Source organism: Variovorax beijingensis (genome assembly GCF_007828835.1).
Lineage (GTDB): Bacteria > Pseudomonadota > Gammaproteobacteria > Burkholderiales > Burkholderiaceae_C > Variovorax > Variovorax beijingensis_A.
Map to the genome: position 1 here is coordinate 1 of NZ_VIVL01000013.1, position 56,110 is coordinate 56,110.

The 56,110-nt window shown below is 67.0% G+C and carries 54 protein-coding genes and 1 pseudogene (1 of these 55 cut by a window edge); 15 read left to right on the plus strand and 40 right to left on the minus strand.

The annotated features are described in order from the left end of the window. Positions 1–340 precede the first annotated feature (340 nt). Positions 341–610 (plus strand): hypothetical protein, encoded by a 270-nt coding sequence (locus FB547_RS27885; RefSeq protein WP_145746884.1) that lies wholly within the window; start codon positions 341–343, stop codon positions 608–610. Positions 611–629: 19 nt separating this feature from the next. Here FB547_RS27885 and FB547_RS27890 read toward each other — a convergent pair whose 3' ends face one another. From FB547_RS27890 to FB547_RS28005, 24 genes are all read right to left on the minus strand, one after another. After that, positions 630–1,028, minus strand: coding sequence for an SMI1/KNR4 family protein (locus tag FB547_RS27890; RefSeq protein WP_145746885.1), 399 nt, complete (start codon positions 1,026–1,028; stop codon positions 630–632). Between the two features lie 74 nt (positions 1,029–1,102). Then, positions 1,103–1,531 (minus strand): GNAT family N-acetyltransferase, encoded by a 429-nt coding sequence (locus FB547_RS27895; RefSeq protein ID WP_145746886.1) that lies wholly within the window; start codon positions 1,529–1,531, stop codon positions 1,103–1,105. 50 nt (positions 1,532–1,581) lie between these two features. Continuing rightward, the gene (locus FB547_RS27900; RefSeq protein WP_145746887.1) at positions 1,582–1,878 is read right to left on the minus strand and encodes a hypothetical protein; all 297 of its coding nucleotides are present in this window, start codon (positions 1,876–1,878) and stop codon (positions 1,582–1,584) included. A 152-nt stretch (positions 1,879–2,030) separates the two neighbouring features. Then, entirely contained in the window at positions 2,031–2,375 is a 345-nt protein-coding gene (locus FB547_RS27905) for a hypothetical protein (protein ID WP_145746888.1), read from the minus strand. Positions 2,376–2,404: 29 nt separating this feature from the next. Next, positions 2,405–2,839, minus strand: coding sequence for a hypothetical protein (locus FB547_RS27910; protein WP_186454265.1), 435 nt, complete (start codon positions 2,837–2,839; stop codon positions 2,405–2,407). A 65-nt stretch (positions 2,840–2,904) separates the two neighbouring features. Further along, entirely contained in the window at positions 2,905–3,093 is a 189-nt protein-coding gene (locus FB547_RS27915) for a hypothetical protein (RefSeq protein WP_145746889.1), read from the minus strand. A 57-nt stretch (positions 3,094–3,150) separates the two neighbouring features. Further along, complete coding sequence (locus FB547_RS27920; RefSeq protein WP_145746890.1) at positions 3,151–3,429, minus strand: hypothetical protein; 279 nt, start codon at positions 3,427–3,429, stop codon at positions 3,151–3,153. A gap of 403 nt (positions 3,430–3,832) precedes the next feature. Further along, positions 3,833–4,699 (minus strand): intradiol ring-cleavage dioxygenase, encoded by an 867-nt coding sequence (locus FB547_RS27925; protein WP_145746891.1) that lies wholly within the window; start codon positions 4,697–4,699, stop codon positions 3,833–3,835. Beyond that, a complete protein-coding gene (locus tag FB547_RS27930; protein ID WP_261380423.1) occupies positions 4,683–5,768 on the minus strand; it encodes a branched-chain amino acid ABC transporter permease in 1,086 nt (361 codons plus the stop codon). The genes FB547_RS27925 and FB547_RS27930 overlap by 17 nt, the downstream gene beginning before the upstream one ends. Positions 5,769–5,782: 14 nt before the next feature. After that, complete coding sequence (locus FB547_RS27935; RefSeq protein ID WP_145746893.1) at positions 5,783–6,655, minus strand: branched-chain amino acid ABC transporter permease; 873 nt, start codon at positions 6,653–6,655, stop codon at positions 5,783–5,785. Beyond that, positions 6,648–7,364, minus strand: a complete 717-nt coding sequence (locus tag FB547_RS27940) for an ABC transporter ATP-binding protein (protein WP_145746894.1) — start codon at positions 7,362–7,364, stop codon at positions 6,648–6,650. The genes FB547_RS27935 and FB547_RS27940 overlap by 8 nt, the downstream gene beginning before the upstream one ends. Continuing rightward, the gene (locus tag FB547_RS27945) at positions 7,361–8,080 is read right to left on the minus strand and encodes an ABC transporter ATP-binding protein (RefSeq protein ID WP_145746895.1); all 720 of its coding nucleotides are present in this window, start codon (positions 8,078–8,080) and stop codon (positions 7,361–7,363) included. Before FB547_RS27945 ends, FB547_RS27940 begins: the two co-directional genes overlap by 4 nt. Before the next feature lie 8 nt (positions 8,081–8,088). Continuing rightward, positions 8,089–9,342 carry an ABC transporter substrate-binding protein gene (locus FB547_RS27950; RefSeq protein ID WP_145746896.1) on the minus strand — a complete coding sequence of 418 codons (1,254 nt, stop codon included), beginning with the start codon at positions 9,340–9,342 and terminating at the stop codon, positions 8,089–8,091. Between the two features lie 49 nt (positions 9,343–9,391). Beyond that, positions 9,392–10,459 carry a maleylacetate reductase gene (locus tag FB547_RS27955; protein WP_145746897.1) on the minus strand — a complete coding sequence of 356 codons (1,068 nt, stop codon included), beginning with the start codon at positions 10,457–10,459 and terminating at the stop codon, positions 9,392–9,394. A gap of 20 nt (positions 10,460–10,479) precedes the next feature. Then, positions 10,480–11,457, minus strand: a complete 978-nt coding sequence (locus FB547_RS27960) for a tripartite tricarboxylate transporter substrate binding protein (protein ID WP_261380424.1) — start codon at positions 11,455–11,457, stop codon at positions 10,480–10,482. 34 nt (positions 11,458–11,491) lie between these two features. Then, the gene (locus FB547_RS27965; RefSeq protein ID WP_145746996.1) at positions 11,492–12,955 is read right to left on the minus strand and encodes an aldehyde dehydrogenase family protein; all 1,464 of its coding nucleotides are present in this window, start codon (positions 12,953–12,955) and stop codon (positions 11,492–11,494) included. A 134-nt stretch (positions 12,956–13,089) separates the two neighbouring features. Next, positions 13,090–14,097, minus strand: coding sequence for a hydroxyquinol 1,2-dioxygenase (locus tag FB547_RS27970; RefSeq protein ID WP_145746898.1), 1,008 nt, complete (start codon positions 14,095–14,097; stop codon positions 13,090–13,092). 20 nt (positions 14,098–14,117) lie between these two features. Then, complete coding sequence (locus tag FB547_RS27975) at positions 14,118–14,627, minus strand: hydroxyquinol 1,2-dioxygenase (RefSeq protein WP_145746899.1); 510 nt, start codon at positions 14,625–14,627, stop codon at positions 14,118–14,120. Between the two features lie 156 nt (positions 14,628–14,783). Beyond that, on the minus strand, positions 14,784–15,734 hold the full coding sequence (locus FB547_RS27980; protein ID WP_145746900.1) for a LysR family transcriptional regulator: 951 nt from the start codon (positions 15,732–15,734) through the stop codon (positions 14,784–14,786). 94 nt (positions 15,735–15,828) lie between these two features. Beyond that, the gene (bamE, locus tag FB547_RS27985; RefSeq protein ID WP_145746901.1) at positions 15,829–16,272 is read right to left on the minus strand and encodes an outer membrane protein assembly factor BamE; all 444 of its coding nucleotides are present in this window, start codon (positions 16,270–16,272) and stop codon (positions 15,829–15,831) included. Between the two features lie 51 nt (positions 16,273–16,323). Continuing rightward, entirely contained in the window at positions 16,324–17,559 is a 1,236-nt protein-coding gene (locus FB547_RS27990) for an HlyD family efflux transporter periplasmic adaptor subunit (protein WP_145746902.1), read from the minus strand. Continuing rightward, on the minus strand, positions 17,556–19,748 hold the full coding sequence (locus FB547_RS27995; protein WP_145746903.1) for a type I secretion system permease/ATPase: 2,193 nt from the start codon (positions 19,746–19,748) through the stop codon (positions 17,556–17,558). Before FB547_RS27995 ends, FB547_RS27990 begins: the two co-directional genes overlap by 4 nt. After that, entirely contained in the window at positions 19,745–21,079 is a 1,335-nt protein-coding gene (locus tag FB547_RS28000; protein ID WP_145746904.1) for a TolC family outer membrane protein, read from the minus strand. The genes FB547_RS27995 and FB547_RS28000 overlap by 4 nt, the downstream gene beginning before the upstream one ends. Positions 21,080–21,137: 58 nt before the next feature. Further along, complete coding sequence (locus FB547_RS28005; protein WP_186454266.1) at positions 21,138–25,994, minus strand: tandem-95 repeat protein; 4,857 nt, start codon at positions 25,992–25,994, stop codon at positions 21,138–21,140. 648 nt (positions 25,995–26,642) lie between these two features. On the opposite strand from FB547_RS28005, the gene FB547_RS28010 reads away from it, so the two are divergent. The 3 genes and pseudogenes from FB547_RS28010 to FB547_RS28020 form a co-directional block, all read left to right on the plus strand. After that, on the plus strand, positions 26,643–27,470 hold the full coding sequence (locus FB547_RS28010; protein ID WP_145746906.1) for a DNA-binding response regulator: 828 nt from the start codon (positions 26,643–26,645) through the stop codon (positions 27,468–27,470). Between the two features lie 6 nt (positions 27,471–27,476). Further along, positions 27,477–29,810 (plus strand): sensor histidine kinase, encoded by a 2,334-nt coding sequence (locus FB547_RS28015; RefSeq protein WP_145746907.1) that lies wholly within the window; start codon positions 27,477–27,479, stop codon positions 29,808–29,810. Between the two features lie 260 nt (positions 29,811–30,070). Then, a pseudogene (locus FB547_RS28020) lies at positions 30,071–30,280 on the plus strand (Arm DNA-binding domain-containing protein); the annotation flags it as partial. 413 nt (positions 30,281–30,693) lie between these two features. On the opposite strand, the gene FB547_RS28030 reads toward FB547_RS28020, so the two are convergent. From FB547_RS28030 to FB547_RS28065, 8 genes are all read right to left on the minus strand, one after another. Next, positions 30,694–31,083: a nuclear transport factor 2 family protein gene (locus FB547_RS28030; RefSeq protein ID WP_145746908.1), complete on the minus strand. Its 390-nt coding sequence runs from the start codon at positions 31,081–31,083 to the stop codon at positions 30,694–30,696. Next, positions 31,080–31,862 (minus strand): fumarylacetoacetate hydrolase family protein, encoded by a 783-nt coding sequence (locus FB547_RS28035; RefSeq protein ID WP_145746909.1) that lies wholly within the window; start codon positions 31,860–31,862, stop codon positions 31,080–31,082. The genes FB547_RS28030 and FB547_RS28035 overlap by 4 nt, the downstream gene beginning before the upstream one ends. A gap of 10 nt (positions 31,863–31,872) precedes the next feature. Then, complete coding sequence (locus tag FB547_RS28040) at positions 31,873–32,619, minus strand: ABC transporter permease (protein ID WP_145746910.1); 747 nt, start codon at positions 32,617–32,619, stop codon at positions 31,873–31,875. Further along, complete coding sequence (locus tag FB547_RS28045) at positions 32,616–33,446, minus strand: ABC transporter ATP-binding protein (RefSeq protein ID WP_186454267.1); 831 nt, start codon at positions 33,444–33,446, stop codon at positions 32,616–32,618. Before FB547_RS28045 ends, FB547_RS28040 begins: the two co-directional genes overlap by 4 nt. 2 nt (positions 33,447–33,448) lie before the next feature. Continuing rightward, the gene (locus FB547_RS28050) at positions 33,449–34,228 is read right to left on the minus strand and encodes an ABC transporter permease (protein ID WP_145746912.1); all 780 of its coding nucleotides are present in this window, start codon (positions 34,226–34,228) and stop codon (positions 33,449–33,451) included. Positions 34,229–34,239: 11 nt separating this feature from the next. Then, entirely contained in the window at positions 34,240–35,202 is a 963-nt protein-coding gene (locus tag FB547_RS28055) for an ABC transporter substrate-binding protein (RefSeq protein ID WP_186454268.1), read from the minus strand. 66 nt (positions 35,203–35,268) lie between these two features. After that, entirely contained in the window at positions 35,269–35,823 is a 555-nt protein-coding gene (locus FB547_RS28060; protein WP_261380425.1) for a VOC family protein, read from the minus strand. Beyond that, positions 35,820–37,568: an FAD-dependent monooxygenase gene (locus FB547_RS28065; RefSeq protein WP_145746914.1), complete on the minus strand. Its 1,749-nt coding sequence runs from the start codon at positions 37,566–37,568 to the stop codon at positions 35,820–35,822. The genes FB547_RS28060 and FB547_RS28065 overlap by 4 nt, the downstream gene beginning before the upstream one ends. Positions 37,569–37,682: 114 nt before the next feature. On the opposite strand from FB547_RS28065, the gene FB547_RS28070 reads away from it, so the two are divergent. Further along, on the plus strand, positions 37,683–38,330 hold the full coding sequence (locus FB547_RS28070) for a TetR/AcrR family transcriptional regulator (protein ID WP_186454269.1): 648 nt from the start codon (positions 37,683–37,685) through the stop codon (positions 38,328–38,330). 85 nt (positions 38,331–38,415) lie between these two features. On the opposite strand, the gene FB547_RS28075 is transcribed toward FB547_RS28070, so the two are convergent. After that, complete coding sequence (locus tag FB547_RS28075; protein WP_145746916.1) at positions 38,416–39,405, minus strand: Bug family tripartite tricarboxylate transporter substrate binding protein; 990 nt, start codon at positions 39,403–39,405, stop codon at positions 38,416–38,418. A 148-nt stretch (positions 39,406–39,553) separates the two neighbouring features. Here FB547_RS28075 and FB547_RS28080 point away from each other — a divergent pair, with 148 nt between their 5' ends. From FB547_RS28080 to FB547_RS28100, 5 genes are all read left to right on the plus strand, one after another. Next, a complete protein-coding gene (locus FB547_RS28080) occupies positions 39,554–40,111 on the plus strand; it encodes a VOC family protein (protein ID WP_261380426.1) in 558 nt (185 codons plus the stop codon). Then, complete coding sequence (locus FB547_RS28085) at positions 40,104–41,603, plus strand: bifunctional 3-(3-hydroxy-phenyl)propionate/3-hydroxycinnamic acid hydroxylase (RefSeq protein ID WP_261380427.1); 1,500 nt, start codon at positions 40,104–40,106, stop codon at positions 41,601–41,603. The genes FB547_RS28080 and FB547_RS28085 overlap by 8 nt, the downstream gene beginning before the upstream one ends. An 18-nt stretch (positions 41,604–41,621) precedes the next feature. Beyond that, positions 41,622–42,374 (plus strand): IclR family transcriptional regulator, encoded by a 753-nt coding sequence (locus FB547_RS28090; protein WP_261380428.1) that lies wholly within the window; start codon positions 41,622–41,624, stop codon positions 42,372–42,374. Between the two features lie 49 nt (positions 42,375–42,423). Next, positions 42,424–43,272, plus strand: coding sequence for a fumarylacetoacetate hydrolase family protein (locus tag FB547_RS28095; RefSeq protein ID WP_145746917.1), 849 nt, complete (start codon positions 42,424–42,426; stop codon positions 43,270–43,272). Positions 43,273–43,594: 322 nt separating this feature from the next. After that, the gene (locus FB547_RS28100; RefSeq protein WP_209503368.1) at positions 43,595–44,005 is read left to right on the plus strand and encodes a hypothetical protein; all 411 of its coding nucleotides are present in this window, start codon (positions 43,595–43,597) and stop codon (positions 44,003–44,005) included. 745 nt (positions 44,006–44,750) lie between these two features. Here FB547_RS28100 and FB547_RS28105 read toward each other — a convergent pair. After that, positions 44,751–45,053: a DUF5676 family membrane protein gene (locus FB547_RS28105; protein ID WP_145746918.1), complete on the minus strand. Its 303-nt coding sequence runs from the start codon at positions 45,051–45,053 to the stop codon at positions 44,751–44,753. A gap of 134 nt (positions 45,054–45,187) precedes the next feature. On the opposite strand from FB547_RS28105, the gene FB547_RS28110 reads away from it, so the two are divergent. Together FB547_RS28110 and FB547_RS28115 are read left to right on the plus strand one after the other, a co-directional pair. Next, positions 45,188–45,442 carry a DUF2933 domain-containing protein gene (locus tag FB547_RS28110; protein ID WP_145746919.1) on the plus strand — a complete coding sequence of 85 codons (255 nt, stop codon included), beginning with the start codon at positions 45,188–45,190 and terminating at the stop codon, positions 45,440–45,442. Further along, positions 45,423–46,088: a methyltransferase family protein gene (locus tag FB547_RS28115; protein WP_145746920.1), complete on the plus strand. Its 666-nt coding sequence runs from the start codon at positions 45,423–45,425 to the stop codon at positions 46,086–46,088. Before FB547_RS28110 ends, FB547_RS28115 begins: the two co-directional genes overlap by 20 nt. A 74-nt stretch (positions 46,089–46,162) precedes the next feature. On the opposite strand, the gene FB547_RS28120 is transcribed toward FB547_RS28115, so the two are convergent. The 4 genes from FB547_RS28120 to FB547_RS28135 form a co-directional block, all read right to left on the minus strand. Further along, positions 46,163–47,788 (minus strand): phospholipase D family protein, encoded by a 1,626-nt coding sequence (locus tag FB547_RS28120; RefSeq protein ID WP_145746921.1) that lies wholly within the window; start codon positions 47,786–47,788, stop codon positions 46,163–46,165. Continuing rightward, entirely contained in the window at positions 47,785–49,464 is a 1,680-nt protein-coding gene (locus tag FB547_RS28125; protein ID WP_261380429.1) for a hypothetical protein, read from the minus strand. Before FB547_RS28125 ends, FB547_RS28120 begins: the two co-directional genes overlap by 4 nt. Before the next feature lie 586 nt (positions 49,465–50,050). Continuing rightward, positions 50,051–50,443, minus strand: a complete 393-nt coding sequence (locus FB547_RS28130) for a 5-carboxymethyl-2-hydroxymuconate Delta-isomerase (protein WP_145746922.1) — start codon at positions 50,441–50,443, stop codon at positions 50,051–50,053. After that, positions 50,443–51,420, minus strand: coding sequence for a Bug family tripartite tricarboxylate transporter substrate binding protein (locus FB547_RS28135; RefSeq protein WP_145746923.1), 978 nt, complete (start codon positions 51,418–51,420; stop codon positions 50,443–50,445). Before FB547_RS28135 ends, FB547_RS28130 begins: the two co-directional genes overlap by 1 nt. 98 nt (positions 51,421–51,518) lie before the next feature. Between FB547_RS28135 and FB547_RS28140 the strand changes: the two genes are divergently transcribed. Further along, positions 51,519–52,451, plus strand: a complete 933-nt coding sequence (locus tag FB547_RS28140; protein WP_261380430.1) for a LysR substrate-binding domain-containing protein — start codon at positions 51,519–51,521, stop codon at positions 52,449–52,451. 56 nt (positions 52,452–52,507) lie between these two features. On the opposite strand, the gene FB547_RS28145 is transcribed toward FB547_RS28140, so the two are convergent. Continuing rightward, positions 52,508–53,902: an MmgE/PrpD family protein gene (locus FB547_RS28145; RefSeq protein ID WP_145746925.1), complete on the minus strand. Its 1,395-nt coding sequence runs from the start codon at positions 53,900–53,902 to the stop codon at positions 52,508–52,510. Between the two features lie 71 nt (positions 53,903–53,973). Here FB547_RS28145 and FB547_RS28150 point away from each other — a divergent pair, with 71 nt between their 5' ends. Next, positions 53,974–54,846: an MBL fold metallo-hydrolase gene (locus tag FB547_RS28150; protein WP_145746926.1), complete on the plus strand. Its 873-nt coding sequence runs from the start codon at positions 53,974–53,976 to the stop codon at positions 54,844–54,846. 12 nt (positions 54,847–54,858) lie between these two features. Here the strand turns inward: FB547_RS28150 and FB547_RS28155 are convergent, their stop codons facing one another. Next, positions 54,859–55,680 carry an IclR family transcriptional regulator gene (locus FB547_RS28155; RefSeq protein ID WP_261380431.1) on the minus strand — a complete coding sequence of 274 codons (822 nt, stop codon included), beginning with the start codon at positions 55,678–55,680 and terminating at the stop codon, positions 54,859–54,861. A 175-nt stretch (positions 55,681–55,855) separates the two neighbouring features. Between FB547_RS28155 and FB547_RS28160 the strand changes: the two genes are divergently transcribed. Beyond that, positions 55,856–56,110, plus strand: partial view of an FAD-binding oxidoreductase gene (locus FB547_RS28160; RefSeq protein ID WP_186454270.1) — the beginning only. It continues 1,224 nt past the right edge of the window; only the first 255 of its 1,479 coding nucleotides appear in the window; the start codon lies at positions 55,856–55,858; the stop codon falls past the right edge of the window.

Consider the following 56,110-nt stretch of genomic DNA (forward strand, 5'->3'; position numbering starts at 1 on the left):
AACAGCGTCGTCCCCGTTTGGCAAAATCGAGGAGCGCTCTCTGCCGAGAGTAAGGTTTCAATGTCCGGATCGTTGTAGAGCTGTTGCTCGAACTCAGGCACTGGCGTTTTGCCAGAGGCGAAGTCGCTCAGTTGTTGCAGGACTTCAGTTGATGGAGGCATTCTCGAAGGCTTCTAGATTGGCAAGCGCCGCGAACGACCGGTCTCGCGGGACTGGTGGCAACTGGCTGAATGACTGCATATGGCCGACTGAAGCACGTTACTGGAGAACGGCATCTTGCTTTTCCTCGGCAGAGGCTGACGAACGCTATCCTCTCACTCCCAACCGAGGAGCTACTGACATGGGTGCTAGCAAGATTCGCTTTAACGATGTCCCTTATCGACAGGGATTCTTGGAAGTCACCAATATTCACCCTGGTCACATCAACATCGAGACCTGGAAAATTCATCCTGATCTCGACATCTCCGAAAAGCAATTCGACGACAAAGCGATCACCGACGATTGTGTAGTGGCGAACACGGAGATCGAGTTGAGCGTCGAGCAGGCAAAGGCACTGATTGCAAGCCTTGAAGCCGCTATCGCGAATGCCTCAGAAGGCGGACGTGGTTGAGCGGCAGGTAGTGGGCCCGTCAGGAGTCTGCGGCTACAAAGGCGGCGAAGTCGTCAGCGACACGGACCGACTCACACGTCTCATGTCGCCAGATGAAGACCTCCGGACCAAGCCCTTTTTCACCCGCGAGAAAGATGACCTGGTCACCTTCGCCGTTGCTGCCCAGCGAAATTGCGCCTGATGGAAATCCGCGCCATGCTCTTGCGCGCTCCGTCTCGGCGACGACGCCATTGAGGGTGCGGGCGAGCCGCTTTCTGTCGGAGTCGTCCGCGATGGGATACAGCTCCCAGTCGTCGCTCTCGGTTGCGACCGTGCCGCCGTTGCTACTCATCATGGCGAGGCGATACGTCGTCGGGAAGCTGGCGCCCAACGCCTGCTCCGCAGCCTGCACGTAGCGCTCATCCAAATCGAACGGCATCAAATCCCTTTAATTGAGAACTTGAGTCTAAGGTCGGCTTCTGGCCGGCAGCTGAAGCAAGCTTGTATCGCTGCTCAGCGCGCCAGCGATTTCTTCATGGAGGCCAGGTAGAAGCCTGGCGCGTAGCCGTCCACGCGCGCGTACTCCTCGTAGCCGTGCTTCTGATAGAAGGCAGGCGCCTGCCACTCGAAGGTTTCGAGCTTGGCGTTCGTTACACCCAACTCGATGGCCTGCCGCTCGGCCTCAGCCAGCAGGCGGCTGCCCAAGCCCAAGCCGCGCACGTCGGCTTCGACAAACAGTACTTCAATGTTGAGCCAGTAGAGAAACACAAAGCCTCGCAGCCCGCCGAGCAATCGGGCGTTCCCGTCCCTGGCGTTGAGCCGGATGTACTGCTGCTCGGGATACTCGCCGACGAAGCCGTAGTTGTAGTGGCGCAGCTTGCGGCCGAGCTCGCCGGAGCGGAGTTCTTCCGGCGTGGCGGCGGTGATGGTGATGTTTTCCATTTTGGGAAAAGGGTAACGGGGCCGCGCCTCGGAGGTCGGCTTTTGAGCCGTCATCTGTCGAAAGCGCCAGCTCGCCAAGCCAGAAAGAACAGCCACGCGACGATGGCCGCCAACATGCCGACACCCCCCGCAACCTCCATCTGGACTACAAGGTGCCCATTTGTGTCTCTCGTAAAACCATGCCAAGGAAACGTCAGTGCCTTGTCGTTCTCGCCCTGGACCCTGATTTGCCCGAGCGTCAACGCGCCGAACACCATCAGACCAAAAATGTGCCCGATGGCCTCACCGAAAAAGAGCAGGAGGACACCACCTACGATTGAAAGCAAGAACTCGGGGGTGGTGAGCATAGAGTAGCTTGGCGACGTCAGGGTTGCAGGCAATTGTTGCCGACCCGAAGGTCAGTGCGCACGCGCTTTTCTGCACCGCATCGAAAGTCTGCTGTTGGCCGCATTCTTCCCTTGATGCGAGTCGGCCTAAGCAGGCCGCCCGAAGCATGCGATCAAGAACGCTCTCGCAGGAACGATTCTTCGTCACCATAGAGGCTGCTTGAAGCGAAACGCACAACGAAGCCGGCGCCTTCGTCTCGAGCTTCGTAGCCCGGCGAACCATCGTCTCGTTGGCTCTCCTGTACCACCAAGTTCATCGCAGCCCAGGAAACAGGGCCAGCCAGATAGGTGCAGCTGAAAAATGCCAGTCCAACTGGCTCCTGCCGACTGGTCCGATCAGTCAGTCTCACGATGAGGCGATCCTGGTCGTCCCTAAATGAATTGATACTCGCGTCCGCCCCGCGCCACTCGTCGAGACGCTGCTGAGATGCTGTCAAGTCCAAAGCTTTGAAGGTCATCTCGATGTCTGCTTGTGGCCGGCTACGGCTTACCAGAAGCGCCACCAAGGCTTGTTGGCGGACTTGCGCGCATCCCCCAGTACTGAGGCCTCCTGAAGTAGGCGGCCGTCCGAACCGTAGAGCTCCGACTCCTCTCCCTGCACCTTGGCGGACGTGGCCTGAGCCACTCGCCACATCTTGCAAAGGATCTCTTCGTCAGGGTTCTTTGCGACGATGTTGCCTTGAAAGTGCCAGATCCACGCCATATTCCCGTTGGCCTCGTGTTTCGAGTACTTGAGCCACACGGCCATGCTCTCGTCTTTGACGCGAATCACGTCGCCGCTGCCTGTAGTTGCTTCGGCGTACCCATCGAGCCGCATTTCATCGTCGGCGCGGACGAGGTCAACCCACTCCTTCAGTGAAATCTCAGGACCGTCTTCAGCAAACCAGTTTTTGCGGCGCGTGATGTAAACGTTGTAGCCCATGGCAGTCAAATGTGAGAACGGCTGACCAATCGCGCGTCTGCTGCTCGCCGAGCGCAGCGGCACATCTACTTGCGCAGTCGGCCGCGCTTAAGACGCAAGAACATCCCGATTGCCAGCGTGCCAAGTATGCCTCCCAAGATCAATTGCCCAACGATGGCGGCCATGGTGGCCCCAGAAATGAGGCCGAGTGCGACTGCCCCCTCAATGAAGTGGAGAACTGTGTCCAGCTTTGCGCCCGGATAGAACTTGGCCATCTTTTCGGGTGAGCTTTCTCAATGACTGGTCATGGCCGACTGCGTAGCCGACGGCGCTCAAGCGTCGTCGGTCTTGGCTTGAAACTCGATGCCGCCGATGTACTTGAACATGAAGTTGTAGATTGCACATCCCACCGCGACCATGACGTAGCCCATAACTAAGTACATCAGCGGTGCAAGCAGAAGAAAAAAGGCGGGTGGTCTAGCTTGCGTGGGAGCCGCGGCGAAGAGCAGGAGTGAGAACGGCAGCATGATGATCAGCGAACTCACAGCCATCAGGGCGCCGAAGACCTTGGCATTCTGGTGAGGGGAAAACCGTTCAATTTGTTGTTTCATCGGTCGGCTCTCCTTGGGCCGGAAAATATGTAATGACAAAGGCCGCGTGAACCTCTGCCCCACGCGCAGCAATATGGATGTCTTGCGCCCGGCTCACTTTAACCATGAGGTCGCACGTCGCCAAGCTTGTTGACAGTGAAACAGAGAATTTGTGATGAACGGCCGACTCCTGGCCGATTGCAATCCTCTTGTTGGGCACCGCATCACCACAACGACCGGTGGCGCTGGTGCCGAGTCCGCAAATTAGCCGCTCAATTCCAAAATTGGTGACGCAAACCCCGAGAAATTCCACTCCAGGTGAAACGCCGCTGCCAACGCCAATGATCGACCCGCGCGCAAGTGGGTGATCTCGAAGGGCTTCGGGTTTGGCCTGGCAGTCAAACTCGACAGCCCCTGCAGCCGCTCAGCCTCTTCCGGCGGGCTCGAGCACGAACGCGAACTCCAGCGTGTGGAACGGCCCCTCCTGCAGGCTGCCGTCGGGCGCGCGGCCCGCGGGATGCGGCACGAAGTCGCCGATCAGCGAACTGCGCACGCCGAACACCGCGTCGCTGTCGAGGTAGGGATCGCCCTCGCGGAAGACGTGCGTGATCAGCGTCTCGTAGCCCGGCGCCTGGATCATGAAGTGCACGTGTGCGGGGCGCCACGGATGGCGCCGGGTCGCGCGCAGCATCGCGCCCACCGGGCCGTCGGTCGGGATCGGATAGGCCACCGGCGCCACGCCGCGAAACCACAGCCGGCCCTCGGCGTTGGTGCGCAGCACCGCCCGCCCCTGCGGCTGCGCGACGGGCCGCTGCACGTCGTAGAAGCCTTCGGCGTCGGCCTCCCAGACATCGACCACCGCGTCGGCGACCGGCTCGCCGCCGCGGCCGCGCACGCTGGCCTGCACGAACAGCGGCTCCCCCGCCGCGCCGCCCGAGATGTCGCTGCCCAGCGGCAGCTGCGGCGCGCCCGCCACGTGGAAGGGGCCGAACACGGTGGCCTCGGTGGCCTGCGGGCTCTTCGCGTGGTTCATCGCCACGGTCAGCATCGACAGGCCCAGCGTGTCCGACAGCAGGATGAACTCCTGGCGCTGCGCATCGCACTTCTGGCCCGTCGCGGTCAGGAACTCGATGCCGGCGCTCCATTCGGCTTCGGTCAGCTTCACCTCGCGCGCAAAGTCGTGCAGATGGCGCACGAGCGCCGACATCACTTCCTTCAGGCGCGCGTCCTCGCAGCCGGCCATGCGTTCGAGCACGGCGGCGGTGATGGTGTGTTCATCGATGTTTCGCATGGAAGCCCCGCTCCAGGTCGGAAGAAGAAGAAGAAGAAGAAGAAGAAGAAGAAGAAGAAGAAGAAGAAGAAAGCGCGGGCGGCAAGAGCCGCCGCTGAGTCGGGAACAGGGACCAGGCCCAGCGCTGCTGCGCCCAGCCCCACAGTCCCTGCTTGAAGAAGAGCGTGACACCAATGGCCAGCAGCCCGAGCCCGAGCAGGTACCAGGTGCCGTAGTCGCTGAGGAACTTGTTCAACGCCCAGAAGACGAGCGCGCCCACCAGCGGCCCCTCGATGCGGCCGATGCCGCCGATCACCACCATGAAGATGGCGAACGCCGTCCAGTTGACGCTGAAGGCTGCGTCGGGGCTGATGCGCAGGTTGCCGACAAAGTAGAGCGCGCCCGCGAGCCCTGCACCGAAGGCCGCCACCACATACACCGCGAGCTTCATGCGCGCCACCGGAATGCCCTGCGACTCCGCGGCCACCTCGTTGTCGCGGATGGCCAGCAGCGCGAGCCCGCGCTTGCTGCGCAGGAACAGGTAGACCAGCGCAACGGCCGCGACCACGCAGGCCAGCGCCATCCAGTAGGTGGTTCTTTCGCGCGTGGCGCGCTCGATGCCGCGCAGCGCCGTGAGCGTGGTGCCCGAGCCGCCGCCCACCGCCGACACGTTGGCGAAGCTGAGGCGGAACACCTCGGCGATCACCCAGGTGCCGATGGCGAAGTAGCCGCCCGACAGCCGGAACGCGACAAAAGATACGGGCACGGCGATGAGCCCCGCCGCCAGCGCGCCCAGCGGCACCGCCACGAAGGGGTTGATGCCCGCGAAGTTGCCGAGCATCAGCATCACGTAGCCGCCGAAGCCGAAGAAGGCCTGCTGCCCGATGCTCACCATGCCGCCGTAGCCGGCGAGCAGGTTCCACATCATCGCGAAGATGAAGTAGCAGGCGATCTCGACGAACTCGCGCATCCAGCTCGGCTCGCCCCAGAAGGGCAGGCTGGCGGCGATCAGCACGACCGCGATGCCGGCGGCAAGCGCGACGCGGCTCGCGGCGGTGGCACGCTCGACGGCGATGAGGGGTGGGGGCATGTTCGTCATCCGCTTCATCCACGTGTCTTCGGAAAGAGGCCCTGTGGCCGCAGCACCAGAACGACCAGGAACACGATGTGGCCGAACCAGATGCCCCAGCCCGGATCGAGCCGGAAACCGACCTGCTGCGTGATGCCCAGGATCATCGCGCCGGCCAGCGTGCCCCAGAACGAGCCCATGCCGCCGATGATCACGGCCTCGAAGGCGAACAGCAGCAGCATCGGACCGTCCGACGGCGACACCGTGGTGCGCATGCCCTGCAGCGCACCGGCGATGGCGATCAGCACGAAGGCGATGGCGGTCGCGAAGGCATAGACCTTCTTCGCGTCCAGGCCCATGAGTTCGGCGATCTCGCGGTCGTCGGACACCGCGCGGAACGAGCGGCCCAGCGCCGTGCGCGCGAAGAGCCATTGCAGCGCGGCCGTTGCAACCAGCGCGACGGCGAGCACGACGAGCGGCAGCACACCGAGCGAAAGCGTGTCGCCCAGCGCCACGCCCTGCGTGCTGAGCCCGCCGGTCTCGATGGCGCGCGGGTCGGCCGAGAACAGTTCGAGCAGCAGGTTCTGGATGACGATCGACAAGCCGAAGGTGACGACGAGCGAAGGCAGCGGGTCCTTGCCGAGCGTGCCGTTGAGCACGCAGCGCTGCAGCGCGTAGCCGAACGCGAAGGCCACCGGCAGCACCGCGAGCGCGACCATGGCAACAAGCCCCGGCGTGGCATCGCCCGCCGCCGACACGCCCGCGATGACGGCGAAGGCGCCGAGGATGATGAAGTCGCCCTGGGCCGTGTTGGTGAGCCGCATGACGCCGAACATCAGCGACTGGCCGAGCGCGAACAGTGTGTAGAGGCCGCCGAGCAGCACGCCCTGGATGACCGTTTCAAGCATGGGCGGCCTCGATGCCGAAGTAGGCCTGCGAGATCTGTTCGCGCGTGAGCTCGCCCGACTTTCCTTCGAGCGACACGCGGCCTTCCTGGAAGCAGTAGATGCGCTGCGAGACCTGCCGCGCCATCGTCACGTCCTGCTCGACGATGACGACGGTCATGCCCTCGCCCGTGATGGTGGGCATGGCCGCATAGATCTCGCGGATGACGATCGGCGCGAGGCCGAGCGAGAGTTCGTCGCACAGCAGCACTTCGGGATTGCTCATGAGCGCGCGGCCAAGCGCGACCATCTGCTGCTGGCCACCGGACAGCGAAGTGCCGGGCGCGTGGCGCTTCTCGGCGAGGATGGGGAACAGGGCGTACAGGCGCTGCAGGCTCCACGGGCCCTTGCGGGCGGCGGTGGTGCCCATGAGCAGGTTCTCCTCGACGCTCAGGCTCGGAAAGAGGCGGCGGCCCTCGGGCACCATGGCCAGGCCGCGCCGCACGATCTCGCCGGGAGGAAGCCCGCCGATGGGTTCGCTCTTGAAGCGGACGGTTTCTCGCGGGACGCGGACGAGGCCGGCGAGACTCTTGAGGAAAGTGGATTTGCCCGCGCCGTTGGCGCCGATGATGGCGACGAGCTCGCCGGCGGCCAGGGAGAAGTCGATGCCGAACAGGGCCTGGGCGTCGCCGTAGAAGGCCTGGAGGCCGTGGGTTTCGAGCAGAGCGTTCATGCTTCCATCCCCATGTACACCCGACGCACCTCGGAATCGTTCATCACCTCCAGCGGCGCCCCTTCCGCCAGCTTCTGCCCGAAGTTGATGACGAACAGCCGGTCGGCCAGCGACAGCAGCGCATGCACCACGTGCTCGATCCAGATCATGGTCACGCCGCGCGCCTTGATGCGCTGGAGTTCCGCCACCAGCACCGCGGCCTCGGGCTCCGTGAGCCCGCCCGCGATCTCGTCGAGCAGCAGCAGGCGCGGCTTCGTCGCGAGCGCGCGCGCGAGTTCCAGCCGCTTGCGGTCGAGCAGCGTGAGCCCGCCCGCCGGCTTGTTCGCATGCGGCATCAGCCCCGTCTGCGCGAGCACCTCGTGCGCCGTCCGCCACGCCTCGCGCTCGGTCTGCTGCCCGCCGAAGCAGGCCGCGGTCACCAGGTTCTCGAACACGCTCATGTTCCCGAAGGGCTGCGGCACCTGGTAGCTGCGCCCGATGCCGGCATGGCAGCGCTGGTGCGGCCGCAGCCGCGTCACGTCGCGCCCCGCGTACTCCACGCGCCCCGCATCGACGCGCGCGTCGCCTGAGATCAGGTTGAACAGCGTGGTCTTCCCCGCCCCGTTGGGCCCGAGGATCCCGAGCGTCTCGCCCTCGGCGACTTCGAGCGAGATGTCGTCGGTGACCCGCAGCGCGCCGTACGACTTGCTCACCGCATGCAATGCCAGGAGTGCCATGGCGTTCTTCAGAGCAGCCGCAGCGCGCCGCCGGCCGGAATGCCCTTGGCCGCTTCGTTGTTCACGATGTCGAGCTCGTACTTGTATTTCTTGCCCTTGCCCCACTGGCCGAGCACCAGCGGCGTCTTGCTGACGTTCTTGAACGGGCCCTGCCCGCCCCACTTCACCGGGCCGACCACGGAGTCGATGGAGGTCGATGCGACCGCATCGCGCACGTCGGCCGCCTTCAACGACTTCGACCGCGACAGGGCATGGGCCGCCACTTCGAACAGCGCATGCGCGAAGCCGATGGGCTGCGTCCACTGCTTCTTCGCACCGGCCTCGTAGGCCTCGGCCAGCGCCTTCGCGCTTTGCTGCGTGAGGCTCGACGTGAACGGATGCGAGGGACTCCACCACACCTCGGTCGACAGCCCGTCGCCCAGATCGCCCAGCGCCTCGATCGCGCCCGGGAACAACAGTGCCTTGCCCAGCGTGATGAGCTTCGGCTTGAAGCCCTGCTGCCGCGCCTGCGTGAGGAAGGTCTTGGCATCGGGCGGGATCACCACGCCGGTGACGATCTCGACGTTGTCGCGCTTGAAGGCCGCGATCTGCGCGCTGAAGTCCTGCGTGCCGTTCTGGAAGCGGCCCGGGTCGGTGAGCGTGAAGCCCATCTGCGATAGGGGTTTGGGAAAGCCCAGTTCCTTGTCGCCCCAGGCATTGCCGTCGCCGTCGTTGGGAAACAGGCCGCCGACCTTCCTGTTGGTGGCCACGGACTTCCAGCCGTTGGTGAAGTTGGCGATGACGTCTTCCAGCCCCCAGAACAGGTGGTAGGTCCAGTTGAAGCCCTTGGCCGGGTCGCCCTTGCGGCCGAAGAACCAGGGCTGCCACGGCACCACGCTGGAGATGCACGGCACCTCGTTGAGTTCGCAGGCGTCACTCACCGGGTTGGCGGTCTCGGGCGTGCCAGCGGTGAGTACCAGGGCGACCTTGTCCTTGAGGATCAGGTCGTTCGCGACCTCGCCCGCGCGGTTGGGGTTCGACTGGCTGTCCTTGAGCACGATCTGCACGGCGTACTTCCTGCCGTTGACGGCGATGCCGTCCTTGAAGGCGGCCTTCATCTGCTCGATCACCCACTTGTCGGCCTCGCCGAAGGGCGCGAGCGGCCCGGTCTGGGGCGACACGTAGCCGATCTTGAGCGTGTCGGCGGCGAACACCCGCGGCGCGGCGCCCGTAGCGGCGAGTGCGGCGGCGGCCTGCGTGAACTGTCTGCGGTTGAATGTCATGGCTGTCTCCTTCGTTGTCCGTGCGTGTTTCTCTGTGCGCGTGCTGCGCCTATGCCGGCGGCTCGCCGTCGAAGGCACGCTGCAGCAGTGCGCGGATCTCGCCGCGCTCCGCCGGGCCGAAGGGCCGCGGATTCCAGTAGGGGTTGGCGACGGCGATGTCGGCCGCGCGGTCGAGGTCTGCGACGCGCATGCCGATGTCCTTGAGCGCCACCGGCGCGCCGTTGCCCTGCGCCAGCGCATAGACCGCCGCCGGCGCCGGCACGCCGCCGAGCGCGCGCGAAATGCGTGCCATGGCCCTGGGCGCGGCCTCGGCGTTGAATGCGAGCGCATGCGGCAGCACCACCGTGTGCACTTCGGCATGCGGCAGGTTGAAGCTGCCGCCGAGCGTGTGGCACAGCTTGTGGTGCAGCGCCATGCCCACCGCGCCGAGCACGCTGCCGCAGAGCCAGGCGCCGTAGAGCGCGTCCGAGCGCGCCGCGAGATCGCCGGGCTCCGCGCGGATGGCCGGCAGCGCGCGTGCGAGCGCGGCGATGCCCTCCTCGGCCATCAGGTCCATCACCGGATTGCTGTCCTGCGCATAGAGGCCTTCGGCCGCATGGGCGATGGCGTTGATGCCGCTGGTCACGCTCAGGCCCACGGGCAGCGTGCGCGACAGCTCGGGGTCGTAGATCACCGTGCGCGGCAGCACGCGCGGGTCCTTGCCGGTCTTCTTCAGGCCGTTCTCGGTGAGGCCGTAGATTGGCGTCATCTCGCTGCCTGCGTAGGTGGTGGGAATGGCGACGATCGGCAGCCCCCCTTCCAGCGCGATGGCCTTGCCCAGCCCCGTGGTGGAGCCGCCGCCGAGCGCCACGGCGCAGTCGGCGCCGAGCCGGCGCGCCAGCTCGCGCGCCTCGCGCGCGGTCTCGACGGGCACGTGCATCACGGCGCGGTCGAACAGGCCGGCCGCCTGCGCGCCGAGCGAGGCCGCCACGCGCTCGGCCTGCGGGCGCTGCTCGGGTGTGCAGAGCACCAGCGCCCTCTTCGCGCCCAGCGCGTCGATTTCGCGCGCCAGGTGGCGCAGCGAGCCGGCGCCGAACACCACGCGCTGCGGATGGGTGGTGTGGATGAAGTCGTGCATGGCGCGTTCCTTCGGTCTGCCTATTCCAGGCTCAGGCGGCGGTCGCGCACCAGGCGGGTCCACTTGTCCTGCTCGGTGCGCAGCACGGCGGCAAACTGCTCGGGCGTGTTGGCGATGCCCGTCAGGCCCTGTTCGCGCAGCCGCTGCTGGAAGGCCGGCTCGGTCACCGCCTTGCGCACCTCGGCCTGCAGCCGGTCGACCACGGCGCGCGGCGTGCCGGCCGGGGCCAGCAGGCCGACCCAGGAATTCACCTCGAAGCCGGGATAGCCGCTCTCGGCCACGGTCGGCACCTCGGCATAGGCGGCCACGCGCTGCGCGCCGGTCTGGGCCAGGGCGCGCAACCGGCCCGCGTTGACATGCGGCTGGGCCAGCACGGCCGAGAGGAACATCATCTCGACCTGCCCACCCAGCAGGTCCTGCTGGGCCGGGCCGCCGCCGCGGTAGGGGATGTGCGTGACGAAGGTGCCGCTCACGGCCTTGAAGTATTCGGCCGTGAGATGGTTGCTCGACCCCGGGCCGACGCTCGCGTAGTTGAGGCCGCCCGGCTGCGCCTTGAGCAGGCCGACGAAGCGCTGGAAGTCCTTGGCCTGCACCTTCGGGTTGACCACCAGCACCAGCGGATTGCTCGCGACCTGGGTCACGGGCTGCAGGTCTTTTGCGATGTCGAAGCTCAGCTTCGGATAGACCAGCGGATAGGTGGCATAGCTGTCGAACACCATCAGCAGCGTGTGGCCGTCGGGCGCCGCGCGCGCCACCTCGGCCGCCGCCAGGGTGCCGCCGGCGCCGCTGCGGTTGTCCACGATCACGGTCTGGCCGAGCGCGGCCTGCAGGCGCGGCTGCAGCTGGCGCGCGACGGTGTCGACGATGCCGCCGGGCGGGAAGCCGACGACCAGCCGCACGGGCTTGGCGGGCCAGGCCGGCACCTGGGCCTGGGCCGCGGCGCCGAGCAGCAACAGCATGCAGGCGGCCAGCGCCCGGGAAAGGATCGGAAAAGACATCGTGTGTGCCCGGTGGATTGAAAGAAAAGGAAACTCAGCGCGCGAAGTGCGGCGGAATCTGCGCGTCGACGTTGACCCACACGCTCTTGACCTGCGTGTACTCGCGCATCGCGTCGAAGCCCATCTCGCGGCCGTAGCCGCTCTGGCCCACGCCGCCGAAGGGCGAGCCGGGGTTCACGCGCTTGTAGCTGTTGATCCAGACCATGCCGGCGTGCAGGTCGCGCGCCACCTTGTGGGCGCGCTGCAGGTCGCGCGTCCACAGGCCGCTGCCCAGGCCGTAGTCGGTGCCGTTGGCGATCTGCATCGCCTCCTCGTCGCTCTTGAAGGTGAGCACGGTGACGAAGGGGCCGAACACCTCTTCCTGCGCGACGCGGTCCTGGTAGGACTTCGCACGCACCACGGTCGGCGCCACGTAGCAGCCCTGCGCAAGATCGCCGCCGGGCGAGGTGCCGCCCGCGAGCACCTCGCCGCCCTGGCCCTGCGCGACCTCGACATAGGCCAGCACGCGGTCGCGGTGCTGGGCGCTGGTGAGCGGGCCCATCTCGGTCGCCTCGTCGAGCGGGTTGCCCAGGCGGATCGACTGCGCGAGCGGAATGAACTGCTCGAGGAAGGCGTCGGCGATCTTTTCGTGCAGCATCAGCCGCGAGCCCGCGATGCAGGCCTGTCCCTGGTTGTGGAAGATGGCCCAGGCGCTGCCGTTCACGGCGGCCTGCAGGTTCGCATCCTCGAACACGATGTTGGGGCCCTTGCCGCCGAGTTCGAGCTGGACCTTCTTGAGATTGCCCGCGCTGGCCTGCACGATGCGCCGGCCGGTGGCGGTGCTGCCGGTGAAGGCGATCTTGGCGATCTCCGGATGCTCGGCGATGGACTGGCCCGCCACGCTGCCCAGGCCCGGCAGCATGTTGACCACGCCGGGCGGAACGCCCGCCTCGGCCATCAGCTCGGCGATGCGCAGCGAACTGAGCGGCGTGATCTCGGCCGGTTTCATCACGATGCAGTTGCCGGCCGCAAGCGCGGGCGCCATCTTCCAGCTCGTGAACATCAGCGGAAAGTTCCACGGCACCACCTGCCCGACGATGCCGACGGGCTCGCGCAGCGTGTAGTTGAGAAAGCCCTCTTCCACCGGAATGGTCTCGCCCTGGAACTTGTCGGCCATGCCGCCGAAGTAGCGGAAGCACGCAGCGGTGCGCGGCACGTCGAGCCGGCGCGAGTCGCGGATCGGATGGCCGGTGTCGAGCGATTCGAGCCGCGCCAGTTCTTCGGCGTTGGCCTCGATCAGGTCGGCGAGCTTCAGCAGGATGCGCCCGCGGTCGGCGGCGGCCATGCGGCTCCACTTCGGGAACGCGCGCTTGGCGGCCGCCACGGCCTTGTCGACATCGGCCCTGCCGGCCAGCGCGACATGGGCGATGGGCGTGTTGTCGTGCGGATTGAGCGTGGCCAGGGTCTCGCCGGATTCGGCGTCGACGAAGCGGCCGTCGATGAAGAGCTGGTGGCGGATGGAAGAAATAGGCATGGGCGTTCCTCTCCCTCCCCCGCTGGGGGAGGGTTGGGGTGGGGGCTTCATCAAGGAGGGCGCGGGCTCGGAGGGCCCCCACCCCTGCCCTCCCCCAGCGGAGGAGGGAGCAAGTCAGTTCAGAACTGCACCGGGATCTCGGGGCTCTCGCCCTTCTGGATCTCGTACACCAGGCTCGGCGAGCCGTTCTCCCACACCAGCAGCATCGAGCGCTTGGGGCTGAAGCCCTGGTGGCGGCAGTAGGCGGGCATGGCGGCCATGTCGCCGGCCTTCATGATCACGCGGGCCATGGGACGGCCGGTGTTCTTGTCGCCGCAGTCCCAGTGGATCTCGTCGGTCATCTGGAAGAACCACTCGACGCGGTCGTTGCCGTGGATGATCGGCAGGATGTGCTCCTCGGTCGTCGGGCACATGAAGCTGTGCTTGACCACGGAGGTGAAGCTCGGGTTCCACGTGACCTGCGAACGGCTCAGGAAGCCGAACAGGTTGAAGGCGTGCACCTCGTTCTCGAAGCCGGGCTCGGGGTGCAGTTCGGGCTGGCCCTGCGGCACGTCCGCGAAGGCGCGGTTAACCGGCGCGCCGCGCTCGTCGCTGCGCAGGTCGAGGTCGCCCTTCAGGCCCACGCAGCGCTTGGCCAGCTCGCGCGCCCGGGTGATCTTGGCGGTGTTGTTGCCGCTCTTGCGGCCGTAGGGCGAGCCGGTTTCCTGCGGCGCGGCGAAGGGGTCGAAGCTCTCGTTGGTCCAGTCGTCAAGCATGGCCTCGAAGGTGGCGCGGATCTGCGCCGTGGGGAAGTTCTCCAGCAGGTCGATGCCCGCGTCCTTCATCGTGCCGTTGAAGCTGCCGGCATACAGGTCGACCGAGTCGTAGTGGTTGATGGTGCCGAACACGTCGTCGAAGTTGACCCAGCCGTAGAAGAAGCCCCAGGCCACGTCGCGCATCAGCGCGCGCAGGTAGCTGCCGGCGTCCATGGTGTGGCTCATGGGACGGCCGTCGCGGGTCTTCCAGGTGATGTGGGCGAAGTACTCGTCGCGGCGGAAGCCGAAGCTGCCGAGCGAGAAGTCCTTGTAGCCGAGCGTGGCGTCGGGCTGCGAGGCGAGGACCTTGGCGAGTTCTGCGGGTGCGTTCATGGTGTGGCTCCTGGATGCGTTCATTGCGTCTGGCAGATGTCGGCCCACTTCTCCACGGAGAGGTCGCCCTTGCAGGTCTGCAGCACGATCACGCCCGGGTCGCCGGCGACGCGAAACTGGTAGGCCGCGTTCTTCGGCAGCAGGCCCTGGTGGCCGCGCGAGAGCTTCATCCAGCCCATCTTCCTGCCCTTGGGCTCGCCCTCCACGAGCACGGCGCCGTTCTTGTCCTTGTCGGCCACGGCCTGGGCGGCATCGAGCTGCACGAGGTGCACTTCCACCTCGCCATCCATCACCAGCGCGAACTCGTCGTGCGCGCTGGTGTACCAGGGCGAGGTGCCTTCGGCGCGCAGCGTTTCCAGCACGTAGATCTGGTTCTGGCCGAACACGACCTTCTCGTACGGGCGGCTGATGCTGGCGATCTCGAAGCAGTTGGAGAACGCGTAGTGGCGCACGTCGTCGTCGATCGGCTCGACGTGCCCCTTCTCGAAGTGCTTGAGCGACCCGAAGCGGGTCTGGTAGGCAACGGTCATGGATGTCTCCTGAGGTGCTGGGCGATGCAGCGTGGCGCTGCGATGTATGCACTGTAGGAAACGCGCGGCACGGGCGGTAGGCCCGAAACGCGGTCCGCATTGTTCGGCAATTCCGTCCAATGCGCAGGGTTTACCCGCGAACGGCCCGCGTCCGCCTCAAGCGTCCCAGATCAGGCCCGGCGGCAGCAGGCCCCGTTCGATCATGGCCGCATCCCATGGCGGCATCTTCGAGAAGGCCTGGGTCAGGTGCTCGATGAAGAGCCGCAGCTTGAACGCATTGCGCGAGGTGCCCGCATAGACCGCGCTCAGCGAGAACGACGACAGCTGGTGCGACGGCAGCACCACTTCCAGCTCGCCGCGCAGGATCGCCTCGCCGGCCACCAGCGTCGGCAGGCAGACGATGCCGGCATGTTCCATCGCGTATTCGCGCAGCAGGTGGACGCTGTTGGTGAGCAGTGCGGCGCTCATGTACATCGTCACCTGCTCGCCGCCATGGTGGAAGGTCCAGCGGTCGCGCGTCGGGTAGCCCGAGTACAGGCCGAGCGTGTGCTTGTGCAGCTCGCGCGGGCTCGCGGGCCGGCCGTGCGCGCGCAGGTATTCGGGCGTGGCGCAGAACACCCGCCGCACCGGAAACAGCGAGCGCGACACCAGCTCGGTCGACGCCGCCGGAAAGATCTGCAGCGCGCAATCCACGCCCGCCTTCACCGGATCGACCACCGCATCGCTCACGATGAGTTCGAGATGGATGTCGGGAAAGCTCGACTGGAAGGCCCGCAGCAGCGTGGCGAAATGCCCGAGCACGAAGCCGGTGAGCGCATGCACGCGCAAGGTGCCGGTGGGCCCGTCCTTGGCGTCGCGCATCTGGTCCATGATGTCGTTGGCCCGGCCGACCAGCTCGACGCAGTCGCGCAGGAAGGCCTGTCCCACGTCGCTGAGGCGCACCACGCGCGTGCTGCGGTGGAACAGCGGCGCGCCGACATGGTCTTCGAGCTGCTTCACGCGGCTGGTCACCACGGACTTGGAGACCCGCAGCTGGCGTGCGGCCTCCGCGAAGCTCTGGGTCTGCGCGACCCGTACGAAGGTCTCAATGTTTTCGAGGCGGTCCATGGCGCATGCAATGTAGCGCTTCTGCAGCGCCCGCGGGCCCCATGCCGCTTCAGTAGCCCAGGATGGCCCGGCGTTCGTGGGATCGAAGCAGGGCCTAACGCGGAATCAGGTCCAGGCACTGGCGGCGGCGCCACACGGCGCTGCGCACAGCCTGGCTATCGTCGAACACGACCTTGTACTGGCACACGAGGTAGTTGGCCGACTGGGGCATCTGGAACTTGAAGTGGTAGTCCCACTCGGTGCCGAGCGCACCGCGCTGCTCCTTCAGGGCCTGGCCGAGCACGGCGAGCACCTGGGCCTGGCTGATGCCGGGCTTGATCTCGCGAAAACGCTCGGGCCGCGACACCACGCCGTCGCGCAGAAAGGGTTCCTTGAAGTCCGGGCGGCGCGCCTCGACGTCACGATAGCTCAGCTTGTCGGGGTTGCTCACGGGGTCCACGGGGTTGTCGCGGGCTGCCACCGTGGTGGCGACGCCGAGCAGCGCGGCGACAAGCACGAAGGTGGCAGCGGCGGGTGATGCATGCAGGGTCTGGTTCATGGCTAGCGTCCTCTTTGGTCAGATGGGTTTCTTGGGGAATGAGCGCGCGGGTCAACGCTCGCGCATGGCTTCGCGCGCCTTGTTCAGCGGCTTGGTCAAGTAGTCCCACACGGTCTTGCGGCCGGTGCGGATGTCAGCGGTGGTCACCATGCCGGGCACGATGGGCATGCGGCGGCCGGCCTTGTCGGTGAGCGCGTCGGACTCGGTGCGCACGAGCACGGGGTAGTACACGATCTCGGGCTTGACCTCGTCGCGCTGGGTGTCGGGTGCGATGGTCACCACGCGGCCCTTGAGGCCGCCGTACACGGCGTAGTCGTACGCGGTGATCTTGATCTGCGCCTCCTGCCCAGGCCGCATGAAGGCGATGTCGCGCGGCGAGATGCGCGCCTCGACCAGCAGCTGGTCGTCCAGGGGCACGAGGGTCAGGAGCGAGCCGTTGGGCGGCACGACGCCGCCGATGGTGGTGACCTGCAAGCTCTTGACGATGCCGCGCACGGGCGAGTTCAGCGTGAGCCGCTCGAGCGAGTCGGTGCGCCCGCGCACCACCGACGACAAGGACTTCACCTCGGCATCGGCCTTGGCGAGTTCTTCGCGGCTGCGCACCATGTAGTTGGAGCGCGCATCGGCTATCTTCAGCTCCAGGTCGGCGGCCTGGCGCTGCAGGCGGATGAGTTCGACGTTGCTGGCAGCGCCGCTCACCTGCAGCGAGCGCGTGATGTCGAGCTCCTTGCGCACGAGCGCAAGCGCCTGGCCCAGGCCGGACACGGTGTCGCGCAGGCTGCCCTGCCGCGAACGGAAGAGCGCGCTTTCGGAATCGACGAGTTGCGCGTGCGCCTGCAGTTCGGCGGGGAACTGCAGGGTGCTTCGCCCCTCCACCTCGGCGCGCAGTCGCACGCTGCTGGCCAGTGCGGCGCGGTAGCGCGCGGCGGTTTCCTCGACGTTCGATTCGCCGCGCGTGGGGTCGAGCTGCGCGAGCACCTGGCCCTTCTCGACGATCTGGCCTTCGTGCACGCGCAGCTCGGCGAGGATGCCGCCTTCGAGCGACTGGATGCGCTGCTCGCGCGAGCTGGGAATCACCTTGCCCATGCCGCTGGACACTTCGTCGATCTCGAAGCACCAGGCCCACACGAAGAACGCGAGCAGAAAGAGCGCGATGAACCACACCACGCGGGCGGAACCGCTGGCACGTGCCTCGTCGAAGTCGTCGGCGCCGCCCGGTCCCCACACGGTGGCGGTGGATGCGGCCGGTGCCTGCACTTGTGTCCCGGTCTGTGTCGCGGCGTTCATGCCTGCCCCTCCTTGCCACGGCCTGCGGAAGCCGCCGTCTCGCGCGATGCCGCCGCGCCCTGGCGCAGCCGCGCCATCACCTGTTCGCGTGGCCCGTCGAGCACGACGGCGCCGCCGTCCACCACGAGGATGCGGTCCACCGCTTCGAGCACGGCCGGGCGGTGCGTGGCCAGCACCAGCGTACGGCCTGCAGGCAGCGCGCGCAGTTGTTCGATCACTTCTCGCTCGGCCACTTCGTCGAGCGAGGCGGTGGGCTCGTCGAGCAGCAGCACGCCGGGGCGGCGCAGCATGAGCCGCGCGAGCAGCAGGCTCTGGCGCTGTCCGCCCGAGAGGCCGCGCCCGCCTTCCAGCAGCGGGTGGTCCAGCCCCGAGGGCAGGCCGCGCACGAAGGCCCAGGCGCCGGTCGCTTGCAGGGCCGCGATCAGTTCGGTGTCGGTGGCGTGGGGCGTGCCCATCTGCAGGTTCTCGCGCAGGGTGCCATGGAACAGGCGCGCGTCCTGCGCGAGCAGACCGATGTCGCGGCGCACGTCGGCGGGGTCGATGTGGGCCATCGACACGCCGTCGAGCAGCACGCTGCCCGCCCGCGGCTCGAGGAGGCCCGACAGCGCCTGCAGAAGCGTCGACTTGCCCGCGCCGTTGCGCCCGAGCACGGCAATGCGCTCGCCGGCGCCGATGTGCAGCGCCTTCACCTGCAGCGCGGTGGTCCGGCCGTCGTGGCTGAAGACGGCGTCGCGCAGCGTGTAGTCGCCCTGCACGGCGGACCGGTGCACGCGCGTCTCGTGGGGCGGATGGTCGACCGGGAGCTTCATGAGCTGGTCCAGCGACTCGCCGGCCACCTTGGCCTGCTGCCAGCGGTTGAGCACCTGCGTCACGCCGGCCAGCGGCGCGAGCATGCGGGTCGACAGGATCGATGCGGCCACCAGCACGCCGGTGCTCATGTGGCCGTCCATCACCAGCGGCGCACCGAAGAACACGACGAAGGCGAAGGCGCCGCCCTGCACGGTCTGCGTCCAGTTGCTCAGGGTGTTGAGCAGCGCGCGCAGTTGCAGGCCGGAGTCGGCGTTGACGGCGTTGTAGTGGTTCCACTGGTTCTGGAAGCGCGGCTCGGCCTGCAGCACCTTGATGTCGTCGATGCCCTGCACGGTCTCGACCAGCATGGCGTTGCGCAGCGACGATTCGCGCATGCCCGCCTGGGCCAGCGCCCGCAGGCGCGGCTGCGCCACCAGGCTGGGCACGAGCAGCAGCACGCATGCGGCCAGCGGCACCAGCACCAGCCATCCGGCAATGAACCAGAAGAGCACGCAGAACACGAAGAAGAACGGCAGGTCGGCCACGGCCGCCACGGTGGTCGACGTGAGCATCTCGCGCACGGGCTCCAGCTCGCGCAACTGCGAGATGAAGGTGCCGGTGGCGCGCGGGCGCGCCGAGCCGCGCACGCGCAGCGCGTGGCCGAACACGCGGTCGGAAATGCGCAGGTCGGCGCGCTTGCCCACCACGTCGGTGATGCGCATGCGCGCGCCGCGCATGACCCAGCTGAACGCGATCGACAGCAGCACGCCGCCGAACAGCACATGCAGCGTGGGCAGCGACTGCGCAGGCACGACGCGGTCGTACACCTGCATCGAGAACAGCGTGCCGGCCAGCGCCATCAGGTTGTAGGCCAGCGACGCGACGAGGATGTGGGCATAGGGCCGCCAGTCGGCCAGCACGATCTGGCGCAGCCAATGCGGCTCCACCGGCCGGATGTAGGCGTCCACGCGCGAGTCGGGCGCCGATTGCGCAGGCCGCAGCACGGCCATGGCTTCGAGCGCGGGTTGCAGCTCGTCGGCCGTGCGCACGGTTTCCGCGCCCTGGTCGCCGCCGAGCATCAGGCGCAGGCCCTGCGCCGAGATGGCGGTGACCACGGCCACCTGCCCGTCGCGCAGTTGCAGCACCACGGGCAGGCGCCAGGGGCTCAGGGTGTCCAGGCGCGGCGCGACCTGGCGCACGGTGAGCCCGGCCTGCCGGGCCATCTGGCGCACGCGCTCGCCGATGTCTTCGTGGTCGCTCCATGCGGCAGCGCCGCGGATGCGCTCGCGCGAGGTGTCGAGGTGGTAGTGGGCGGCCACGGCCAGCACGGCGTCGACCCAGCTGCCGAGCAGCACGGGGCCGCGCGCGGCGGACAGCTCGGGCACGGTGGTGGCGGTCATGGCTGGCCTCCTGCGACCAGCTCGCCCGCATCGACCAGCCCAAAGGCCTCGCGCAGCCGGCCCGACTGGTACAGGCACTCGACCGCCAGCCGCTGCACTTCGTGCGCGCTTTCGGCCTGCTCGAAGCGCGCGCCGTGGAACTCCTGCTCGGCATTGAGCAGGTCGAGCAACGAGCGCGTGCCCAGTTGCAGGTACTGCTCCCGGTACAGGTCGCGCGTGCGCTGCGTGCTGTGAACGCGCGCGGCGAGCACGGGCAGGCGCTGCGCGTGGCCTTGCGATTGCACGCGCGCGTCTTCGAGGCGCTGCCGCACGCTGAGTTGCGCATAGCCCAGCGCGGCCTCGGCCGCTTCGACGGCGTGCGCGGCGGCGCGCTGGCGGGCCTGGCTGCGCCCGCCTTCGTACAGCGGTGCGGTGAAGCTCACGGTGAGCGTGCTTTCGGTGCCGGACTGGCCGGCGAGCCGCGCGCCCGATTCGAGCCCCCGGTTCACGCCGGCGTTCAGCGACAGCGTGGGCAGCAGCTGGGCATCGGCACCGCGCAGCGCGGCCTGCGCCATGTCGCGCTCGGCCTGCGCCACCTGCACGGCCGGCGCGGGCAGGGCCGCCTGCGGCTGCACGGCGCAGGCGCTCGCGAGCGGCGGCGACGCTTCGCCGGCAATATCGGCCGGCATGCGGCCCTGGGTCAGATGCATGAGGTTGAGGCGCCAGCGCTCGGCCTGCGACGCGGTGTTGAGTTGCTGGGCGCGCGCGGCTTCCAGGCGCGACTGCGCCTGCGCCACGTCGGACTGGCTGGTGGCGCCCTTGGCCTGGCGTTCGCCCACCAGGCCGGCCAGCGACTGCACGCCCTTCACCTGGGCCTGCGCGATTTCGCCGAGCGCCTGCTGGCGATGCACTTCGATCCATGCCTGCGCGGTGTCGCGCACCACATCGTCGACCGCCATGAGCAGCTTGGCGCGCGCGGCCGTGGCCGAGGCTTCGGCTTCGTTCACGGCGCTCGAGACCTTGCCGAAGTCGTACAGCAGCTGGGTCACCGACAGCGAGGCCTCGTGCGCCTGGCGGCGGCCGTCGGTCTGGAGCTGGCGGTTGCCCGTGCGCGCGCTGAGGCCGGCGCTGACCTGCGGGTAGTAGCCCGAGCGCGCCGCCGCAATGCCCTCGCCCGCCTGCAGCGCCTGGCCGACGGCATTGCGCACGGTCGGGTGCGAGGTGGCGGCCAGGCGCACCGCCTCGGCCATGCCCAGCGGGGGGGCGGCGCTCGATTGTGCGAGTGCCGCCGTGCTCGCGAGCAGGATGAGAAGGCCCGCGGCGGCGAGCGGAAGATGACGAGAAGAAAGCATGCGTGAAGACGTGCGGACAAGGTGCCGGCACCGCAATCGGCACCGGCGCCCCGGTCGGTCAGTGGTGAAGCGCGAGGCCCATGTGAAGCTCGTCGTCGAGCGAAGGGACCACGGGTGGCGCGTAGGCCGCGAGCGAATCGGCAGACGACGCCAGGGCCAGCACCGAGGGCGATGGCTGCGTGCCCGCGAAGGCCGGCGGAAACGCGGCCTGCAGCAGCGCATGCAGCGACTCGGCAGCGCTGTAGGCCTGCAGCATGTCGGACAGCTGCATGCCCTCCCCCGCCGCGCTGTCGCCGAAGGCGAGATGCCGCGCCTCGTGCGGCTGCTGCTCGAGCGACACCGTCACCTCGTTGACACCGGCCAGGCCCAGCGAGTCGGCCGAGCTGTACATCGCCGCCGCACCAGCCGCACCAGCCGCAGGCGTGTAGTTGACGTGCAGCGTCTGCGTGGCCGCGTTGCTTGCATCGCCGTCGCGGTCGACCACCTGGTAGCCGATGGTCTCCTCGTAGTTTTGCGAGGCAGCGGTCTTCGGTGCCACCTGGTAGCTGAACTCGCCCGAGTCGAAGTCCACGACCAGCTTGCCGCCCTGCGCCGTGGCAATGGTGACCTGGTGCGTCGCCGCGTCGTAGCTGTAGTCGCTGCCGGTGGCGGGGCCGGTCTTTGTCATCAGGCCCGTGCTGCTGTCGAAGGCGTAGGTGGTGCCGTCGATGCTCAGCTCGGCCACGTGGCCTCCGTCGGCGCCGAAGCCGGACGAGCCACCGAGGCCGCCGGTCAGCAGGTTGCTGACCGTCGGCGGCACGCCGATCGTGCCCTGCAGTACGTCGTTCAGCTGGCTCGTGTCGGTGATGATCTGGCCGTTGGTGTTCGTGCCGGTGTTGCCGTTGTAGGCGATGGGGTCGATGAAAGCCTGCGCCGCCGCGTTCAGGCTCGAGCCCAGGCCCAGTGCAAACGAGTTGATCTGGTGGGTGCTGAGGAAGTCCTTCCAGATCGTTTCCTCCGCGGCCTGGATGCCCCTGTCGGCCGTATTGCTGTTGCTGCCATTCGTCAGCTGCTCTGTGTTGCCGTCGCCCAGGGTCGGCTCGCCGTCCGTGAGGAAGTAGGACACGTTCTGGGCGCCGTCCAGCTTGCCGCTGGCCGAGAAGCCGTTCATCGCTGCAGCCAGGGCAGCGTCGTAGTTGGTGCTGCCACTGGCCTGCAGGTTCTGCACCAGCGCCTTGGCTTCGGCCGCCGTCATCCAGGCCTGCTGCGACGCCCCGGTCGTGCTGAAGGTGACGAGCTGCACCCGCACCTCGCCGTACAGGTCGTAGCCGTCGATCAGGTTCTGAACGGCCTCTTTCGCTCGGCTGAGGCGCGTCGGGGTTTCCTGCCCCATGCTCCCGGAGAGGTCGAGGACCACCATCAGGTTCGTGTTGATCGGCGCCACGTCGACGGCCTGCTCGCCATTCACGAGCACCGGCGCGTCGTCCTTGACAGGCACATCGAAGCCCACCGGCGCGGCGCTGGCCTGGCCGTCGGTCACATGCGCCTCGAAGTGCAGGTTCGACACGCCCTCGCCGTTGCCCGCGGGGTGGTCGATCGGTGCCTTCAGCGTGACGGTGTAGCCCGCCTCGAACAATCCCGCGCCGTCGGCGGTGACGTTGCCCACCGCCACGGTCATCACCTCGGTGGTGACACCGCCGACGGTGACGCTGCCCGTGAGCGTGTGCGTGCCCGCGTCCCAGGTCCACGACACTGGCTGGCCGCCGGAGGTGACGCCGGCCGGTCCGCTGAGCGACACCGACAGGTCGCCGGCCAGGCTGTCCGGGTCCGCGATCGATATCTTGCCGGTCGATTGCACCGGCGGCTCTCCCGCGCCCGCGATGCCGCCGGGCAGGCTGCCTTCGGACACGGCGTCGGCATTGGTCACCGTGGCCGATGGCGCGTCGTTCACTGGATTGACGGTCACGTTCACCGTGCTGGTGGTCGTGCCGCCATGGCCGTCGCTCACCGTGACGGTGAAGCTGTCGGTGCCATTGAAGTTGGGGCCGGGAACGTAGGTGTAGGTGCCGTTGGCGTTCACCGTGACCGTGCCGTGCGATGGGTTGCTGCCCTGGGCGTAGGTCAGCGTGTCGCCGTCGTCGTCGTTGCCGACGACCTGGCCGCTGATGGGCGTGTCTTCGCTCGTGACCTCGTTGTAGTCGGGCACCGCGGGTGCCTCGTTGAGGTTCTGCTCGTTGAGCGTGACGGGGATGTTCGTCGTGACCGTGCCGTCGTTCGCACCGACCACCAGCGCATGTGCGTTGGCGCCCGCTTCGTAGTCGTTGACGAACGCCGCAGCGCCCGAGGCCGTCAGTCTGATCTCGCCCGTGACCGGATCGATGCTGAAGTAGCCGTTGTCGTTGCCCGAGAGGATGCTGTAGGTGACGGTTGCACTGTCGATGTCGGTGGCGTGGACGGTGCCGAGCACGGTGCCTGCGGGGCGGTTCTCCTCATAGCCGAAGACGTAGCCGGTGCTTGTGTCCACCGGCGTGCCGCCGGCGTCGACGAACACCGGGGCGTCGTTGACCGGGTCGATGGTCACGGTCACCGTGCTGGTGGTCGTACCGCCGTGGCCGTCGCTGACCGTCACCGTGAAGCTGTCGGTGCCGTTGAATTTCGCGCCGGGGACGTAGGTGTAGGTGCCGTCGGCATTGACAGTGACCGTGCCGTGCGCCGGGTCGCTGCCCTTCGCGTAGGTCAGCGCGTCCCCATCGACGTCGCTGCCGATGACCTGGCCGTCGACGGGGGTGTCTTCGTCTGTCGTCTCGTTGTAGTTGGGCACCGTCGGTGCGTCGTTCACGGGGTCGATGGCCACCGTCACGGTGCTCGTCGTCGTGCCGCCGTGGCCGTCGCTGACCGTCACGGTGAAGCTGTCGGTGCCGTTGAAGTTGGCGCCGGGGACGTAGGTGTAGGTGCCGTCGGCGTTGACCGTGACGGTGCCGTGCGCGGGGTCGCTGCCCTTCGCGTAGGTCAGCGCGTCGCCATCGACGTCGCTGCCGACCACACTTCCGCTGACCGGCGTGTCTTCGTTCGTGGTCTCGGTGTAGTTCGGCGCCGTGGGTGCATCGTTCGCCGGGTCGATGGTCACCGTCACGGTGCTCGTCGTCGTGCCGCCGTGGCCGTCGCTCACCGTCACGGTGAAGCTGTCCGTGCCGTTGAAGTTGGCCCCAGGTGTGTAGGTGTACGTGCCGTCCGCATTGACAGTCACCGTGCCGTGCGCGGGGTCGCTGCCCTTCGCATAGGTCAGTGCGTCACCGTCCAGGTCAGTGCCCGTCACCTGGCCGCTGACGGGTGTGTCTTCGTTCGTGGTTTTGGTGTAGTCGGGTGCCGTCGGTACATCGTTCACCGGGTCGACGGTCACCGTCACGGTGCTCGTCGTCGTGCCGCCGTGGCCGTCGCTGACCGTCACCGTGAAGCTGTCCGTGCCGTTGAAGTTGGGGTTCGGCGTGTAGACGTACGTGCCGTCGGCATTGACCGTGACCGTGCCGTTCGATGGATCGCTGCCTTTCACGTACGCCAGCGCATCGCCATCCACGTCGGTGCCGGCGATCTGGCCGCTGATGGGCGTGTCTTCGTCTGTCGTCTCGTTGTAGTTGGGTGCCGTCGGTGCGTCGTTCGCCGGGTCGATGGTCACTGTCACGGTGCTCGTCGTCGTGCCGCCGTGGCCGTCGCTGACCGTCACTGTGAAGCTGTCCGTGCCGTTGAAGTTGGGGTTCGGCGTGTAGACGTACGTGCCATCGGCATTGACCGTGACCGTGCCGTGCGACGGATCGCTGCCCTTCACGTACGTCAGCGCGTCACCCTCCACGTCGGTGCCGACCACGCTCCCGCTGACCGGCGTGTCTTCGTTGGTGGTCTCGGTGTAGTCGGGTGCCGTCGGTGCGTCGTTCACCGGGTCGACGGTCACCGTCACGGTGCTCGTCGTCGTGCCGCCGTGGCCGTCGCTGACCGTCACGGTGAAGCTGTCGGTGCCGTGGAAGTCCGGGTCTGGCGTGTACGTGTAGGTGCCATCAGGGTTGACCGTCACCGAGCCGTGCGACGGGTCGGTGCCCTTGATGTAGGTCAGCGTGTCGCTGCTGTCGAGGTCGCTGCCGGTCACGCGGCCGCTGACGGGCGTGTCTTCGTTCGTGGTCTCGGTGTAGTCGGGCGCCGTGGGCGCGTCGTTGACGGGCGAGACGGTCACGGGCACCGTGACGGTGGTGGTGCCGCCCCTGCCGTCGCTGACGATCACTTCGAAGCTGTCGGGGCCTTCGTAGCCGGGCTGGGGGGTGTAGACGAAGTGGCCCGTGGACGGGTCGACGGTGACGGTGCCGTGCTCGGGGGCCTTGGTGACCGTGTAGTTCAACGCGTCGCGATCGGCGTCGGTGGCGTTCACCTGGCCCTGCACGGGCTTGTCCTGCGCGGTCACGACGGGCTCGGCCTTGCCTTCGGGGCCACGGTTCTGCGGCGGGAGCAACGGCGGGATGAAGGCCGAGCCACCACCGCCGCCGCCGCCGCCACCGCTCGCGGCCGCACCGACGCCCAACACGCCGAGCGCACCCAGCAGCCAGCCCGGCACACCGTCGGGCAGCAGCGCGCCGCCGGCGTCGTTCCACTCGATTTCGGTGAAGTGGAAGTCTTTCCAGGGCGCGGTGTACTGGCCCCACCACTGCACGCCGGCGCCGTCTTCGAGCACGAGGTCGTTGCGGCCGCCGTCGGGGTACTCGGCGAAGAAGCCGCGCACGGCGATTTCCTGGCCGTCGCGCAGCACGAGCACGAGGTCGCCGCCGCGGCGCTCGAACTTGAGCACGCTCTCGGGCGCAACCTTCAGCGAGACGATCGACGGGCGATCCAGAACCAGAGGGGCTTCAGCCGCCGCTTTGCGGGGGGCGCCACCAGACTTGTAAACAGCTTCCATGATTTGTCCTTGCTCCTTGACTTCGAACCTCGGGCGAGCCTTCGTCTTGGACGAACAGCCCGGGTCGCACATTGGGAAATCTCGAGCGCAGCTTGCGTCTCTCGAGGACTCGCAGCGAGGCCCGGTGCGTGGACCACGCCGGCTTGCGCTTGCATGGGGCGGGATTCTTGGTGCGAGGTGTCGGCCGGACTTTTGCTGGAAAGGCTGTGGCTTTTTCCGCAGCGGACAGTTGTTTACAAACGTGTGCAAACGTCGAATACTTCACACAAATGGCAAAAGAAATCAAACAATTTGCACATTAAGGAAAGCAGATGCAGCCGGGCCAAGGTGGCCTGTGGCTTCTGGGGCTTTGTAAGAGCGCCTGCTTCTTTTGCTGGACGGCATTGGCCGGCTCTTTGCTGCAATACCGGCAATGCTGTATTCGCCCTCCTCCAGCGCCCCGTTTTCCCTCTGGCAGAGGCGGTTTCGGAGACCCGCGCGCGGCATCCCGTTTTTGAACCATCGGCGCGAATGGCAGGTCACCCAATAAGGACTGAATACCAGTCATTGGTTGAAATGGCATTTCTTGTGACAATGATTAATTAATATTTTGGTTACATTGTTTCGGTCACCGGGCGTGCAAACGCCGTGTCCGCGCCCTTCCTGCCCATGTCCTATTGGTCCGCGCCGGAGCCCCGGAGAGCTCATCTTCTCGTTGTCGACGACAACGTTGACGAGCTCAAGCTCTTGCTGGAAACGCTGCGGGGTACCGGTTACCGCATCACGCTCGCTTTCGACGCGATGGAGGGCTACCGACGCGCGACGACGCTGCAGATGGACCTGGTGCTGCTGGACGTGCGCCTGGGGCGCACCGACGGTTTCAGCGTCTGCCGCCTGCTGAAGGCCAACCCCACCACGGCGGATATCCCGGTCATTTTTGTCAGTTCGTCGGCCAGCCTGGAAGAACGCCTGACGGGCCTGCGGGCCGGCGCGGTCGACTACATCGTGAAGCCCTTCGACCCGGCCGAGGTGATGGCCCGCATCGAAATCCACCTGGCGCTCGCGGAATCCCGCAGGGCGCGCACCGCCGCTGGGACACGACCTGCGCCGCCGCCCGACCGCCCCGCGGCGAACGATGGCGGTGCGGCGGGCGCGGGCATGGACCACGCGCTCCTGCAGGCAGCCGAGCGCCTGATCCTGGCCGACCTGAGCCACGTGCCGCCGCTGCGCGAGCTGGCTGCGCGCGTGGGCACGCACGAGAAGCGCCTGTCGCGCGTGTTCAAGGAGCTTGCGGACCGCACGGTCTTCGAGTTCGTGCGCGAAGCACGGCTGCACGAGGCGCAGCGCCTGCTGCTCGAATCGGCGATGCGCATCGAGGAGATCGCCGCGGCGGTCGGGTTCTCCAGCGCCGCGAATTTCGCGACGGCATTTCGCGAGTATTTCGATTGCACGCCCTCCGCCTGCCGCCAGGCCGGCGCCGGCCGGTCGGGCACCTGAGGCGCGATGCAGCCGGCGCGCCTGTCCCGATGGACGAGCTGCCTGCTGCTCGGCCTGGCCTTGTGGCTGTGCGTCTTCGCGGCCCGTGCGGTGGAAGCGATCAAGGTCAGCGCGCTGGCCCGCGACGACATCGCCGTCGCGCAGACCGTGGAGGTGCTGGAAGACCCGACGGCCCGCCTGTCGGCGAGCGAGGTGTTCGCGCTGCCGAGCGGTGGCGCGAACGGCTTCGTGCCCGCCACGCCCGACCAGCTGGTGCGCGGGTTTTCGTCATCGGCCATCTGGCTGCGCCTGTCGCTGGTCAATGACACGCCGGACGTCCGCACGGCACGGCTCGGGCTCGACGCGACGTGGCTGCGGCATGTCGACTTCCACCTGCTGCGCATGCGCAACGGGCAACCCGCGTGGACGCATGCGCAGGCCGGCGTGTCCGACCCGATGGATGCGACGCACCGCCACGACCGCATTCCGCAACTGCGGATCGACCTGCAGCCGGGAGAGTCGGTGCGGGTGCAGGTGCGGGTCATGAGCACGGACCAGATCCAGCTGGTGCCGGAACTGCACACCGAAGAGGCCTGGCATCACCTCGAACGCAACCACGCGCTGCTGAGCGGCCTGCTGATCGGCGGGCTGCTGGCCTTCGCGGTGTATTCGGCCGCGCTGTGGTGGATTTCGCGCGCGCCGATGCCCGCGTTCCAGGCGGGAAGCTTTGCGCTGCTGGCGCTGTACGAGGCCACCTACCGCGGCTATGCGCGCATTGCGCTGTGGCCGGACAGCACCGGCTGGAGCTATCGCAGCCACGGCGTGTTGCTGGCGGCCACGGCGCTGTGCCTGCTGCTGTACTTTCACGAGCACAGCCGCCGGAGCCCGGTGCGCGTGCCCGGGCGCCCGCTGCTGCATCTGCTGGCGGGTGTCGAAATCGCCGTGCTGCTGGGCACCCTGTTCGGCCCTTACGCGAGCTTCGCGGCCATCGGCATCGTGAACGCGCTGCTGATCGTGCTCGCACTCACGGCCTGCATCTTCATCTACCAGCGGCGCGTTGGCCCGGGCGGTCGGCTCTCTTTGCTCGTGATGCTGTTGATCTGCGTGGGCATGCTGGTGCACATGTCGGCGATGATGTTCGCGGAGCACCCGATGTCCGGCTTCGACCACGATGCGCTGTCATTCCCGGGCATGCTGGCCGCCGCCTTCGCGATCACGGCCTGGTCGTTCCGGGAGACGCGCCAGCGCAATGCGGCGCAGCAGACGCTGCTGCTGTGGCAGGCCCAGGAGCAGCAGCGGCTCGACGAAGAAGTGGCGCGCAAGACCCGCGCCCTGAGCGAGGCGCTGGGCCAGGCCGAGCAGCGCACACGCGAGCAGAAGGAACTGCTGGCCTACATCAGCCACGACCTGCGCGCACCGGTGGCCACCATCCTCGGGAGCCTCAAGCTGATGCAGGACGCCGGCGGCACGCCCGCGCCCGCGCAGCTCGCCACCATCGAACGCAGCGCGGCCTACCAGCTGGAGCTCATCGACGACCTGGTCGACTATGCCAAGGGCGAGCTGGCGCCGCTGGCCGTCGAGGCGCAGCCGGTGCAGCTGCGCACGCTGATCGACAATATCGCGCGGTACGCGGACGCGCTCGCGCAGCGGCAGCACAACAGCTTCGAACTGACGATCGACGGCGAGCTTCCGACCCTGGTCCGGCTGGACGGCAAGCGGCTGCAGCAGGTGGTGCTGAACCTGCTGTCGAACGCGGCCAGGTTCACGCGCAACGGCGCCATCGGACTGCGGCTGCGAGCCCAACCTTTCGGCGAGGCCTGGCAACTGCATTTCGAGGTGACCGACAGCGGCACGGGCATCGACCCCGACACGCTCGACCGCATCAGCCGCCTGCTGGCCGGCAACGCACCGAGCTTGGCGGGCGGCGGCCTCGGGCTGTTGATTGCGCAGCGCATCGTGCAGCGCATGGGCGGACAACTCGCGATCCACAGCGGCATGGGCACGGGAACGCGGATCGCCTTCTCGCTGTCGACCGGGCCTGCGCCCTCATCGGATGCGCCATCCGCACCGCCGCCGCACCCAGTCTCCGCGCCGATCCCGCGCGCAACGCCGAGGGCGCGTGGCCGGTCGCTGCCGGCATTGACGCCGCTGTCGCCGGCGCAGAAGGAGGAACTCGAGGTGCTGGCCCGCGATGGGCGATGGAGCGATCTGCACGAATGGGTGAACCGGTTGGCCGCGGACGCACACAGCCAGCCGCTGGCGCAGACGCTTCGCCAGGCGCTCGATCGGCTGGATTTCGAGCAGATCCGCCTTATTGCGCGGGCGGCGCCCGCGCACCATCTAGAAAGTATCCGGAGATAGTTTTGACCGTCAGCTGGGCCTTGCGAGACGCGATGATGACGGCGGCGATGCGGACGAACACAACTGATGCGGGCAGGCCATCTCCCATTTCCGAGCAGTTCCGAATTGCCTTGAAACTCGCTCTCCTTCGAGGAGAAGCGGGGTTTTCTTTGCGCCGAGACAGATCGGGGCAAGGCATGTCTCGTCGGTACTTCTGCAGGTATCTGCGCTGCCGCCAAAGCCAGGCACCGACAGCAAGGAGAAAAACCCAATGCCCTTTCGTGAGGCAAGTGAAGCACAATGGCACCGAGATCGGCGAGCGCTACGCGGACGGCGGCGGCATGTACCTGCGCGTCAAGGCGGCAGGCAAGTACTGACGCATGGACTACCGGTTCAACGGCAAGGCGAAGACGCTGGCCTTGGGCGTCTACCCCGCGGTCTCGCTCGCGAAGGCACGGCAACGGCGCGACAAGGCCCGCGAACTGCTTGCTGTACGGCGACTGGGACCGTAACGCCGGCGACCACATTCGTGCCGTGATGCATGGCATCCTAGGCCTGCTGCCGAAGCCGCGGGACGGCGCATGAGGCCACAAGATGAGACCGCGTTACCGCGGCGGCACCCGGCTGAGCGAGCGTGAATTCGTAGATCAGGCCTGGGCGTGTGGGATGCTGGTGTTGCGGGAAGTTGAAGGACGGACGCAACTTGGCCTGTGGCATGCACGCCCAGTGATCTGGCACCGCCCTTGGGCATCCTCTGGCGCCCCGAGTTGGTTGCCTGCGCGTACAACACCATCAGCTTTGCCGGCGTCGAACAGGTGCAAGGGCGCTGGTGCTATCAGGTCTGGCATTGCGAAGCGCACTCCCTGCCTGCGTCCCTGTCCCTTCAGCTGCTGGAAGCGCATGTTCAGGCTTCCAGGACCTTGGTGGCTTGCCAATGCAGCAGCCTCAAACCATTCTCGGTCTGGGTCCAGACCGTCACGAAGGCGTTGTCCATGAGCTTGGTCTGACCTCCAACATCCAGGGTCGTTCTGGTCTTGCCGCTCAACAGGATGACAGGGCCGCTGATGCGAACGCGTTGCTCGGAGCGCCGGGCAGCGACGAAGCGGTATCTCGTTGCCTCGATCGACGCCAGAAAGGCGGCCTTGTCGTCGATCTCGCCGTTCGCGTGAATATGGACGTAGTCGTCGGCGAGCATCCGCTCGAGAGCGTCCAGGTCCCGCCGGTACAACGCCTGGTACCTGGCTTCGTCGGCCGCCATAACCTGCGATTCCACGGCGGAGTTCTTCATGGTCATGTGTTCTCCGCGACCACGTCATTGCTCAGCACTCCCACGCCTTCGATGTCGATCTCGAAGGTGTCGCCGGGCCGCAGCGGACCCACGCCGCCGGGCGTTCCGGTCATGATGAGGTCCCCCGGCATCAAGGTGATCGACTTGCTCAGGTAAGCGACGAGTGCATCGACGCTGAAGAGCAAGTCGGACGTTTCGCAGTCCTGCACGACAGCCCCGTTCAGGCGCCCCAGCATCCGGAGCTTCGAAGGATCGACCGATGTCTCGATGCACGGGCCGATCGGCGCGAATGTGTCGAACGCCTTGCCGATGGTCATGAGCCCCATCGCCATCTCCTGCCGCTGGATCGTGCGCTCGCTCACGTCGTTTCCGCAGGTGTAGCCGAGCACGTACGCCAGTGCGTCTGCGCGCGCGACGTTCCTGGCTCTGCGTCCGATCACCGCGACCAGTTCGCTCTCGTAGTGGACGGCCGTGCTGCCTTCGGGGTAAACGATGCGCTCGCCGTGGCCGATCAAGGCGGTGTCCGGCTTCATGAAGAGCGGTGCAATCTCCGGAAGCTCGCGGCCGGTCTCGAGAATGTGGGACTTGTAGTTGAAGCCCACGCCGAAGATGCGCGGATGCGTCACCGTCGGCGGCAGAAGAGTCAGGCTCGCGAGCGGCCATGTCCTCTCGCCTGGCTCGATCGGCCCGTCGAAGGGCGATTCCTTCAGCCCCCGGACGGTTGCCGACCCTTCCAGCACGCCGAACTGCAGTCGGCCTTCCTCCAGAAACTTGTAGATCTTCATGCCGTCGCTCCTATGGTTGAACCTTGATGGCCAGTTTGCGAACGAACGCCAGCACCCCGTTGCAAAGCAGGACCAGGACCGTCGCCAGGACGATTCCGTAGTACACCCCCACAGAATCGCTCAGTTGCCGCGCCTCTTCGATGCCGTGCCCGATTCCCACCTTGGCCGCGAGGTACTCGGCAACGAGCGCCGCGCTGACTGCCCAGGGCAAGGCGATTTGAAGTCCCGTGAAGATGAAAGGAAGCACGCTCGGAACTACGACATGCCGTGTCAGCTGGAACGAACTGGCGCCGAACACTCGCGCCGTCATGACCAAGCGCGCATTCACCGTGGCTAGGCCGGCGTAGGTCAGCGAGAAGACGATGAACAGGACCGTTAGTGCGACCAGCATCACCTTGGGCACCCAGCCGGTCCCGAACCAGAGCACGAGCAAGGGGACCAGGCCCAGCTTCGGAATGCTCATGACGGCCGTGATGAACGGTTGCACCAGCATGTCGAGCCGCGGGGCGAGCCTCAGCATGGATGCGACGGCGCATCCGCACACGGAGCCGATGGACGTGCCCGCCAGCAGCAGTTGACTGGTAGCGGCGAGGTCGGCAAAGAGCCTTCCTGCCAGCAGCTCTGTCCACATCCGTCCGGCAACCTGCCCCAACCCTGGCACCCAGTAATCGCCGACCCAACGGCTCGCGAGCGCCCACACCGACGCGAAAGCGACAAGGCCCAGCGCTTTCGCAGCAAGCATCTTCTGCTTGGTCATGGCTGGCCGGCGCTCCGGAGACAATCGCGAATGGCGTCGTAGTGCCCCGCGAATGTCGGCGCCTTGAAAATCAGTTCCGGGTCGCGCGGGCGATCGATGTCGATGCGGCGCTCCTGCACGACTCGCCCGGGTGAACCCGACAGTACGATGACGCGATCGCCCAATGCGATGGCTTCGTTGATGTCGTGCGTGACGAACAGGATCGTCTTCTTCTCGGACGCCCACAGCTCGAGCAAATCGGATTGCAATTGCGTCCGTGTCTCGGCATCGAGCGCGCCGAAGGGCTCGTCCATCAGGACGACCGGCGGGTTGTAGGCGAGCGTTCGAGCCAGGGATGCGCGCTTGCGCATGCCGCCCGACAGCTGATGCGGATAGTGCTTCGTCCACTGCGACAGGCCGACCTGGTCGATCAGCCGTCGGACCCGATCGACATCCGATTGCGAAGGTTTGCCGGCCAGCGTGAGCGGAAACATCACGTTGTCCCACACGGTACGCCAAGGCAGCAGGTTGTCATCCTGCGTGACGTAGCCGATCTGGCGGCTGCTGCCAGGGTTTGGCGGTATGTCGGCACCGCCCACGACTTTTCCTCGAAAGGCGATCTGACCTGCAGAAGGCCGCAGCGTTTGGGCCACCAGATTCAGAAGCGTCGACTTCCCCGCACCAGAGGATCCCATGACGGTCACGAACTCGCCCTCTCGAACGCTGAGGTCCAGGTCGCGCAGGATCCAGCGGCGTTCGTCGTCATCGTGCGTGCCGTACGAGATTCCGAGTCGCCGCAGCTGCAGCAGGACGTCGGTCAGGGCTCTTTCGGGGCTGTCTCTTTTCATGGTCATGCTCCGACGGTGCGCGCGCCCTGCGACAGGTTGGTTTGCCAGATCAGCAGGCGCTTCTGGATCAGCGACAAGACGGCGCTGACCGAAAGAACGATGAGCATCACAGTCACGAGCGACACGAGCACCAGGGTAGTGTCGAAATCCGTGGCGCCGAACTGCGCCAGGTAACCGAGGCCGCGGTTCGACGAAATGATTTCTCCGACGATGGCACCTGCGATGGCATAGGGAACGGCGACCCGCAGACCGCCGAACACGTACGGGACGACGGCAGGCCAGACCACATGCCTGAGCAACTGCGATTCCGAGGCACCGAAAACACGCGCCGACAGCAGGAGCTTCTGATCGACAGCGTCGACCCCGTCCAGGGTGCTGTAGAAGACGATGAAGAAGATGGCTGCCGCCACCAGAGCGACCTTCGCCCCAGGCCCGACCCCGAGCCACAAGATGAACAGAGGCACGAGCGCCGTTTTGGGAATGGCATACCCGATGGCGGCGACGCCCAGGAATGCCGCGCGCGAGAAGGGATGCCGACGCAGTGCCATCGCGACCGCGCAGCCGGGGATCGCACCGAGGAGGAAACCGCCCAATGCCTCGCCGAGCGTGAACCGCCCATGAAACCAGAGGTCGCCGTTCAGCATCAGCATCCAGATTCTTTCCAGAACCAGCGACGGCGAGCTGATCCAGTAGGCCCCGCGGAGACGGCCCACGGCCTCCCACGCGATCAGGACCACGAAGGCCAGAACGATCCTGTCCGTCCAAAGGCGACGACGATTCACTTTGGGCCCACCTATTTGCCGGAGCCGACGAAGTCGTCGGTGTAGAGGCTCTTGGCGAGCGCCTTGAGTGCCGCCTTGTCATCCTGCGGACCGAACATCACGTCCACGGTGTGCTCGAACGCTGTTCCCATCGGCATCGATCGCGCCGGGGTGTTGCGTTGAAAACTCTCGAACGCCTGCTTCAGAAGCTCGGGGTCCATCTTCTCGAAGCGCTTGGACAGCAACGCCAGTGCCTTCTGGGGCTCGGCAGTGATGAGCGCGAGACTCCGGTCGAGCGCGCCGACCATGTGGCGGCAGGTGGCGGTGGCGCTCCGGCAGAAGCCGTCGCGGGCGACCAGCACGTTGTAGGTCGTCGGATTCACCTCGGGGAAATCGCCTCTGGGCCCGCTGATCCAGAGGTGGGCGCCTCGCCGCGCGGCTTCCAGCGTGAAGGGGCTGGAAAAGACAAAACCGTCGATCTCCTTCTTCTGCAAGGCTGCGTCCATTCCGGGCGGCGCAATGAAGACCAGGCGGATGTCCCTGTCGGCATCGATGCTCGCCTGTCGGGCGACGAATCGCAGGTAGGCATGCGGCAGGCCATTGGCGGCATCCACGGCCAGCGTCAGGCCCTTGAGCGCGCGGGCCCTGTCCACCGGTGTCTTGGCGGAGGCCAGGCGTTCGGCCATTGCCGCCGACAGCACGATCTCGGTGGTCGCGTTTTCCTGAAGGCCGGCGATCGCCAGCGTCTTCTGGCCGCGCTGGGCCGCGCGCAGTTGAATGAGACCGGCGATCGTGGTGAAGTCGCTGCTGCCGCCGATCAGCGCATTGAGCGCCGCGGGGCCGGCCAGCTGGCTGATCTCGACGTCGACGCCTGCATCCTTGAAATAGCCGGCATCCTCCGCGATGTAGACCGGCGCGAAAAGGATGGAGACGGCGGGAAGCACCAGTTTCGCCTTCGCGGGTTGGGCGGTCGCGGCCAGCGCTGCCGCGGCCATGACCACGCCGATGGCGGCGTCCCTCAGATACTTGTTGAGCATGACTTGTCTCCTTGTTTGAATGGCTTACAGGACGGAATCGGGCCGTCGCATCAATTCGACTTCGGGAACACCATCGCGCAGCTTCTGCAGCATTTCGTCCGCGTCGAACTCGATCCCGATGGGGTTGCGCTTGAACGCTTCGCTCCCGAGCCAGGCATTGGTCGCCTTGGCATCGGGGAAGCTGTCCACCTGCAACTCGATCTGATTGCCCTCGGGGTCCGCGTAATAGAAGGAGACCGTGGGCCCGTGATTGATCGACCGATGGGGAACGATCCCGAGTTGTCGAAGGCGCACGAAGTTGTCGAGCAGGTCGGCCAGCGAGTCGTAGGCGAAGGCCGTGTGGAAGTAGCCGACGCGGACCGTCCCGTCCTGCGGCGGATAGTCTTGAAGTCCGATCAACGCGATCCGATGGTGTTCATCGTCGTAGGTCAGGAATGCGACCTTGTCGGAGGCATGGGCGACATGCGCCCCGAGAACCTTGCAATACCAATCGATGAGCTCGCTCAGGTGGTTGGTGCGCAGTGCGATGTGGGCCAATCGCCTCGGCGATTTCGTGGCGACGGCAGGAATTGAATTCACGCGTGTACCTCCGGATGTTGTGACTCAGACTCAGCAGCCCGCCGGTCTGGTTTCGACGCGAAAGCGCCGATCACTTGCGCCATCGTTCGGTCGGGATGGGGCATGGCCTCCTTGGCGCGCCATGCGACATGGCCATCGGGACGTACGAGAACGGCACCGCGCGGGGAGATTTCGTAGAGGTCGTGGAACGCGCCCAAGTGGTCCAGCAGGTCGCGATGCGCACCCACGGCGAACGCCTGCGAACGGATGCCGGCCTTGGAGGCGGCCTTTGCGAACGCCTGGATCCATGGCTGCGCATCGCGGCCAGCGAGAAGGGTGAAGCGCAGATCCTTGAACAGATCCACCGTCGAGATCGTGGGCCCGCCTTCGGGTAGCTTCAGCCAGCAGTGCGGTGCGCGCCCGCCTGGTGCGGCGGTCGCATCGTAAGTATTGACGTCGCGGGGCTGCGCCGGATTTCCTTCATCGAAGACCAGGGGCGACCGGTAGGCGTAGCCGAACGTCTGTCCGTGGTATTCGAAGTGCTCTCGTTGGCCCGGGATCGCATCGCGCATGTGCGAGATGTCGTCTTCGCAGAAGTCTTCGTGCGTCTTCATGATGCCGCCCAACCCCGCGGATTCCATGCGTCGCGCGTTGCGCACGCTTTGCGCCACGTTGAACCGGATCACGGGCAGGCGCTCGGCTTCGTAGGAGTCGAGGATGTCTTCGTCGGCCACGCCCTGGAGGACCAGCGCGAGTTTCCAGCACAGGTTGTGGACATCGCCGATCGCCGTGTTCATGCCCTGCCCGCCGGTGGGTGGCAAGGGATGCGCGGCATCGCCTGCAAGGAAGATTCTTCCGACGCGCAGCTTCTCCGCGATGCGCGCTTGCATGCGCCATGCGCGAACATCCTTGACCTGCAGTCGAAGGTCATCCACGCCGATGGCGGATTTCACAATGTCGGCGCAACGCTCGGGGGTGAAGTCTTCCGGTGTGTTTTTGGTGGCGTCGTAGCCGAAGTTGTACGTCCAGCGGTTGCGGCCGTCCAACGCGATCATCACGCCGACGGTCGCAGGGTTGTAGATCCACCAAAGCAGGTTGGGACGATTCGCCACCCACGGCCACAGGTCTGCCTCGAAGTAGACGCCGATCTGATGGCCGAGCGCCGCTTCGCCGCCTAGAGGAACGCCCAGTTGCTCGCGGAGCGCGCCGCGTGCGCCGTCGGCCGCGATGGCGTAGCGCGCACGAACGATGCGCGTGGCGCCGTCGCCTGTGGTGAGCTTCGCCGATACACCCCGTTCATCCTGCTCGAGGCCTTGCAGCAGGGTCCCGAACATGACATCAACACCGGTCTGATCGTCGGCAGCGCGTCGCAACACCGGCTCCAACGCATCCTGGGGGCAAGACGTCTTCGCGCTCGGCCCGTAGGTTTCGAAGAGTCGATTCCGCTCTCGATCGGCGCGGGTGCGGATCTCGCCGATCACCTCGCCGGCAACGGCCCGCACGAAGATGACGCCTTGGTTCCGATCATGCGGAATGCCGCGGGCGCGAACCGCGTCCTCGAGCCCCCAGGTTCTGAAGATCTCCATCGTCCTTGCGCTGACGACGTGGCCGCGCGGATGAAAGCTCGTCGACGGATGTTTTTCGACGAGAAGCGTGCGCACCCCGCAGCGGCCCAGCGCAATGGCCGCAGCCAACCCGCAAGGCCCCCCGCCAACGATCAGAACGTCGTAGCTGGGAGCAATGGCGTTTCCCGTTTGCTTCACCATGATTTAAGTTTGCCCCACTATTGATTGACTGTCAGTCAGTTTATGACGGCGATGGCCAGCAGCGGTTGCTGGTTTTCCCTGAGGCTTGCGAGGCTCATGTGCACGAGCAGACATATGATCGAAACAATGATTGACACCGTGATTTCTCCCGGTCACCCCAGCCGGGAAACGCCCGAGCGGAAGCCTTCGGGTAAGCAACGAATCCTGGAAGCGGCTGAGCGCCTTTTTGCGACCCGCGGGTTTCTAGACGTCTCCGCCGCAGAGATCGTTCGCGAGGCCGGGGTCGCCCACGGCCTGCTTTTTCATCACTTCGGATCGATGGAAGGTCTGTACGCCGAGGTCAGCAGGGCCGCGGCGCAGAAGATGAACAAGGTTCAGCAAGACTCGTTTCGCGGCCGCACCGCACGCGAACAAGTGACATCGTTCCTGCGCGCACATCTGAAGGCCGTGAAGCAGCGGCAAGGCGATGCGCTTTTTAGAGCGCGCTCCCACAACCTCGCAATCAATGCGGAGGTTGCAGAGATCTGGGAGGCGTCGCGACAGCAAGCGATCGATCGAATATGCGAAGTCCTGGGGATTTCGAGCCCCACCAAGAAGGTTCGAGCGTGCATGCGTGCCTGGATCGGATTCCACGATCAGCTCGTTCTGGCGTGGCTCGCGGACCGGTCAGTGAGTGAATCTGAAGTTTTGGAGTTGACGCTCCATCAGCTTGGCCATCTGGCCTCTGAGGTGCTCTCGGTAGAGCTCGATCGGAATGCCTGAGGCTCCTCGCCCAACGCCTCGATTTGCGTCTGCGTGATGCCCACTCAGGCCAACGTGGTCCGCGCTCCCAATCTGCGAAGTCGCGTCAGTCCAGCTTGATGTTGGCCTGCCTGATCACCCTGCCCCACATCTGCCGGTCTGCATGGATGAACGCGGCGAACTCCGCTGGCGTGTCGCAGCGCAGTTCGCCGCCGTACTCGCGCCACTTCTTTGCCAGTTCCTCGGACTGGCAAGCTTTCCGCATGGCGGCGCTGAGCTTCTCGAGGATAGGTTTCGGCGTGCCGGCCGGCGCGAGGATGCCCTGCCAGGCGATCGGGGCGTAGTCTGGCAGTCCTGCTTCTGCGAAGGTGGGCACGTCCGGAAAACTCGGGTGCCGCTTGTTGCCGGTAATGGCCAGCAGTTTCAGGCGGCCTGCGCGGATGCTGCCGGCGGCAGCGGGAAGGCCATCGAACATCGCCTGCACCTGGCCCGCAATCAGATCAGTGTAGGGGCTGGTGCTGTTGTAGGGCACGAGATTGGTCTTCACGCCCGCGGCATTGTTGAACCACACCGCCGACAGGTGCGAATAGCTGCCAATGCCTGCGGTTGCGACTGCCACCGAATCGGGCCTGGCCTTGAGTGCCGCGATGAGCGCGCGCGCGTCCTTCGCCTCGACGCCGGGCGTGGCGATGAGCCCCGTGTTCAGCACGCCCAGCAGGCTGACCGGCGCGAAATCCTTCTCGGCGTTGAAGGGCAGCTTCGAGTACAGGTGGGGCACCACCGACAGCGAACTGGTCGTGCCGATGTACAGCGAGTAGCCGTCGGCCGGCGCCTTGGCAGCCACCTCGGTGCCGATGATGTTCGAGGCGCCAGGCCGGTTCTCCACGAAGAAGGTCTGGCCCAGGATCTTCGTGAGTTCGGCCGCGATCTCGCGCGCATTCGCATCGGGCCCGCTGCCTGCGGGAAAGGGGGCAATGATGCGCACCGCCTTGCTCGGGTATTCCGCTTGCGCCGCCGCGCCGCTCGCCACGGCGCCTGCCGCGGCCAACACGCCAAGGGCCAGCCAGCGGTGGGCCGCTATCTTCAGAACTCTCATCGGTTTGTCTCCTATTGATCTTGCGTGCCGTTTGCACGAGATCGGATGATAGATAAATACGTTCTATTGTCAAAATACGATAATTTCACTATCATTTTCCTAACGAAAATCCGAATGCCGGCACGCTTTATCGCCAGGAGACATTGAATTGACCGACAGCAGCCCCTCGAACCTGCAGTTCAGCCACATCGGCCTGTACGTGAACGACCTGCCGCGCATGGCGCGCTTCTACCGGCAGGCCCTGCGCTTCACCCAGACCGACGCGGGCGATCTGGGCACGGTGCAGCTGGTGTTCCTGAGCCGCGACCCGCGTGAGCACCACCAGTTGGTGCTCGCCACCGGCCGGCCGGCCGAGTTGGGCTTCAACGTGGTCAACCAGGTCTCTTTTCGCGTGCCCGACATCGCCACGCTGCGCCAGTTCCACGATCGGCTGCTGGCCGAGGGTGCGAGCGACATGCATCCGGTGACGCACGGCAACGCGGTATCGGTGTATTGCCGCGATCCCGAGGGCAACCGGCTCGAACTCTTCATGGACACGCCCTGGTACTGCGAACAGCCGCTGCGCGAGCCCATCGACCTCTCACAGCCCGACGAGGTCATCCTTGCGCAGGCGGAGGCCATCGCCAAGCGCTTTCCCAGATTCATGAGCCGCGCGCAATGGCAGGCCGAAGTGGCGCGACGCATGGAGGAAGACCAGCGTGGTTGAGCCGCAGCGCATGCACGACGTCGTGATCGTCGGCCTCGGCCCCACCGGCGCCACGCTGGCCAATCTGCTGGGCGCGGCGGGGCTGTCGGTGGTGGTGATCGAGCGTGAAGCGGGCGTGTTCCCGCTGCCGCGCGCGATCCACTTCGACGGCGAGGTGCTGCGCATCCTGCAGGGCGCGGGTCTGCGCGAACAGGTGCTGGCCATCGCACGCCCCGGGGAACAGGGCATGCACTTCGTCAACGGCACGGGCCAGACCATGCTGATACGTGGCGGCAGTGCCGCGCTCGGGCCGCACGGCTGCGCGAACAACTACTACTTTCACCAACCCGAACTCGAGGCGGTGTTGCGCGAAGGCCTGGCGCGCTTCGCCAACGTGGACTTGCGGCTGCGCAGCGAAGTGACCGGTATCGCGCAGGACGCGGATGGCACCACGCTGGCCGTGCGCGAAGCCGGCAGTGGCCAGACATCCGCCGTGCGTGCGCGCTACATCGTCGGCTGCGACGGCGCGCGCTCGTCAGTGCGCCAACACATGGGCAGCGCGATGCTCGACCTCGGCCTGCGCCAGCCATGGCTGGTGTTCGACGTGGTGCTGCGGCAGCCGGTCGACCTGCCCGCTCACACGGTACAGCACTGCGACCCGGCACGGCCCATGACTTATTGCAACGTGGTCGGCGACCGGCGGCGCTGGGAAATCATGGTACTGCCCGGCGATGACCGCAAGGCGCTGGTGCAACCGGCATCGCTCTGGCGCCTGGTGGCGCCGTGGGTTCGGCCCGAGCAGGCGCGGCTGGAACGCGCAGCCATCTACACCTTCCACTCCGTCATTGCGCAGGGCTGGCGCCGGGGCCGGTTGCTACTGGCGGGCGATGCCTGCCACCAGACGCCGCCCTTCCTCGGCCAGGGCATGTGCGCGGGCATCCGCGACGCGGCCAACCTTGCATGGAAACTGGAAGCGGTGCTGGCGCGGCATGCCCCCGATGCGCTGCTCGACACGTACGAGTCGGAGCGCGCGCCGCATGTGCGCGCACTCATCGAACTAGCCGTGCGGCTGGGCAACATCATCCAGACCACCGACCCGGCGCTCGCCGCCGAGCGCGACGCGAAGTTCCGGGCGGGCCGTCCCGAGATCTTTGAGCTGCCGCCGCAGGTGCTGGGCGAGGGCGCCTTCGACGCGCAGCCCGGTTCGCCCGCGGGCCGGCCGTTTCCGCAGCCGCGCCTTTGCGATGGTCGGCTGCTCGACGACCTGCTGGGTCGCCGCAGCGCGGTGATTGGCCGGCCCGCCGCGCTCGCGGCCGCTGCTCCCGCCACCGTAGAGCGCTGGCGCCGCGCCGACGCGATGGTCATCGACCAGCCCGACCCGCCGCTGCGCGACTGGCTCGACGCGCAGGAAGCGCAAGCGGTGATACTGCGGCCCGACCGATATATCGTCGGCGTTGCGCGCACGGGGCACGATCTGGATCGCATCTCGCAACACCTCCCCGTCGCGCCATGACATTCTGGAGGAAATCGCGTGCCGGAAAAATCAATGTCGAGCCTGGGTCGCATGCTGGGCGTGCTCGACCTGTTCGACGACACGCACCTGACGCGCACCGCGGACGACATCTCGGCCGCGCTCGAGGTGTCGCTCCCCACGGGCTACCGCTATGTGCGACTGCTGTTGGAGGCCGGCCTGCTTCAGCGCGTGGAAGATTCGCACTACGCGCTGGGGCCGCGCATCATCCTGCTCGACCACTACATCCGCAAGGCGGACCCGGTGCTGCGCGAAGGTATCCCGGTGATGCGCGAGCTGGTGACGGCGACCGGCTTCGACTGCGTGACCTCGGGCCTGTTCGGCATGCAGGTGCTGGACACGCACCGCGAGATGGGCGGTGCGCCGCCCGCGCTTGCCTACGGGCGCGGCAGGCCGCGTCCTCTGTTCCTGGGCGGTGCGCCCAAGGTGCTGCTGGCCACGTTCGCGCCGGCGCAATTGCGCAAGGTCTTCGATGCCCGCCACGACGAACTCGTGCGCTGCGGGCTGCCCGCCGAGTGGAGCGCATTCCGCCGCCATTACGCGGCGATCCGCAAGGCGGGCCACTATGTGTCTATTGGCGAGCTCGAGCCGCAACTGGCAGCCGTCGCCGCGCCCATCCTGAAAGCCGACGGGGGTGCATGGGGCGCCATCTCGCTGGTCTTCGACACCTCGCGCCTGTCCATCGTCGATCTCGACAAGATGGTTCACCTGATCACCGAGGGCGCTTCGCGCATTGGAGGTCGCCTGGCGTAGATCTGTTTCCACAACCACCACGCGCCCTCGCGGGCCTCACGGACAGACCATGAAACTCATCAGCTACCAACACAACGGCATCGACAGCTACGGCGCGGTGACAGGCGAGCGCATCGTCGACCTGCGCGAAGTCTTCGCCAATCGCGCAACGGACCTGAAGACGCTCATCGCCGCCGACCTGCTGGCCGAAGCTGCCGCGGCGGCGGCGAAAGCCACCGCGACGCTGCCAATGAGCGAGGTTCGATTGCTACCCGTGATTCCCAACCCGGGCAAGATCGTGTGCGTGGGCCTCAACTACGGCGAGCACGTACGGGAAACAGGCCGCGAGATCACCGAGCAGCCCACCCTCTTCTTGCGCGTGCCCGAGTCTCAGGTGGCCCATGGCGACGACATCTTGCTGCCGCCCGAATCGACGAGGCTCGACTATGAAGGCGAGATCGCCATCGTCATCGGCCGGGGCCGACGGCGCATCGCCGAGGCCGACGCGTGGGATCACATTGCCGGCTATGCCTGCTACAACGACGGCAGCATCCGCGACTGGCAAACCGCCACGCCGCAGTGGACGGCCGGCAAGAATTTCTGGCGCACCGGTGGTTTCGGCCCATGGATGGTCACGCGCGACGACATCAGGGACAACCAGGTCATGACGCTCGTCACGCGCCTGAACGGCCAGGAGATGCAGCGCACCACCACCGACAAGCTGATCCACAGCATTCCGCGGCAGATTGCGCACATCTCGGCCTTCATGCCGCTGGCCGCGGGGGACGTGATCGTCACCGGCACGCCCGGCGGCGTGGGCGCCAAGCGTACGCCGCCCGTGTGGATGAAGGCGGGAGACATCGTCGAAGTGGAAGTCGACGCGATCGGGGTGCTGCGCAATGGAGTGCGTGCGGAATGAGGCTGGCCGTAAACGGGATGTCTACGCTGCGGATGTTGCCCGCCTTCTTCAACGTGAATTCCCAAGGACTATCCGCGGCATGTGTCATTTGGGACAACGTGAGCCCGGTGTACTTGCCGTAGCTGTTCCACATGCTGGTCAGAAATTTGCGAATGCTTTCCTCTGACGGCGCCGCTACTTCCTGCAGCTCAAAGTCCTTCGTGAACTGAGTCGCTTTCGAGGTAACCTGGCCCAACAACGACATTACGGCGGAGCCTTTCGGCAAATTCTTGACGCCACATCGACCCAGCGTGGTGACCTGATCGAGGACGCCGTTGAGCCGATGTTTACCGAGCAGCGCGTGCCCTTTATTCGCACAGGCAGCCACAACCAGGCCGAAATTGCCGAGAGGTTTGAAGTTCGCGTCACTCCAGCGCCGGACTTCGTGATTTTTGACGATGCTGGCGCGCTACGAGCCATGCTCGAATGCAAAGGAACCAACAACGGCGGCACTGCACGAGACAAAGCACTTCGATTTGCTCGATTGCACGCGGAGTCAGTTCGATTGGGAGGCGTGCCACTGTTGGCGGTACTGGGCGGCATTGGTTGGGCTCGGATCAATGATGCTCTGGGGCCAGTCGTGCGCGATACGGAGGGACGAGTTTTCACCCTGTCCACCCTCAACTCCATGCTCGACGTGGCTCCGTTCCCTTCCTTGATTGGTACGGCCGGGCCTGCGCCAGCGTCGCTGTAAACGCCCCACAGGGGGGAGGCGCCCCTTCGCATTTCGTAGCTTGCTTATCTAGGGGAACATGTCGTCGGTGCGGGGTTGACCGGCGCGGCGCTACAGCCGCAGCTGCGGCTCGCTCAGGTGCAGACCTGCCATTCAAACAGGCGCCCGTCCGACCTCGATGTCGCGACTGCCGCACTTGCACAGAGGCAGATCGTTCTGGCCAACTCGCATGCGAGCGACCTCATAGTCGTTTGCGGGAGCGATATTGAAGCCCTCCCAGCTCGTTTCGGATCTTCCCCAATCATCAGAGCTTTCGATTCGAAATCCCGTGTTGCCGCACGCCTTGCAACGCGCTTCAATTCTTGAGTGGTCCCAGCTCATGTGTGCCCTTAGGATGGATTGGCGGGTTCGCCTTCCGCGATTCTGAGCTACACGCTGAGCCTGAATGTCAATGCCGAAGTAATTCGGACCCACTAGGGGGGACGGATGAAAACCTGGATTGGTTCTATGTCGTAAGTCCACGCGCTCTCGGTGTTCGACGGGGCTCGGACAGCCCAGGAAGATCTTGATCCGCTGTTCGGTGTACCAATGGATGTCGGAGTCCGCGGCCTGTATGAACTGCGCGATGGTCGTCCGTGGCCTTGGTGCAGAGGTGATCCAGCTGGAACACCCTGGGCGCATCTGGCATCGCGGGTACGGACGGGCCTTGAATCCGGACCGGCGTCTGCAGGACCTGAAGCGGGGAGGACCACACCCGAAGAAGGGTTCAGCTGTCAAGACGCCAGCGCAGCCATCCGAAGAACGACCCTGCGAGGAATGCCCAAACGCTCAACACGACCATCGCTTCGAGGAAGCCGGCCCAGGAGAACGGTGCAGGCCGCAGGAGTGCACTGAAGTCCATGCCGTGGAACAGGCCATTCATGAAGTTCAGGAATGGGCCAGGCACGGCGAGCCAGACCATTGCGCACAGCGTGTAGAAGACCGCAACGGTCACGGCCAAGGCCATCCCCGTACGCAGAGCCGTGGGAGCAGATCCCGGGCTCCGGACTGAAGGCGATGTCGTGCTCATGAGGTTCTCCTGGTCGCGCTTCAGATCCTGGCGCGATGGGGCCGTGCTGCATTGACGCACATCAAGCCACGCATCGAAATGCGTGCGACGCTCGTGCAACAGCAGGGGAGCCCGATGACCAAAGGAGCACGCCCATGGACCACGATCGTTACGAGCCGCCGTCGTTCCGGCGGTCTCCTGCGGGCCTGGCGTTGCTCGTAGCCACTGCCGCTGGTGGCTTCTACCTCGTCACGGAGCACACGGCACACCTGTTCGGTGTCCTGCCCTACCTGATCATCCTGGCCTGTCCGTTGATGCACATCTTCATGCACCACGGCCATGGCCACGGCGGCCATGGACAGCCGCATGGACAGCCCCCGGGGGACAACCATGAACAGCGCTCCGAATGACTACGGCCTCTGGGGCCTCGTGTTCCTGAACTCCGTCATCTTCCTGGGGTTCGCATACAGCTTCTTCAAACCGGCCAACCTGCGCGACTGGCGCAGCTTCAGCGCGTACGGTGCCTTCATCGTGGCCCTGTTCGCGGAGATGTACGGCTTCCCGCTGACCATCTACCTGCTCTCCGGCTGGCTCGGCACGAAGTTTCCGGGCGTCAACCTGCTCGAGCATGACGCTGGCCATTTGTGGTGGCTCATCACGGGCCGGCACGGCAATCCGCATTTCGGCGCGCTGCACGTCCTGAGCTTCGCCTTCATCTTTGCCGGGTTCACGCTGCTGTCCAAGGCCTGGCACGTGCTGTATCACGCCCAGCGACGTCACGAACTGGCCAAGGCAGGTCCCTACCGGCTCGTTCGCCATCCGCAGTACATCGGCTTCGTGGCCATCATGTTCGGCTTCCTGCTTCAGTGGCCCACGCTGCTCACGCTCGGAATGTTCCCGGTGCTGGTGGTGACGTACGTTCGGTTGGCCATCTCGGAAGAGCGCGACTCCGAGATGGCTTTCGGCGATGCCTGGCGCGAGTACGCGAAGACCACGCCTCGGTTCGTGCCGAATTTTTTCAAGGCTTCGCACGCACGCCCCGCCAGCGGCCACTGAGGCCGATCCGCCAGCAGGATCGCGCCCCTGGCAGGCCCGCAGGGAGCGCAGCCAGCGTGCAAAGCAGGGGCTCTCTACAGCAGCGCCTCCGGCGCCAGCCCCCCCAGAAAGCGGGCCATCCAGACGCGCCACGCGCTGGCGAGGGGGTCGCTCGAATAGCGCACCGGCCGATCGCCATCCAGGGACTGCCAGCGCAGCGATGAAGCGGCGTTGCCCGGCTCGTCGAGCTCGACCTCGAAGACCTGGTCGAGCGTGGTGGCCTCGCCGAAGAGCGCGGTCAGCTGCCCCCCGAGTTCCTGGCTTTCGATCCGCAGCGCCACCTCGGTGTTGAGCTTGCTGGAGCGCGGATCGAGGTTCATCGATCCGATGAACACCGCGTGGCCATCCACGACGACGGTCTTGGCGTGAAGACTGGCGCCGGACGACAGTCCCAGGCGCGGGGTCCTGGCGCCGGGTCCCCCGGGCCGCAACTCATAGAGCACCACGCCGCAGGCGAGCAGCTGCGGGCGGTAACGCGCGTATCCGGCGTGCACCACCGGCACATCGGTCGAGGCCAGGGAATTGGTAAGGATCCGCACCCGCACCCCACGACGAGCCAGACCACACAGCACCTCCACACCGGTCGCACCCGGAACCAGGTAGGGCGACACCAGAATCACGTCGTGCCGGGCCTGCTCGACGTCCTTGCGCAGCACCGGGAAGATCGCGCTGGTCGTCTCGGGCGAACCGGCGAGCGAGTTCGCGGGCACGTCGAACAGCGCCTCGGCGGGCGCCACAACCAGCGGCACCTGTCCCGAGCGCACCAGGCCGCCGAACGCTGTCCTGCGCAGCGAGCGCACATAGGCGCCTTCCCGAAAATGTCCGGCCTGCGCGGCAGTCTCGGCCCACGCTTGCCGAAGATCGGCCAGCGGCGGCGCGGGTCCGGCGACGGCGGCAATCGGCACCGCCTCCCGGCTGTTCCAGTACTGGTCGAAGCTGCGCGATACTTCGGCCACCACGGGACCGGCGGCCAGCACGTCGAGATCGGCAAAGTCGCGCTCTTGGGACGCATTGAAGTAGGCGTTGCCCAGGTTGCGGCCACCCATCACGGCCACGGCGCCATCGGCGATCCACAGCTTGTTGTGCATGCGCCGATTCAGGCGCTCGCCATCGCCGAGCAGTTCGAGCACCTGCACCAGGCCGAAACTGCCGCGCTGCGAAAACGGATTGAACAATCGCACCTCCACATTCGGATGCCCGGCAAGCACCGACAGGTGAGCTTCGCGGTCGCCCACATTGAGGTCATCGACCAGCAGCCGCACGCGAACGCCCCGCTGCGCGGCGCGCAGCACACCGTCCAGCAGCAGCGTTGCCGTCGAGTCGTCGGCGACGCTGTAGTACTGCAGGTCCAGCGTTCGTTCCGCCGCCGCGGCAAGAGCGCCGCGAGCAGCAAACGCCTCCGGTCCGGAAACCAGCAGATGAAAGCCCGATTGGCCCGGTGCCGATGCGAGTTGCGCGAAGTAGGTCCGTCCGAGCGACGTCTGCAGGGGCTGGTCGAACGCATGGGACGGCGCGCGCGGCGCGTCGAAGGCGATCGCCGCGCAGGCAGCGAGCAGCAGCGCCGCAGCCACGAGGAGCATGCACCGGCCAAGCCTCTCGCCGCGGCGGCGCCATTCGAAGCAGGCGATGCGGGCCGGCGGCTGATCGACCCGATCGTTCATCGCGCGCTCCCCGGGCAATCCGCCGCCTCGAAAAGCATGGCATGCATGCGTTCCCGTTCCTTCACCGTCGGCCAGCCGGCATCGGCGGGTGCGGCCACCGACCCGAGACGACCCTGCGCGTCGACATGGGCAAGGCCATAAGTCTCGTTGACGATGGCATCGGGCTCACCGTCCTTCAGCCGCACATACCAGTCGGCCAGGCGCAGGTTCCGGCCGGCCCATGCGGGCGCCGCGGCTTCGCGGCGCGCGAGCGCCACATACAGCGCATGCGGGACCGCGTGCACACCGCCGGCCTCGTCGAGCAGGAACACATACGAGGCATGCTCGCCACCCGATTGGCGCAGCGCGCGGCCCGACGCATCGACCGTGCTGTACACCGGCGCGAAACCACCGCCGGGGGTGCGGAAGTTGGTGGTCTGCCCCTGGTACAGGCGAGCCGCCACCCACTGCGCGTCGCCGGCGTAGGCGTAGGCGCGCAGGTCGAACTTCATGGCATGGTCGGCGTCCTCGTCGATCTGGCGTTCGCCCGGCGGCACGATGGCCTGCGCCACGTAGCCGCCAGAGAGGATCTCCTGCCACACCCGCCGCGTGAGCTTGTCGCCGCGGTAGGCGGCGCGGCTGCCAAAGCCGGCGACGGGCTTGAAGAAAAGGCCACGGCGTGCGGCCCACAGGCGCTCGCCGTCGGCAGCATTGACGACCTCGGTGTGCGGAACCACGTCCAGCAGCACCTGCCGGGTGGCTTCAGGCACGCCCAGTGCCTGCAGCCGCGCGGCATCGCTGAAGACGGCGAGCTGTCGCTTGTCCGCGTACAGCGCATGGGCTTGCGGGTGGGGTGTCAGTACAACGCCTTGATGCAGGTACGCCTCGCGCAGCGCGGCGCTTTCCGGCTTCTCGAGATAGAAGTCGGTCAAGCGGTTGTAGACCAGGTCGATGGCCACGTCGCCATGCCACAGCGTGCCGTCCCGCCATTCGAGAGAAGATGGATCGGCAATGACGGCGCGCAGCCCATGCCGCTCGAAGAGTTGCTGGAACAGCAGGAACTCGGCGTAGAGGTATTGCTCCGGCGGCGCCGTGTCCACGATGGCGATGCTGGCCAGCGGCCGCAGACGGCCTGCAAGGCGCCATTCCTGGCGGAACATGCCGACGATGCGCTGCTCGAAGTCGGCCGCACTGGCCCGCGTGGGCACCATCGAATCCATCGCTTCGCAGCAGGCTTGCTGGGCGCGCGCCAGCACCGCGTTGAGCATGGCCCCGCCGGCGTTGGTGTTGATCTCGATAAGGCCGAGGTAGTCCTGGTCGAGGTGGAAGTCGTAGCCGAAGAACACGCCGCGCGGGCCCGCGCTGCCCAGGCGGGCAATCGCGGGAGCGGCCGCCAGGGCCTGTTCGCGGTAAGCCGGCAGCGCCACCACCGACTCGACGGCCCGCACCACCTGCGCCATGCGCCGTATTCGCGCCGCGGCCACGAAGACCGGCCGGGCCGCGAACATGAACGGGCAGCGCTCGCGGACCAGCCGGGACAGGCCCGGCGGCCCCAGCTCGGCATCGAGCGCATGCGCGAGCGCCTGTCGGTCGAGGCTGAGACAGAAGCATTCGCGGTTGAGCTGCTCGATCGTGGTGGCGGGTGCCGGCAGCGCGGCAGGGGCGTCGCCAAAGAGGTGCGGAACGGGCCTGGACACGCGCTGCTTTCGGAAGGGATGAAGAGGCACAGTCACCGGACTGCGTTCGACACGACGCGCACGACCCGCCGCCGGATGGCGGCAGCCGGGAAAAGCATGGCGCGAGTGCGCGGCCGGTGTAGCGAATGGGGACGTGGGGCCAGGGTCGGTTCGGTCATGGTCGGATCCGCCTGATCAGGAGACGACGATCCAGGCACGAGGATGCACCGATGGCGCCACAGGGTGCTTGAGGAAGATCAAGCGGAAGCCCGCGGCTTGTGCCGTCGGGCAATGGCAGGAGAAAGTGGGGGGCCCGCCGACCCGCTCGACGCGCCCGCAGGCCCATGCCGCTTCAGTCGCCCAGGATGGAATGCCAGATGCCCAGCCTGGCGCATGCTGTTCCGCGCGAGCGGGCTGAGACATGCACTCGCCTGCAAGGGCGAACATGGTTCGAACCGGCTTCCTGAAATGTGGCCGCGCGCGATCGCTCCAGGCGGTCGCACGAACCGCCGATCGGCGGCAACCTTTGCGCCCAAGTGGCTTCCGGCCGTATGGCGAATTCCGTGCGTTGACGCCCGCCCAGGGCGGGTCGCCGCAGCCACGCCGCTCATCGCACGCGCGGGAGCAGCGCGGCCGGCGCGTTCCACTGCCGCTTCGCATAGTCGTCCCTGGGTGTGGCCTGGATGAAGACGCAGCACTGGACCCAATGCACGGGCCGCAACGCACCCACGGCCTGTTCCAGGTGCGCCATCACTCGGTCCCTCATGGCGCGCTGCAGCTCGGGCGCACGCGCCCGGGTGAGGATCAAGGTCGCCACCAGTTGCTGCGCGCCGCCATCCTGGCCCGACAGGGTATCGGCGCAAACCAGGACCCTTGTCTTCAGGTCGCCGATGTCGGCCCATTCGCGGGCGGCCAGGTCGAGGTGGATGTCGCGAGCCAGCTGCTTCCAGTGCAATGCGGCGGCCAGGTCCGCGCTGACTTCGATATGCAGGTGCGGCATCAGTCGAGCCTTATCCCGCGTTCGCGGATCAACTGGCCCCAGCGCGCCCGCTCGGCGTCGATCAGCCGGGCGAACGCCTGCGGCGAGCTGTCGACCTTCTGCGATCCCAGGTCTGCCAGGCGCGTCTGCACGAGCGGATCGGCCAGGGCACGCCGCATCTGCTCCGACAGCCAGGCCACCCTGTCGGCGGGCGTGGCCGCGGGGGCGAGGAAGCCGTACCAGCCGCCGATATCGGCATCAATGCCGGACTCCTTCAATGTCGGTACCCCGGGCAAGCCTGCGATCCGTTCGCGGGTGGTGACGGCCAGTGCCTTCAACCGCCCGGACTTGATGTGCTGCAGCACGGCAGGCGAGGCCTCGAACAGCAGCTGGACCTGCCCGCCCATGGCGTCGTTGAGCGCCGGGCCCGAGCCCCTGTACGGCACATGCACGAAGTCGGTGGCGGTGACCTGCTTGAACAGTTCACCGGCGAGATGCTGCGGCGTGCCGTTGCCGGCCGATGCGTAAGCGTATTTCCCGGGGTTCGCACGCAGCAGCTTGACAGCTTCGGCCAGCGTGGCTGCGGGAAACGACGGGTGCGCCACCATGATCAGCGGCACCACCGCAGCGAGCGCCAGCGGCTTGAAGTCCCGCCCGGGGTTGAAGCCCAGCCGGGGGTATAGGGCCTCGTTCGCGCTCAGCGGCCCCAGCGCGCCGAGCAGCAGGGTGTAGCCATCGGCATCGCCGCGGGCCACGGCCTCGGTCCCGATGTTGCCGCCCGCGCCGCCGCGGTTGTCAACGAGCACCGTGGCGCCGCTCGTGGTCTGGAGCGCCGTGGCCATCAGGCGGGAGATCGCATCCGTAGTGGCACCGGGCGGGTAGGGACAGACGATGCGGATGGGCTTTGCCGGAAAGCCCTGCGCAATCGCTGCGGTCCACGAACTGCCGGCCGTGGCCATTGCCGCGGCGCCTTGGATGAAGTGTCGGCGTGTCTGCATGATTCTCGGGGTTGCTTGGGTACATCCCAATGTTACGGATAGGAGGGAATTGATCAAATCGGTTCTATCCTCGATATTCTTCGGAAAAACCTATCAATATGTCCCGTCGTGCCCGCGATCCGCTGGAACTCGTCTCGCTGCGCCAGCTTCGCTATTTCAACGCAGTCATCCGGGCCGACAGCTTCGGCAAGGCGGCCAGCGAATGCTCGATCTCGCAGCCCGCGCTGTCCGAGCAGATCGCCGCCTTCGAGTCGGCCCTGGGCCTGCGCCTCTTCGACCGCGTGGGCCGGCGGGCCATTCCCACGCAGCAAGCGCTGCAACTGCATCGGCGCATCACCGCCACCATGGGAGATCTCCAGGCGGCGCTGCGCGCCGCGAGCGATCGTTCCGCTGCCGTTTCGGGCACCGTGCGCATCGGCCTGGTCCAGTCGTACGGCAGCTGCTGGGTGGCGCCGGTGGTGCGTGCGGCGCAGGCGCGCTGGCCGGACCTGTCCATCTCGATGTCCCGCCGCACGGTATCGGCGCTGGCCGAAGGGGTCGCGCGCGGCGACCTGGATTTCGCCGTCACCTTCGATGCGTCGGACCGCCCGGACATGGATGTCCAGCCCTGCTTTGCCGAACCCTATGTCGCCGTGCGATCGGGCAGGCGGCGGCGTCCCATGGCGCTGGCCGAACTCGCCGGCGAGCCGCTGGCGCTGCTGCCGCCCGAATACGCCATGCGCCGCCGGATCGACAGCCTGTTTGCCGCGCAAGGCCTCAGGCCGCAGGTCCGCTTCGAGTCCGATGCCCAGGAAGACCTGGTGCATGCCGTGCGCCACCGGGGCATGACGGCCGTGGTGAATGCGGCCACGGCATTGAGCCTCGATGTGCGCGGCGCCGTCGCCATCGATGATCCCACGCTCGCGCGAACGGCCTGCCTGATACGTTCGCTCAACCGCTACCACACGCGTGCTGCCGTGTGCCTCTGGGATGCAATGCACGCAGCGGCCGATGGCCTGGCGGCCCGGATCAAGGCCGGCTTGCCGGGCTGAGCTTGGCCACCTGAACGCGGCGGAGCCATGGCGCCGCCCCGGTGCCGGGGGCCGCGCTAGGCTGCGCCGAACAGCGCGCCGGCCGGCGCACAGGGCAAGGCGTCCTGCGCTGGTGAGGTGAAGCCCTCGCACCACCTCACCAGTGCGGCGGCCTGCGCCTCGTCCATGGCGGGCGCGAAGCTGCGCATGCGCTGCTGCAGGCCGGCCCAGTTGTACGGGTCTTCGGGGTCGCCGCGGCGCAGATCGCGGTAGGCGCTGATCTGCCTTCCATCGCGCAGCATGAGGGTCACGCGGCTCGGGCGGCGCTGCGGGAACGCGCGCTGGAACTCCTCGTTCGGCCGCACCTGCATGCGCGCGGCCAGGGCGCGCAGGCTCGGGCTGTCAAGATCGGGGGCTTCCGTGTCGGCGATGCCGAGCACGCCTCCTTTCTCCAGCAGCACCGCCAGCAGGTAGCGCAGGCAGAAGCTGGCCTCGGCCGGCCTGGCGGGCCACTGCACGCCTGCGATCTTGAGCGCATGCGGAAAGATCTCGATCTCCATCGCCTGCACGTCGGCGGCGCCGATGCGGTGTTCCTCGATCAACGCGCGCGTCGCGTCAAGCGGCGTGAACAGCATCGCGCACGCCGGCCAGGCCTTGATGGTGGCGGTGTGCAGCCGCTCGGGCGCATCGAGTCCTTCAGCGACGGCTGCCAACGGCCCCTCGCCCGCCAGTGCGGCGTACATGCCGCGCCGGCCGGTGAAGAAGGCGCGCGCGCCCGGCAGGCCGGCCCGCGCGGCAAACGCCGCCGTCATGCCGTTGCGCACCGCGAACGCGGGATGCAGCGACTTGGATTCGTGCGCATCGTCGTCGACCAGCTGCCAGAGCCCGGCCGCCTGCGTCGCGGCGATGCCCAGCGCATGGTGCAGCCGCGGCGCATCGAGCCCCATCGCCATGCCGGCGGCGGCCGCCGCGCCTACCGCGCCCGCCGTGGCGGTGGCATGGAACAGGCCCGCATGGCGCGCGCCCAGCGCCTCGCCCAGGCGCAGCGCGACCTCGTAGCCGGCCACGATGGCGCGCGCGGCGCGCTCGTGCGTGAGCCCGAGCGAGGACGCCAGCGCGAGCACCGGCGTGATCGCGACCACGCCCGGATGCAGCATGGCCGCGCGGTGCGCATCGTCGATCTCGCGAAGGTGCGCGATGCCGGCATTGGCGAAGCCGGCCGCCAGCGGCGTGGCGCCCTGGCCGCCGAACAGCGCCGCCTCGCCCGCACCGGGCATCAGCGTCTGCGCCAGGCCGCGCAGCGTGGCGGCGGCGGGCATGTCCTGCGCCGACCAGCCGGCCGTGAACCAGTCCAGCAGCGCCTGCGCGAGCCGCGCGCGCGTGGCGGCGGTCAGTGGCTGCGACGCCTGGCGCAACAGGTGCGCCACCAGCACGGATTCCGGCAGGACATCGGAAATGGGAACTGCGATCACGGCAAGGTCATTTTATTGAATGAAATCTGGATCATTATATAAAATGCACCGAGTTGCGAGGAATCCGCCCCATGAGCCTGTCCATCCGTTCCTTCTTCGATGCGGCCACTTCCACCTTCTCCCATGTGGTCGACGACGGCGCCGGGGCCTGCGCGGTGATCGACCCGGTGCTGGGCTTCGACATGCATTCCGGCCGCACCGATGCGCGTCCGGCCGAGGCCGTGGCCGCGCACATCGAGGCGCGGGGCCTGCAGATGCAGTGGCTGCTGGAGACGCATGCGCATGCGGACCACCTGTCCGGCGCGCCCTGGCTGCAGCAGCGCTTCGGCGGCACGCTGGCGATCGGCGCGGGCATCACCGCCGTGCAGCGCGAATTCCGCGGCATCTTCAATGCAGCCGACATGGCGGCGGACGGTTCGCAGTTCAACCGGCTGTTCGCCGACGGCGAGGCCTTCGCCATCGGCCGGCTGCAGGCGCAGGCGCTGCACGTGCCCGGCCACACGCCGGCCGACGTGGCCTACCGCATCGCCGACCCGGCCGGCGGCCCGGACGCGGTGTTCGTCGGCGACACGCTGTTCATGCCCGACCTGGGCACCGCCCGCTGCGACTTCCCGGGCGGCGATGCGCCCACGCTGTTCCGCTCGATCCGCCGGCTGCTCGCGCTGCCGCCGCAGACCCTGCTCTACCTCTGCCACGACTACCCGCCCGCGGGGCGGGAGGCCGCCTGCCGCACCACGGTCGCCGCACAGCGCGCGGGCAACATCCATGTGCGCGACGGCGTGCCCGAGGCCGACTTCGTCGCCCGCCGCCGGGCGCGCGACGCCACCCTGGCGCTGCCGGCACTGATGCTGCCGGCGGTGCAGGTCAACATGCGCGCGGGCCGCATGCCGCCGCCCGACGCCAACGGCACCGCCTACCTGAAGATCCCGGTCGACCGGCTGTGAGCCCCGCGCGCGCTACCGGCGCCAGTCGCGCGGCGGACGGCTGCTGAAGCCCTGCTGCAGCAGCGCCTTCTGCGCCACCTGCACGGCCTTGCGCTGGGCCGTCGCGCTCTGCCGCTGCGCCAGGCCGATCACCACCAGCGCGCCCTGGAAGGCGCCGTCGCTGTCGAACACCGGCACGGCCACCGACGCGATCTGCGGCACCCGCTCCTCGCGGGTGATGGCGAAGCCGTCGCGCGCAATGGCCGCCGCCTGGGGCGTGCTGCCGCCCGTGAAATAGCGCAGCACATGCGACGACGAGCCGCCGGCCGAGAGCTTGAGCCGCGCACCCACCTCCACATGGTGGCGCACCTCGTTGCTGCTGTTCTCGCGGTAGAGGCAGACGCGCTCGTCGCCGTCGCGCACGTAGAAGGCCACCGTCTCGCCGGTCTGCCGCATCACCTCCTGCAGCACCGGCTGCAGCCGCGTGCCGATGTCGAAGGTGCGCCGGTAGAGCATGCCCATGTGCAGCAGCGCCGGGCCGGGCGCGTAGGCGCCGTCGTCGAAGCGGTGGACCATGCGGGCGCGCACCAGCACGCCGAGCAGCCGCAGCAGCGTGGCCTTGTCCAGGCCCGTGCAGTCGGCCAGCTCGCGCAGCTTCAGGCGCAGCCGGTCTTCGGTGAAGCATTCGAGGATCGACAGGCCGCGCTCGAGCACGCCGGAGGGCGGCTGCGGCGCGCTGGGCGCCACCTCGGGAGCCGGCGCCTCGACGGGCGAGGCGGCGTCCGATGCGCGCCGCGCCGTCTTGCGGGCCGGGGCCGCGTCCGATGTCTTCTTCGAAGCAGGGGTAGATCTCATGGGAGCAGATTGTGTGCGATTGCCGCGTCGGGACCGACCCGGTTGACAGTGCGTCGCGCGCCCGCCTAGAATTTTGTTTATTGAACTGTATTTCAATCAATGAAATACAGCAAATCGACAAAGAGACATTCCTGCCCTCGTGCCAGCTTGGCCGAGAAGCCCACCCGCCTTCTGCATGACCGCGACCATCGACATTCCCGCCGCCCCGGCCACCGACGCGCTGGCCGAGATGCTGTCCGGCATCGTGGGTTCTGCCCACGTGCTGACGGCCGCCGCCGACAGGGCCCGCTACGAGGCCGAGTGGCGCCGCACCTACCCCGGCAGCGCGCGCGCCGTGGTGCGCCCGGCCAGCACCGATGAGGTGTCGCGCGTGGTCGCCGCCTGTGCGGCCGCAGGCGTGCCGATCGTGCCGCAGGGCGGCAACACCGGC

Bases quoted from the DNA above. Each gene is read 5' to 3' on its own strand.
- FB547_RS28100 (WP_209503368.1), top strand. From the start codon at position 43,595: ATGTTTACCGAGCAGCGCGTGCCCTTTATTCGCACAGGCAGCCACAAC.
- FB547_RS27990 (WP_145746902.1), bottom strand. From the start codon at position 17,559: ATGAACGCCGCGACACAGACCGGGACACAAGTGCAGGCACCGGCCGCA.
- FB547_RS27945 (WP_145746895.1), bottom strand. From the start codon at position 8,080: ATGGCACTCCTGGCATTGCATGCGGTGAGCAAGTCGTACGGCGCGCTG.
- FB547_RS28045 (WP_186454267.1), bottom strand. From the start codon at position 33,446: ATGAAAAGAGACAGCCCCGAAAGAGCCCTGACCGACGTCCTGCTGCAG.
- FB547_RS28000 (WP_145746904.1), bottom strand. From the start codon at position 21,079: ATGCTTTCTTCTCGTCATCTTCCGCTCGCCGCCGCGGGCCTTCTCATC.
- FB547_RS28150 (WP_145746926.1), top strand. From the start codon at position 53,974: ATGAGCCTGTCCATCCGTTCCTTCTTCGATGCGGCCACTTCCACCTTC.
- FB547_RS27910 (WP_186454265.1), bottom strand. From the start codon at position 2,839: ATGGGCTACAACGTTTACATCACGCGCCGCAAAAACTGGTTTGCTGAA.
- FB547_RS27905 (WP_145746888.1), bottom strand. From the start codon at position 2,375: ATGACCTTCAAAGCTTTGGACTTGACAGCATCTCAGCAGCGTCTCGAC.
- FB547_RS27935 (WP_145746893.1), bottom strand. From the start codon at position 6,655: ATGCTTGAAACGGTCATCCAGGGCGTGCTGCTCGGCGGCCTCTACACA.
- FB547_RS28015 (WP_145746907.1), top strand. From the start codon at position 27,477: ATGCAGCCGGCGCGCCTGTCCCGATGGACGAGCTGCCTGCTGCTCGGC.
- FB547_RS28055 (WP_186454268.1), bottom strand. From the start codon at position 35,202: ATGGCCGCGGCAGCGCTGGCCGCGACCGCCCAACCCGCGAAGGCGAAA.
- FB547_RS27995 (WP_145746903.1), bottom strand. From the start codon at position 19,748: ATGACCGCCACCACCGTGCCCGAGCTGTCCGCCGCGCGCGGCCCCGTG.
- FB547_RS27885 (WP_145746884.1), top strand. From the start codon at position 341: ATGGGTGCTAGCAAGATTCGCTTTAACGATGTCCCTTATCGACAGGGA.
- FB547_RS28130 (WP_145746922.1), bottom strand. From the start codon at position 50,443: ATGCCGCACCTGCATATCGAAGTCAGCGCGGACCTGGCCGCCGCATTG.
- FB547_RS28115 (WP_145746920.1), top strand. From the start codon at position 45,423: ATGAACAGCGCTCCGAATGACTACGGCCTCTGGGGCCTCGTGTTCCTG.
- FB547_RS28110 (WP_145746919.1), top strand. From the start codon at position 45,188: ATGGACCACGATCGTTACGAGCCGCCGTCGTTCCGGCGGTCTCCTGCG.
- FB547_RS27955 (WP_145746897.1), bottom strand. From the start codon at position 10,459: ATGCACGACTTCATCCACACCACCCATCCGCAGCGCGTGGTGTTCGGC.
- FB547_RS27925 (WP_145746891.1), bottom strand. From the start codon at position 4,699: ATGCGAAACATCGATGAACACACCATCACCGCCGCCGTGCTCGAACGC.
- FB547_RS28095 (WP_145746917.1), top strand. From the start codon at position 42,424: ATGAAACTCATCAGCTACCAACACAACGGCATCGACAGCTACGGCGCG.
- FB547_RS28140 (WP_261380430.1), top strand. From the start codon at position 51,519: ATGTCCCGTCGTGCCCGCGATCCGCTGGAACTCGTCTCGCTGCGCCAG.
- FB547_RS28065 (WP_145746914.1), bottom strand. From the start codon at position 37,568: ATGGTGAAGCAAACGGGAAACGCCATTGCTCCCAGCTACGACGTTCTG.
- FB547_RS28035 (WP_145746909.1), bottom strand. From the start codon at position 31,862: ATGAAGATCTACAAGTTTCTGGAGGAAGGCCGACTGCAGTTCGGCGTG.
- FB547_RS28135 (WP_145746923.1), bottom strand. From the start codon at position 51,420: ATGCAGACACGCCGACACTTCATCCAAGGCGCCGCGGCAATGGCCACG.
- FB547_RS27890 (WP_145746885.1), bottom strand. From the start codon at position 1,028: ATGCCGTTCGATTTGGATGAGCGCTACGTGCAGGCTGCGGAGCAGGCG.
- FB547_RS28030 (WP_145746908.1), bottom strand. From the start codon at position 31,083: ATGACCATGAAGAACTCCGCCGTGGAATCGCAGGTTATGGCGGCCGAC.
- FB547_RS27970 (WP_145746898.1), bottom strand. From the start codon at position 14,097: ATGAACGCACCCGCAGAACTCGCCAAGGTCCTCGCCTCGCAGCCCGAC.
- FB547_RS27960 (WP_261380424.1), bottom strand. From the start codon at position 11,457: ATGTCTTTTCCGATCCTTTCCCGGGCGCTGGCCGCCTGCATGCTGTTG.
- FB547_RS27920 (WP_145746890.1), bottom strand. From the start codon at position 3,429: ATGAAACAACAAATTGAACGGTTTTCCCCTCACCAGAATGCCAAGGTC.
- FB547_RS27975 (WP_145746899.1), bottom strand. From the start codon at position 14,627: ATGACCGTTGCCTACCAGACCCGCTTCGGGTCGCTCAAGCACTTCGAG.
- FB547_RS28120 (WP_145746921.1), bottom strand. From the start codon at position 47,788: ATGAACGATCGGGTCGATCAGCCGCCGGCCCGCATCGCCTGCTTCGAA.
- bamE (WP_145746901.1), bottom strand. From the start codon at position 16,272: ATGAACCAGACCCTGCATGCATCACCCGCCGCTGCCACCTTCGTGCTT.
- FB547_RS27900 (WP_145746887.1), bottom strand. From the start codon at position 1,878: ATGCTCACCACCCCCGAGTTCTTGCTTTCAATCGTAGGTGGTGTCCTC.
- FB547_RS28010 (WP_145746906.1), top strand. From the start codon at position 26,643: ATGTCCTATTGGTCCGCGCCGGAGCCCCGGAGAGCTCATCTTCTCGTT.
- FB547_RS27930 (WP_261380423.1), bottom strand. From the start codon at position 5,768: ATGCCCCCACCCCTCATCGCCGTCGAGCGTGCCACCGCCGCGAGCCGC.
- FB547_RS28155 (WP_261380431.1), bottom strand. From the start codon at position 55,680: ATGAGATCTACCCCTGCTTCGAAGAAGACATCGGACGCGGCCCCGGCC.
- FB547_RS27895 (WP_145746886.1), bottom strand. From the start codon at position 1,531: ATGGAAAACATCACCATCACCGCCGCCACGCCGGAAGAACTCCGCTCC.
- FB547_RS27940 (WP_145746894.1), bottom strand. From the start codon at position 7,364: ATGAACGCTCTGCTCGAAACCCACGGCCTCCAGGCCTTCTACGGCGAC.
- FB547_RS27915 (WP_145746889.1), bottom strand. From the start codon at position 3,093: ATGGCCAAGTTCTATCCGGGCGCAAAGCTGGACACAGTTCTCCACTTC.
- FB547_RS27980 (WP_145746900.1), bottom strand. From the start codon at position 15,734: ATGGACCGCCTCGAAAACATTGAGACCTTCGTACGGGTCGCGCAGACC.
- FB547_RS28040 (WP_145746910.1), bottom strand. From the start codon at position 32,619: ATGACCAAGCAGAAGATGCTTGCTGCGAAAGCGCTGGGCCTTGTCGCT.
- FB547_RS28105 (WP_145746918.1), bottom strand. From the start codon at position 45,053: ATGAGCACGACATCGCCTTCAGTCCGGAGCCCGGGATCTGCTCCCACG.
- FB547_RS28070 (WP_186454269.1), top strand. From the start codon at position 37,683: ATGATCGAAACAATGATTGACACCGTGATTTCTCCCGGTCACCCCAGC.
- FB547_RS28005 (WP_186454266.1), bottom strand. From the start codon at position 25,994: ATGGAAGCTGTTTACAAGTCTGGTGGCGCCCCCCGCAAAGCGGCGGCT.
- FB547_RS27950 (WP_145746896.1), bottom strand. From the start codon at position 9,342: ATGACATTCAACCGCAGACAGTTCACGCAGGCCGCCGCCGCACTCGCC.
- FB547_RS28075 (WP_145746916.1), bottom strand. From the start codon at position 39,405: ATGAGAGTTCTGAAGATAGCGGCCCACCGCTGGCTGGCCCTTGGCGTG.